This is a genomic window from Dyadobacter ginsengisoli DSM 21015 (genome assembly GCF_059568735.1).
In genome coordinates, this window is the sequence record NZ_JCANTY010000003.1 from 461,372 (window position 1) to 519,042 (window position 57,671).

Here is a 57,671-nt window from a genome sequence, read left to right on the forward strand (position 1 = left end):
GATCGCAAAAATCGCGCCGTTGCGTAAGCAAGGTGCGACCGCTGCCGATTATCAGGATGCATTGTTTGGTGGAAATGCCCAGCTTGGTCGTCGCTATTTCATGACCAGTTCCGCTGCGGAATGCGTTCGCTGCCATTCGATCGGCGGGCAGGGCGGTGAAGTTGGTCCCAATCTTTCCAACATCGGGAATGTTCTGACGCGTGAGCAAATCCTGCAAGCGCTGGTTGAGCCAAGCGCCCGGCTTTCACCGGGATTCGGGATGGTCATGCTGACTTTGAAAGACGGTACGTCCGCCGCCGGGATCCTGGCCCAGGAAAACGAACATGAACTGGTACTGAAAACCTCAGAAGCAGAACCGTTGAAAATCGCCGTTTCACGGATTGCCAAACGCGAAAACGTGCCTTCCAGCATGCCGCCGATGGGTAATATCATGTCGAAGCGGGAAATCCGGGACGTGGTTGAATTCCTCTCCGGATTGAAAAAGTAATAAAAGTTCGAAAGCATTATAAACCCCGGGATTTGATCATTCCGGGGTTTATTTTTACACAAAGGACAAAAGTGGCGTAGCAGTTGTTGTATGATTGATTTGAGTATATTTGAAAAAAGTTAAGACATGACAACGTGTCTAACTGAACGAATCGCTATTGATACAGACATTTGCAATGGGCGGCCTATCATCAGGGAATGCGGATTATCGTTCAGACCGTATTCGAATTCCTTTTGCCGGAACGACCAGCCGGCTCCACGCCTCCTCCTCGCATCATCCATTTTCCTACCGGCAACATAACTATGGAAGCATTTCATATGCTTGTTTCCAACGTATAGAATGAGGTAATTCGGCTAAGTCAAACCTACAAGCGGATAGTCATATTCAAAGACAAAATCGAAGCATTTAACTAGCCTTACCCGGAACGGTTTTAATTCATCAACACCAAAAACACTGAATGGAGTTAGACAAAAAAGAGGCGGAGATCGTCAACCGGGCCATTCAGACGTGGGAGGATGAAACGCGCATTTCGAAAGACCTGGCCCAAGAATTACGAAGCAGTTACAGCATCCGGAATGCCAACGTAGACGTCATCGCAGTTTACGCACTGATTTCAGCTGTTTCCTGCGGTTTGCTGGCATTCGGGGCATTGGTCCTTGACGAAAAATGGATCGAGTTGCTGCGGAAGCGATGGGGCTTTTCGGAGAATATCGTCGGTATTGCGTTTACTTTTATCGCCGGTCTTTTTGTGTATCTGGCCAAAAGGCGTCTGAACAAAACGCAAGGCGCGAAGATCAGCAATGAAGTTTACAACATTACCATCATCCTTACCGTAGCCATTGCCATTACCTACTGGACAAGAGGATTGCTCGACGGACCAGGTAATTATGCACTGCCGCTTCTCTTCGCAGCATTGGCTTATGGCGGCATTGCCATTTTTCTACGGTCTACGTTGCTTTGGGTGGCCGCAGTCGTGGCGCTCGCAGGATGGTGGGGCGCGCAAACGCACTACTGGTCGGGAGGGAGCTACCGTTTCATGGGCATGAACTATCCCTTGCGTATGACCGCTTTCGGCCTGATCATCTGGGCGTCATCATGGATTATGGGAAAAATTCCGCCGCTGGCGTTCCTGAAAGATATTACTTATACCATCGGCTTGTTCCTGTTCCTGCTCGCAGGCTGGACATTATCCATGTTTGGTAATTATGCCGACTACGATGGCTGGAAAGCGCTTAAACAAAGTCATTTCTGGTTCTGGGCTTTGGGTTTCACGCTGGTGCTGGCAGGCATGCTGTATTATGCATTTCAAAATAAGCAGGAGACATTACGCGATCTTTGCCTGGTGTTTTTCCTGCTTAACATTTACACACGCTATTTTGAGTATTTCTGGGACCGGACCAATGCGGGGATTTTCTTTGCAATCCTGGCGTTATCCTTCTGGTTTGTCGCGAAAAAAGCAGAACAATGGCGTGGCAAAGCGGCGGCATAGCCCTTTCTTACTATTATAGATTCAAATCATGAGCAATCTCAGACCCATTCGCCCGGAAGAACTCAACCTGATCCATTTCCTGCTCGGAAAACTGAACCTAGATCCGATCGCTTATCCGGTCAATGCCGAAGTGGATGAATATGAAGGCGGAAAAATGGGAAGCATCAGCCTCGGGGGAGACGTAAATGGCTATGCAGGGGACTTGATCCAGGCCGAATATGTGGATGTAGACGATACGCCGGTCGTGATTACATTGACACAAGACAACAACGGTCAATTACTGGATCTGGATTTCTGGAAAGTCGATTTTTCCAGGCTATTGGAATACCCGACTCCCGACAAACTGATTTTTGGCGAGGTGTCGCCTGAAAGCTGAGTCGTCAGGCCTCTTCGTAATCCAGGTCTTTACCGTAAGTTTCTTCCATACTCCGGAGCGATAGCAAGGCGAGTGAAAAGCAGATCGCTCCAACGATCGCACCCGAATGCAGCACGCCCCAACCCGGTTTAAGGAACTGAAACAATGGAAGTGTAAGGAGCACGGTCGCCCTCACATTGTTCGCAACCGAAGTAGTGACGGTCGCGCGGAGATTCGTACCAAACTGTTCAGCAGTGGTTGTCAGGAACATGGCAATGTAGCCGATAGAAAAGCCCAGCCACACATAGCAGGCGTACAATACCGAAGCTGACTGTATTCCGCCAAAAAGCAGCCACACCATACCGGCAAAGGTCATTGCCATCATGAGCAGGATGGCCTTTCGCCTCGACCTCAGCCACTGACTGAGAATCCCGCTGAAAAAGTCGCCTGTTACCACGCCTATATAGGTGTAGAGCACGCACGTGCTTGCCTGAATGTCTCCTGCAATACCCAATGCCTTTGCAAACTCATTTCCGAATGTGGAATAAATGCCGATCACCATGTAGGTAGGCAGGCCTATTCCCATACATCGCATATACCGCACGAATCGTGACCAACTGGTAAAGATCGTCCACCAGGGAACAGGCTTCGAGCCCCGTTTTTCGAGGCTTTTATTAAAAACAATGGATTCCAGCACATTAACCCGGAGAATCAGCAGGATCAGTCCCATTCCTCCTCCGATAAAGTAGGCCATTCGCCAATCGGTGAGCTTCACCGCGAAAAAGGCGGCAATGGCGCCGGCAAGCCCCACACTGGCCACCACCGATGCCCCATAACCGCGCAGTTCTTTCGGCAGTATTTCCGCGATCAGGGTGATTCCCGCACCGAGTTCACCCGCCAACCCAAATCCCGCAATAAATCGCAGAACCGAATAGATTTCTACATCATGCGCAAAACCGCAGGCGATATTGGCGAGAGAATAGGTGAGTATAGATCCGAACAACACGGAACGCCGACCGAACTTATCCCCCAGTATACCCCATATAAAACCTCCTATCAGCAACCCGGCCTGCTGCCAGTTATAAATATTGGCCCCGATCTGTGAAATGGCTTCTTCCGAAAGTCCCAGGTCTTTCAGGCTCGGTACGCGAACGATATTAAACAACAGCAGATCATAAACATCCACGAAATAGCCCAGTGAGGCAACAATAACGGGCAATGTAAAAACGGCACTAAGTTTTGGTTGAGCAGGAGTGACGGCGATCATGGGGATTACATTTTATTCTTCAAAAGGTTTACGGCGCATCGATTTAACGGCGGCATTGCGCTGTTTTGCCTTTAATCTGTCCAACTTGGAAGCTAATGTCGGCCTGGTGGGCTTGCGGTCCTTTTCTACGGCAAGTGCCTGACGGATAAGCCTGTCAAACTTTTCGACGACCTTGTCTTTATTCGCCAATTGGGAACGCTCTGTCTGATGGTATAATACCAGCACTTTACCGTTCGTTAGTTTGTTGGATAATTTTTCGGTAAGCTTTTGCTTGTCCGCTCCGGTCAGGAATTGCGAATTCGGGATATCAAAACGCAGTTCAACCTTGGTTTCTACCTTATTCACATTTTGTCCTCCCTTGCCACCGCTCCTGGCCGTCTGGAAAACCAGTTCAGGGTGCAGGATTTCAGGATTAATCATTTTTTCAAAGTTTTGTTAACACGTGTTAATGCCTGGCAACGACATTAAACCAGAATCTAAAAGTAACGTCCAAGAATCGATTTTTAACAACAGGAAACAATTTAAACATAAAGCCATGGACACCATGCGAACACTACGGATATTCGGGTTGCTCATTTTAATGCTCGGCGGTGTTTCGATTTCGAACAAAACCCAGGCTCAGCCCGGTTTCAGCATCACTTTTCAAACTTTTTACGACGAACTTGCTCCTTACGGGCGATGGACGCGTAACCCGCAATATGGCTCCGTGTGGATACCGGACGTACCCCGTGGTTTCCAGCCCTATTCCACTTCCGGATATTGGGAGGTGACCGAATATGGTAATACCTGGGTTTCCGAATATGACTGGGGCTGGGCACCGTTTCACTATGGCCGCTGGTCATACGACGATTATGTCGGCTGGTTCTGGATCCCTGACTATGAATGGGGCCCCGCGTGGGTTAACTGGCGCTCCGGTGGCGGCTACTATGGGTGGGCACCGCTGGGTCCCGGCGTGAATATCAACGTTTCGATCAACATTCCGTCGTTCTGGTGGGTCTTTGTGCCTCAGCGCTACATTACCAATCCCCGCTGGCACAATTACTGCGCACCGCGGGGCCGTGTGTCACACTATTACAATAACACAGTGATTATCAACAATTACTATCGCAGCAATAACCGGACTTATGTGTACGGTCCGCGCAGGGATGAAATCCAACGCGTAACACGCCGCGATGTTCCCGTACGCACCATCGACATGAGCCCAAGAGGTCGCGGAAGGGTAATAGTGGCTGAATCAGGTCGCGGGAATGACCGTTACGGCGCCGGCGAATATGGAGGAACCCGAAGAAACAGCCCCACCCGGGAAGGTTCAACAGTGGATATGAATACGGGGCGTGACCGGAGCAACCGGAATTACGACAACCGTATCGAGGATCGCCCCGACAATGCGAGAAGAGAGTACCCTTCCAGCAACCGCTCCCGTGAGGCGCAACGCAATGTGCCGGAAGAACGCGGAAACGATCGCTTCGGAAGAAACCGGGAGTCTGCCCCTGTGACGGCTCCCTCGGAACGCAGCGGCCGCTACGAAGCTCCCAGCCAGCCCGAGCGTAACCGTGACTTTGGCAACGGATCCGAGCGAAACAACCGCGCGGAACGCTCCGCAGAACCTTCCGGTCGTGGCCGTGGATCTTACGAAGCGCCTGCCCCACGCGTAGAGCGCCAGGAAAGAAGCGCACCGTCGGAGCCGAGGGGAAATGATCGCGGAAGCCGCTCTTCCGGCGACAACGGCGGAGGCCGTGGTGCCAGTGAAAGGAGCAGCCGCGGACCCAGATAACAGCATAGTTTAATATAAAAACAACCCGCCGGGATAGTAGTATTACCCGGCGGGTTGTTTTTGTTTTCAAGACTGTCTGTTTACGCTTTAAAAACAGAGAAAAATGTTACTTTTAGCTTGATCCAAACCCACGTTCATGAATGGAAATACAATTTGACATTGAGTTCAAGGAGAGTGCACCCAAATACATGCAAATCATCAAATCGCTTTTGCAAGCGATTAGCAAGGGAAAGCTGAAAAGAGGCGACAAAATACCTTCTATCAACCAGTTAAGTGAAGAATACCTGCTTTCCCGTGATACCGTTGAAAAGGCATATAAGCACCTCATCAAGGACGGCGTGCTGATCTCCGTACGCGGCAAGGGCTACTTTATCAATCGTGTCGATATCGAAACATCATTGAGAATCCTGCTTGTTTTCAATAAAATCAGCAATTATAAAAAACAGGTTTACAATGCATTTGTGGAGAACATCGGGCGGAATGTCAATGTAGACCTTCACATCCACCATTCCAATACCAATATTTTCAAGAACCTGATCAAAAACAGTCTGGGCGAATACGATTACTACGTGATCATGCCACACTTTTATGAGAAAGCCGAGGAGGCGATCGAGACACTGAAATTGATCCCGCCCGAGAAGCTGATCCTGCTTGACAAGGATATAGAGTTCAACAGCAAGAAGCATTCATCCGTTTTCCAGAATTTTGAAAAGGACATCGTGCATGCGCTGAATGAGGCAGTGGATTTGCTGAAGGTATACAAAAAACTGATCCTGATTTTCCCGACTATCATCCGCTATCCGAAGGAAATCATCAAGGGTTTCCGGATTTTCTGCATTCAGCACCAGTTTGAGCATGAGATCATGTACGATTTTCACGAAAACAGCACGGCTGTAAAAGACACCGCCTATGTGGTCATTGAAGAAAATGACCTCGTGAACCTGATCAAAAAATGCAAGGAGCAGCAGCTGACGATCGGAAAGGACATTGGCATCATTTCCTACAATGAAACACCGTTGAAAGAAATCCTGCTCGACGGCATCACCACTATTTCCACCGACCACGAGCAAATGGGGAGAACTGCCGCCGAACTGATCCGGGAGGGAAAAAGGGCCATTATCAAAAATCCGTTTACCCTGATCCGGCGAAAATCACTTTAATAAAAATACGTATCTTACAATACAAACTCAATGTTCCTGGTCTGATTGAAGGTTTAATAATTATCTAAACTTCTTCAAAACATGGAACAAAACATGGAAACCCTTGTAGTAAATACTTTTGTTAAAGATATCCATCGAACAATCGCATTCTATCGGCTGTTAGGTTTTAAAGTATCAATGACTGTCCCAGACAAGGGAGAACCTGTTTGGGGAATGATTACTAATGGTGGCGTCACGATAATGATGCAAACCTTTGCTAGTATGGGCGATGAGCTACCTGAAATAGATCGGTCAAAGTCAGGAGGGAGTCTATTGTTCTATATAAAAACTCAGAAGATCCGAGCGTTTTATGACGAGATCAAGATGAAGGTTGAGGTCATTAAAGGTTTGGAGAAGACTTTTTACGGTGCAACGGAGTTCACTGTAAGGGATGTAGATGGATTCTTTTTAACCTTTGCAGAAGATGAGCACTAACTCGATAAATCATTGCGAAAAGATTCTCCTGAAGTCAATATTAAGGAGAATCTTTTCGTGATACTTTAAAGGCCTGTCGCTACCGTCAGTTTGCCGCGCTCATTCATGAGTTCATTGCGCACGTTCAGGTTTCTGAACAAGCCGATGGGATCGAGCGCCCCTCCGCTCAGACGCATTGCCTCACGTACAAGCGGGCGTACGTCAGTGCGGAAAGCATTCTGCAGGATCTGCTGAGCCAGCACAACGTCGTTCTGCATTCTGGCTTCTTCCAGTTTCCTGCGGTCTACGATCAATGCCTGTGCGTGCGCCAGCAAGATCGCTTCTACTGATTGAAGCAGATCTTCCAGCGGATCTTTTACATTATGGCTCGCGTCGATCATCCATGCATAGGTATCGCTGGCACGGCCGGCACGCTTCATCCCTTCTATCAGCTCCACAAAAATCAGGAAGAGCATATATGGGCGAATACTGCCGACAGTCAGGTCGTCATCGCCATATTTGGAATCATTGAAATGGAAACCTGCCAGGCGGCCCTCCATCATCAGCGTCGCCACGATCTGTTCTATATTTGCATTAGGTAAGTGATGCCCCAAATCAACGAGTACATCGGCCTTGGCTCCCAGTTTCTGACAGAATAGCAATGAACTTCCCCAATCCTGGATCACAGTCGAATAGAAATTAGGCTCGTACGACTTGTATTCCACGTAAACCTTCCAGTCGTCGGGTAACGCGGCGTAAATGTCCTGCAAAGATTCAAGCGTATTCTGGAAAGACTTTACAAAATTGGATTGCCCGGGAAAGCAGGAGCCATCCGAAAGCCAGATCGATAATGCTTTGGATCCAAGATCCTTTCCATACTTGATCACTTCGATATTATGTTCGACCGCCTGCTTCCGCACTTTGGCGTCCACATGCGATAGCGAGCCGAATTTATAGGAATGCGCCTGATCCTTCTGGTCCTGAAAAGTGTTGGAATTGACCGCGTCGAATTTCAGATCCAGCGAAGTTGCCAGATCAATAATCGGCTGCGCCTGGCCAGGAATGTCCCAGGGAATATGCAGCGAAATGGAACCACTCGAACGGTTCAATGCGTGCAGCAGGCCCACATCCTCGATTTTCTCTTCCAAAGAACGGGGCTCGCCCACTCCTGAAAAACGTCCGAAGCGCGTACCACCCGTACCCAATGCCCAACTTGGGATAGCGACCTGGAACGCCTCTAATGCTTTGACGATGTCGTTCGCGTTGATGCCCTGTTCGCCTAGTTGCTCTTTCAGGAATATGAACTGATTATTGTGCCTTGAAAACAGGCTATCGTTGTGCTGGTCGATCTGATACTGTTCAATTTTCATATTAAAATGGTTTGGTATGAAAATAGACTTGCCCGGTTTTAACGCCTGACAAGTCTAATCGGTGCAAATCTTAATATTATCTGAGGAATGCCGCAGGAACACCGCCATCCACGTTGATCACGTTTCCGGTGCTCTTGTTCAACAAACCGCTCACGAAGATGTAAACACCGTTGGCAATGTCATCGGTATGGATCTCCGCATTCAGAACGGTTCTTTTCGCATAATAAGCCGGCAATTCTTCTACTTTGATACCATATGCTTTGGCACGTCCGGCAGCCCAGCCGCTTTCCCATATCTTGCTGCCTGCGATTACGGCATCCGGGTTCACCACGTTCACGCGGATCCTGTCGGGGCCAAGCTCGGCAGCGAGCAGCCGTGACATATGTTGCTGCGCCGCTTTGGCAGTTCCGTAGGCTACATTGTTTGGCCCGGAAACGATACCGTTCTTGCTTGCGATGTTGATAATGTCGCCACCCAAACCTTGCTGACGCATGATCGCCACCGACTCCTGCGATACCAGGAACTGGCCTTTTACCAGTACATCCTGCAAAATATCCCAGTCTTTGATCGTCGTTTCAGCCAATGGTTTTGAAATCGAAAGACCCGCGCAATTTACCACGATGTCCACACCGCCGTATTTCAGCTTGGCTGCGTGCAATGCGGCTTTGATCTGCTGGTCATCGAGTACGTTGGCTACCGTCGTATCCGAAAAATCCTTTCCGAATTTCGCATCGAACTCGGCTTTGGTTTCAGCCAATGCTTTTTCATCGATGTCTGAAATGACCACGCATGCACCTTCCTGCAACAATTTCTGAGCAATTGCCTTTCCAATACCGCCTGAGCCGCCTGTAACAAACGCCACTTTGCGCGATACCGATTTCTCCTTCGGCATACGTTGCAACTTGGCCTCTTCCAGCAACCAGTACTCGATATCGAATGCTTCCTGCTCCGGCAGCGACACGTAAGATGAAATCGCCTCGGCGCCTTTCATTACATTGATTGCATTGATATAAAACTCTGCTGCAACACGTGCAGTCTGCTTGTCTTTGGCAAACGAGAACATTCCGACGCCTGGCAACAGGATGATCACCGGGTTCGGGTCACGCACCGCCGGGCTGTTGTCATGCTTGCAGCGGTCATAATATGCCTGATAATCTACGCGGTAAGCTTCAAACTGTGGTCTGATATGATCCAGGATTTCCTGATCGGCTGCTTCCAGTTTTTCAAATGGCAGGTCCAGTACCAACGGGCGGATTTTCGTCCGCAGGAAGTGGTCAGGACAGCTGGTTCCCAGTGGGGCCAGTTTGTCGAGATCGTGGCTGGCGATGAATTCGAGTACGCGTTCATCGTCGGTGAAATGTCCTATCATCGCCTGTTTCTCCGATGCCAGACCACGCAGATAGGGAGCCAGCTTGCCTGCGATGGCAGTACGGCGCTCCTTTCCTTCACTTTCGATGCGGGCACCTCCAAAAACCGGCCGTTTTTTGCCATAATTTTCAGCCAGGTATTCCGACGCTCTCTCGATGGTATCGAGCGTATTAATGTATGACTCGTAAGCCGTATCACCCCAGGTAAACAAACCATGTCCACCCAGAACGATACCCCGGATACCTGGGTTGTCTTTCAATGCCTGTTCCAGTTGCAAGCCGAGATCGAAGCCCGGACGCTGCCAGGGTACCCAGGCCAGTTCGCCGTTGAACAGCTCTTTGGTAATTGCTTCACCTTCTTTGGAAGCAGCGATGGCGATCAATGCGTCGGGGTGCAGGTGATCGATATGCTTGAACGGCAGCAGACCATGCAGTGGCGTATCGATCGAAGGAGCCTTCGATTTCAGATCATAAATACAATGGTTGAACAATTCCACCATCTCATCTTCGAACTCTAGTCCGCGATAGATGTTTTTCAGGCTGTGCAGCCGGTCGACATACAAACCGGCCAAACCGCTTCTTGTTAAAGTACCAATATCCCCGCCAGACCCCTTGATCCACATTACCTCCACCGGATTGCCTGTCAATGGGTCCTTTTCGATCGTTTTACAGCTTGTGTTACCACCGGCATAGTTGGTCAGACGGAGATCTGCACCCAACAGATTCGAACGGTATAAAAGAAGTGCTACCTGATCATCACCCAGGGAAGCCGCTTTCTCTTCGTCCCATAAATAGCTTACGTACCTGTACTGGCTTACTTTCGAACTGCTCATATTTGTTTCTTGATTATTTGTCGTTTTTGAGGTAAAAGATCTTATTTGGAGAAAGTATTTTAGCAGATAAATACTACTCTGAACCTGAACACAAGATTAGGAAACTTACCTATCCGCACCGTCCTGTTGTATCCTGCATGTTGAAATAATTTGAGAATTAATGTGAGAATTGGAAGTTTGAAGACACCAATAACCCAGAAGTAAGTGTCCGTAAGGTAAGACTTTCGAAACATCAAATCACCTTACCTCCTTTGTGTCTTTATCTCCAAGTAACCAATTGAAACCAAATAATAATCTTTCGAATTTAGCTACTTATTATTGCTTACCTTAGAATTCCATAGAACCACCCTCCTAAACCCATGTTGTTTAACTCTCTAGGTTTTGCCATATTTCTTCCTGTCGTTTTTGTTCTCTATTGGTTTGTCGCGAGGAATTCGCTCCGGTATCAAAACACGCTCCTGCTTATCAGCAGCTATTTTTTCTATGCTTGCTGGGACTGGCGTTTCCTCTTTCTTTTGACTTTTTCCACCGCTCTTGATTTTTACAGCGGTATGAAAATCCACAACGCCCGGTCAGACACTGCCCGAAAAATGTGGTTGATCGCGAGCATCGTTATCAATGTTGGTTTTCTCGCCTATTTTAAATATTGCAACTTCTTCGTCAGTTCGTTTGCTTCATTTTTGAATACAGTCGGACTAAATCCACATATCGAAACCCTTAACATTATCCTACCGATAGGAATCTCCTTTTATACCTTCCACGGTCTTTCATACGTTTTCGACATTTTCAACCGAAAAATAGATCCCACAACCAACCTTGTGGAATATTCACTATTTGTGAGCTTCTTTCCATTGTTAGTAGCCGGACCTATTGAAAGATCCACACACCTTTTACCACAAATCAAAAAGCCGCGCAACTTTGAATACCATAGTGCCGTAGATGGCATGCGCCAGATGCTCTGGGGCTTTTTCAAGAAAATTGTGATTGCCGACGGTTGTGCAGACTATGTTAATACAGTTTTTTCCAGCCCTGGCTCTCACTCTGGCAGTACTCTCTTCATAGGTGCATTGTTATTCTCTTTTCAGATTTACTGCGATTTTTCAGGGTATTCCGACATTGCTCTCGGGACAGCACGCTTGTTCGGTTTTGAACTGCTTCGAAATTTTGCATTTCCTTATTTTTCCCGTGATATCGCCGAATTCTGGCGTAGATGGCATATTTCGCTTTCATCATGGTTTAAGGACTATGTATATTTTCCGCTCGGAGGAAATCGGGAAGGCAAATTTAAAAGCATCCGGAACACGCTCATCATCTTTACAGTCAGTGGTTTTTGGCATGGAGCTAACTGGACGTATATTATCTGGGGTATTTATCATGGCTTGCTATTCCTCATCATCATAATGCTCGGCAAAGGCCGCAAACAACTTGACACCATCGCCCAAGGCCGGCTTTTACCTTCATTCCGCGAACTCATTCAAACGATGACTACTTTCAGCCTTGTAGCAGTTGGCTGGATCTTCTTCAGAGCGACGGATCTCTCCGACACGATTGATTATTTCAATGGCATGTTCAATCGCTCTTTTTTCAGCATGCCATTGCATGGATATCGAACTCAGTTATTTGTGATCCTCTTTATGCTCGGAGTCGAGTGGTTTCAACGCGGGAAATTACATGGCCTTGCAATCGACAGTATCAGGATGCCTGCATTGCGCTGGGCGATGTATGTGGTACTTTTAGTGATTTGTGTTGCTAATTTCAAAGAAAGTCAGGAATTTATCTATTTTCAATTCTGATCCAATATGAAAAAATTTCTAGTTAAAATTCTGATTTTAACTGTACTAATATTTATAATCCTTGGCTCTGCATTGCTGATTCTGCCAAATCCGAAGGTACGACACAATATGATGGGAGCTTTACTGGATAAACATCAACGACTCAAGAAAACACCATCTCCTAAAATTATCTTCATAGGTGGCTCAAATCTCAGCTTTGGCTTAGACAGCAAAAAAATCGAACAAAAATTGTCTATGCCGGTGGTTAATGCCGGGTTACATGCCGGTATCGGGATAAAGTATTATCTGAATGATATCAAACCCTATATCCAAAAAGGAGACATAGTCGTCGTAGTGCCAGAATATAACCAATTTCACACTAATGCATTTTATGGCAACATCGAGTTAGTTGCCGTTCTTTTTGACGTATTCGCCCCAGGCAAAGGATACGTAGATTTTATACAATGGTGGCATCTGCTAAAATTCATACCTCGATACGCCGCCTCCAAACTCAAACCCACAACAAAACCTAACCAAAAAGTTGGGCTGTATGACAGAAAAGCATTTAACGAATATGGAGATGTCTATATTCATTGGACTTTGCCACGTGTCGCTGTGACTCCCGCTCAGCCTGTGGCTAATGATGAGCCAGTGCTGAGTCATACTATTTCGTTCTTAAAGAACTTCCAGTATTACGTCTTGTCTCGTTCAGCACTGATGGTGTTAGTACCTCCCGTTTATCAATCCAGCTCCTACGATAATCAAACAGCGTTGATCAACCATATCATGAAAGAGATTGAGAGAGCGAACGTTCCAGTGCTTGCCCGGCCCGAAAAATACAAATTTGCCGACTCATTATTTTTTGATACTTATTATCATTTGACCAAGCAGGGTGTGGATATTCGCACATCCATGATGATCGACGATATCCAAAAGGTCCTGAGAAAATAACTTACAATCTTATAGGTATAAGCTAGTCGCTTCAATAAGTAGAGAAAGGTTTCGACTGTGCTACCACAATCGAAACCTTTAGATCGAAAATAACTTACTCTCTTATCGCTGAATTAATAGTTTTTTAGATTCACCGCCTATTTGGATCGTATAGATGCCATTTTTTAATGTTCGTACATTCAAATGGCCCCGGCTGTTTTTATCCTCTAATACCAGTTTGCCCGAGTGATTGAATACCGAAATATCCGGATGCCCTTGATAACCGGCGATCGTGATATTGGTGTGTGCAGGATTCGGGTAAATGCGCAGTGGTTCTTGTGGTGTCTTCACTACGATTACTTTCGAATACTCGAATTTACCGTCATGATCCAGCTGCTTTAAACGATAATAAGCTGTCGGCAACGGTGCAAGATCCGTAAAATGATAGGAATGGATTTCTTTGGTATCACCATTTCCATCCACAAAACCGATCGTTTCAAATGTCCGGGCATCCGAACTCCGCTCGATTTCGAAACCTCTATTGCTGACTTCTGAGCTGGTCTGCCAGTTGAGGTTATTCTGATGTCCATTCTTTTCACCGCTGAATGCAATGAGGGTCACCGGAAGTTTAACAAAGCTGTAGTTATTACTTACCAGTTTCAACCCGACAACGATGCTGTTAGTAACTTCGACACGATATAATGCCTCCTCCGTTACAGCAAGCGATTGGTCACCCACATTGGTGGCGATCAATGCGCCATTTTTAAACCACTTATATGTGTTGTTTGATAATGTACCACCTGCTTCCACATACAAAACCCCCACTCCTCCTGCGCCCAGGTCAACATTGGCGGAGATCGGAATATTTGCCTGGCTGGCATAACCATCCAGCTTACTGATATTCCCTTCTAATCCGGCAAAGGTAAAAGCGTTGCTACTTATATTGACGTATCCCGAAACAGGAACGTTCGCAAGACTGGGGAGTGGCCCTTGGAAGTTATTATACCTGATATCCAGGTGATTCAGAGACGTCAGGTTGCTGATCGAAGGAAATACTCCTCCTAATTGTGTGCTTCCGATTTCTATGCGTGAAAGCTTGGTGAGATTATTGATCTCCGAGGGAATGCCGCCGGAAAGTGGGGTGTCGACTAACTGCAGGGTTTCCAAATTCACCAGACTTCCGATCTCAGCAGGGATCGGGCCATTCAAGGGATTTCGCCAGATCGACAGTTTTTTCAATTTAGACAAATTTCCGATTACCGTCGGGATCTGACCCGTTAAGAAATGGTTACCCCCTATTTCGAGAACTTCCAGATTAGGCAAGCCTGCAACCTGAGCTGGAAATGTGCCGCTCAGTTGTTGTATCAAATACAACTCTCTCAATTTGGTAAAACTGGTCAAAAAGCTTGGAAATGTAAATTTCTCCGAGGGGCCGAATGCTTCACCACTACCAAGATAAAGCACTTCTAGATTGGTTAGACTAGCCCATTCAGACGGGATTTCCCCAAGCGGGGTAACTGCCAACTCTTTCAGGTTGGTGAGAGCGCCGATCACCCCCATATTAACAATGCCGATCCTGTTATGGCGTAGGTTCAGGTATTCCAACTTTGTAAGGTTTCCCAACGTCACAGGAATCTCGCCTACCCATGGAAACATTTCGGCTCCGGCACCTTCGAAGTTGAGATATTTCAATTCTGTCAGATTACCGATTTCCGGCGCAATGGGACCGTGAACCTGGTTTTGTGACAAATCCAATCTTGTTACACGCCCTCCCTCACAGGTTACCCCCGGCCAGCCACAAGGGCTATCGCCTGGCGTACCCGGAACATCCCAGCCGGTAATGTCGTTGGAGTAATCCGGTGCTCCCGATGTAGTAGCGTTATAAATTGCCACCAAGGCCAGTCGATCACCTTCCAGCGATTGGCCAAATAACTCAAGAGAAATAAAAAGGCACAAGAACCCTAGCAGACATCTTTTCATAGCATTTTAAAAAGGTTAGGTAAATCTTTCTGAACGTTGAGCGGCTGCCGGAGCGGCAGCGTGATACTGTCGTTACTGTAAGAATATTGTATATACAAATGTAACCGAATGCGTAATAAAATCACGCACTGGTTACAAAATTTACCGCAGCTTAATAGAGTAGGTACCTACTGCTATTCAATCACTTCCAAGTGAGCCCCATGTTGTAAAAAAGGAAAGCGTAAATATCAGCCTGGGTTTCGAGCGCCTTTTTGGTATTGCTTGCGCCATGCCCTGAATTGGTGTCGATCCGGATCAATAACGGGTTGGTTGATGAACCACCTGCCTTTTCCTGCAGTTCAGCCGCATATTTGAACGAATGTGCCGGTACAACCCGGTCATCATGATCCGCAGTTGTGATCATGGTAGCCGGATAGGCGCCTCCTTTCCTGATATTATGAAGCGGAGAATAGCCGTATAAAAAATTGAATTCGTCGGCATTGTCGCTGCTTCCGTAGTCGGCGATCCAGTTCCAGCCGATGGTAAACTTGTGAAAACGAAGCATATCCATCACGCCCACGGCCGGTAATGCGACTTTGAAAAGCTCAGGTCGCTGGTTCATGACTGCCCCTACGAGCAATCCGCCATTCGACCCGCCCTGAATCGCCAGATGCTCAGGCGAAGTGTATTTTTCACGGATTAGAAACTCTGCCGCTGCGATGAAGTCATCAAACACATTTTGCTTTTTAAGCTTCATCCCCTGCTCGTGCCATTTTTCACCATACTCACTGCCACCGCGTAGGTTGGCCTGAACAAATACACCGCCCTGATCAAAAAACGGGATACGGGTAGGGCTAAACGCAGGCGGGAGACTTACGTTAAAACCACCATAACCATATAGGATCGTTGGATTGGTACCATCCAGTTTCAGGCCCTTTTTGAACGTGATGAATGCGGGAATCCGCGTGCCGTCCTTGCTGGGATAAAAGACCTGTTTGGTTTCGTAATCGGACGGTTTGAATGCAACCTCAGGTTCACGAAAAACCGTACTTCCCCCGTTGGCAATGTCGTAGCGGAAAATCGTAGCCGGGTAATTAAAGGAAGTAAATGTGTAAAAGACAAAAGCGTCCTCCGCTTCGCCGCTAAATCCGGTGGCAGAGCCCAGGCCGGGCATTTCGATCTCCTTTTCAAGCTGCCCGCTTTGGTTGTATACGTACGTTCGCGTGGTGACGTCCTTAAGATAAGATGCAAACAATTTCCCTCCGGCAAATCCGGCCCCTTCGAGAGGCTCTTCCCGCTCTGGTAGTATGGTTTTCCAGGAATTTGTTGCTGGCTCGAAGTGCATTATCTTTCCATTCGGCGCGTGCTCGTTGGTCTCGATCAGAAAGCTATCTCCGATATTTTCGATCACCCCGAAGCGAAAATCCGTAATCTCCTCCTGAATCGGGACAAAGCGCTTTTCCCCCTTTTTCATTACCCATACCCCATTGCCGTCTTTCCCTTTTCCGCGGTCACTTACATTCAAAACAGCCCATTCCTCATCCTCGGTTGTTCCCAGTGTATGAAATCTCTGCGGATTGGCGGGATCTTCAAAGATCAACTTGTCCTCGTCCTGCGAGCTTCCTATTTTATGAAAATAGACCTGATGATTTTCGTTTTTCGCAGCCAATGCGCTGCCATCCGGCTTGGGATATCGGCTGTAATAGAAACCATCGCCTTGCCAGGCAGCACCCGATACCTTTACCCACTCCACCCTGTCCGGCAACATCGCAAGCGTATGCATATCCATGACCTGGTATTCCTGCCAATCCGACCCTCCCTTCGAGAAGCCCAGTACTGCATGGGCGCCATCTTTGGAAAGGCTGAATACGGTGAGCCTGGTGGTTCCATCAGGCGACAGTTTATTAGGGTCCAACACCACTTCGGGTGTTCCTTCCAAGCCCTTCTGCCGATATAAAACCGCCTGGTTCTGAAGGCCGTCATTTTTATAGAAGTAGAAGTAATCCCCTTTTTTCCTCGGTGCCGAATACTTAGGATAGTTGTATGCCTTTTCCAGGTCGAGGAATATCTTTTCTTTAAAAGGTATCGCATTCAAATAGCCGAATGTCACCTCGTTCTGCGCTTTCACCCATGCTGCCGTTTCTTCCGACCGGTCATCTTCCAGCCAGCGGTAAGGGTCGGCTACCTTTACACCGTGATACTCGTCGTAATGCTCCTGTTTTAGGGTATTGGGATATTTCAAAGTCTGTGCATCTCCTGAGTTTGGCAATGCCGGGGCTGTCACTAAAGTCATTAGAATAATTTTTGAATACATACTAAATCGGCTATCGCTACTTGATAACCTCTATTTCCAGTGAGCTCGCAGCATCGGCCTGGTGATAAATCGTGTGTTTGGCCGTTGTAAAATCTGAGTCCTGGGCCTTGTAAATGTTCTCCACATATTTTTGAGGGTTTCTGTCAAACAGCGGGAATGCCGTGCTTTGTACCTGCACCATCATGCGGTGGCCTTTTTTGAACGTGTGCAACACATCCTGTAAACGGAATTTCAGATCTGTCAACTTCCCTGCAACTACTGGCTCCGGTTTTTCAAAGCTGTTGCGGAAACGGGCTCGCATCACTTCACTACGGACCATCTGCTGGTAACCTGCCAGCACCACTTTCGGGTCGGGCATGTAGGCGTGGTTCTTTTCGTCATCAGGATACACGTCGATCAGCTTGACGAAGAAATCCGCGTCGGTTCCGGTCGTGCTGAATTTCAACAGTGCAGTAATTTCACCTCCCAGCGTAATGTCTGCATCCAGTACATCGGTTTCAAAAACCAGCACGTCAGGGCGAGTCGCGGCAAAGCGCTGGTCTTCCGACATATATTCAAAAGGCGTGAATCCGGACATTTGCTTATAATTCGCTGTATAAGGCACCGGCTTCAAAGGATCACTCTCGTATTCGGTTACGGATTTGCTTTCTTTGGGCGTTTCAAAATCCAGCTTGCCTTTGGAATGGAAAAACAACTTGCGTTTCTCCGCATTGGCAACAGGCCATCTATCAAATGTTTTCCATTCTTTTTTACCCGTATCAAATAAATACGCCTCCGGCAAACCGGTTTTTCCATCCCCGGCTTCTTTCAGGAAGTGCTTGAAAAATTTCGCTTCGATATTGTTTTGGTAGAACGTCGCAATACTATCGCCAAAATAGATATCGTTGTGCAAAGTACGCCCGGTCTCCCGGCTCCAGCGACCATGCCCGAAAGGCCCTACGACCAGCGTGTTGTACATGGACGGGTTATTTTTTTCAAGCGTCTTGTAGGTATTCAAAGGGCCATATAAATCTTCCGCGTCAAACCAACCGCCGACCGTCATGAACGCATGTTTGACGCCTTTCAAATGCGGAAGGATGTCGCGCTTTTTCCAGAATTCATCTTTATTGGGATGGTCGACCGTTTCCTGCCAGTAAAAATTCTGCGAATAGTATTTATCAAAATTTTTCAACGAGCCCATTTCCAGGTTAAATGTATAACCATCTGGTTTCGGGCTGATCATTTCTCCGGTGAACCAGGAGGAAGTCGTGGGTTTGGGAGGTTTAATTCCAAAAACGGGGAATGTCAGGTAGTAGCCTTGAGTAAATGCTCCGTTGTGGTGAAAATCGTCGAAAAAGAAATCCGCGATCGGTGCCTGTGGCGATGATGCCTTTAAAGCGGGGTGCGCTGCCAACGCGCTTGCAGTCGTGTAAAAACCAGGATAGGATATCCCCCACTGCCCCACCCGGCCATTGTTATTGGGAATATTTTTCAGTAGCCATTCAATCGTATCATAGGTATCTGACGCCTCATCGACGTCGTTTTTACCTTTTTTCTGATCGATGTGCGGGGTCATGTTCGTCCACGTTCCCTCGCTCATATACCGCCCGCGTACATCCTGGTAAACGAAAATAAACTTGTCTCGCATCAATGCAGGGCTCGGTCCCAGTCGGGGCGGATAAGCATCCTGACCGTACGGGACGACACTATAACAGGTCCGTTGCATCAGGAAGGGATACTTTTTTTCCCCGGAAGCGTCCTTTGGCGAGTAAATGATTGTATGCAATTTCACACCATCCCTTACCGGGATATCGTATTCCGCTTTGGAATAATTTTCACGGACGTAAGACTCATCCGATGCATTTTGCGCATAAACATGCTGAGCCAGCACGATCAATGCGGCGCGAAATAGATTTCTGATCATAGTTTGCGATTATTTTCTCTTATAATAATTGAGCGTGACGCTGGATGCGTTGCCTTTTTCGCTTAATGTATAAAAGCCGGTGCCTTCATTGTCAAAACAGATGCTCTCTCCCTGTGGTTCAAGCGCTACCGTCAGTAGTTTATCTGATGACCTCGTCAGGGTTTGCCCGACCGTCTGCCCGCTTGCCCTTTTCCAATAATATACTGCCAGATACGTTCGGATCACGATTTCGCCACCGTCTTTGGAAATACTGCCGGCAGTAGCCAAGGTAACTCCCGGAACATTACCCACTTTCTCAGCAACAATTGTCTCAGCGACCGATTGCGGGTATGGCAATCGGTAAATTCCCGTGTTGGACCCCTCCTTCGAAATCACAAAGATGTCCTTCGTAAGCGGATCGACCACCAACGCTTCGGCATCTCTCGGGCCATCGGGGTAGCTGAACGTAATTTTTTGCAATGAGGACTGATTGAAAGCCATTCCTGTACCGGTGATCTCCGGAATACGGTAAATCGTGTTGGTTGGGGTGGCGGGCGCATTGTTATTACCTATATCTCCTATGTAAACGTATGACACGCCATTATCAGGTCCCGGCCCAACCGCAACCTCTTCCCAGTCGTGATTGGTGCTGCCCGGCACATTGTATTGTCGTATAGTCTTCCCATCTCTGCCGACCAGATATAACGCATTGGGCTGACCGGAATCCTGGTTTGTCCACAGGTAACCATTCATCGTACCACTGGCTGCCAGCCCCGATGCCTCGTCGATAATCCCGGGAGTTACAGGAAAGCTTTCGGGTATTGTTTCAAACTGATCTGAATTCCCATTCCCCGGTTCGGGATCCGGATCACATGAACAGGTAATGCAAAAAACAAGTGAAGAAAGAATCAGCGAGACTTGTCCGCCCAGCCTGCCATATATTTTCATAAAAAACACTTCATGTTAGATTTGCTAAAAATACGTACTTTTGCGGCATTTATTATCAGCGACTTTCATTATATCAGTATTAAAAAAGTTATATGTTACGTACACATACCTGTGGGGAATTAAGCTTAGAACATGTAAATCAAGACGTTGTATTATGCGGTTGGGTTCAGCGCGTCCGTGACAAAGGAGGCATGATCTGGCTTGACCTGCGTGACCGTTATGGCATTACTCAGCTCCTTTTCGAAGAAGGTAAAACGTCCGCAGCTGTGTTGGAAACTGCACGTTCTTTGGGTCGTGAGTTCGTAATTTCCGCGAAAGGTGCCGTTATCGAGCGCCTTTCGAAAAATGATAAAATAGCTACCGGTTCCATTGAAATCAGAGTGACAGAACTCTCGATCCTGAACCCGGCCAAATTACCTCCGTTCCTCATTGAAGACGAAACCGACGGTGGTGACGACATCCGGATGAAATACCGGTATCTCGACCTTCGCAGAAATGTAGTACGCAAGAACCTTCAGCTACGGCATCAGGTTGCGCGTTACACCCGCGCCTATCTCGACCAGCTGAACTTCATAGAAGTGGAAACTCCTGTTTTGATCAAATCCACGCCGGAAGGAGCACGTGACTTTGTCGTACCAAGCCGGATGAACCCGGGCGAGTTTTATGCGTTGCCACAATCACCGCAAACGTTCAAACAGTTACTGATGGTCGCCGGATTTGACCGCTACTATCAGATTGTGAAGTGTTTCCGAGACGAGGACCTGCGAGCCGACCGCCAGCCAGAGTTTACTCAGATCGACTGCGAAATGTCATTTGTAACCCAGGAAGATGTGCTCAACACTTTCGAAGGTATGATCCGCGAACTTTTCAGCAAAGTTAAAAGCATCGATCTGCCCGAAGTGCCCCGTATGACTTACGCAGATGCGATGCGCTTGTATGGTTCAGACAAACCAGACATCCGCTTCGACATGAAATTTACCGAGTTGAAAGGCGATGACCAGGATCTGACTTCCGGAAAAGGATTTGGGGTTTTCGATGATGCCGGACTTGTAGTAGGAATATGTGCACCAGGATGCGCTGGCTATACCCGGAAACAAGTGGATGAACTGACGGACTGGATCAAACGTCCACAGATCGGGGCCAAAGGCCTGGTATACGTCCGTTACAATACCGATGGATCTATCAAATCGTCCGTAGACAAATTCTATACCGAAGAGGACCTAAAAAAATGGGTAGCAGCGTTTGACGCTAAGCCTGGTGATCTTTTGTTGATCCTTTCAGGACAAGGAGACAAAACCCGTAAGCAACTCAATGAGCTGCGTCTCGAAATGGGTTCACGTCTTGGTTTGCGTAATCCTGATGAATATCGTGCCCTTTGGGTGATCGACTTCCCGTTACTTGAATTCGGCGAAGAGGACAATCGTTGGTTTGCGATGCACCATCCGTTTACCAGTCCTAAACCGGAAGACATCGAGCTGTTGGATAAAAATCTGGGGCTGGTAAGGGCTAATGCATATGATATGGTGATCAATGGCGTTGAAGTAGGCGGCGGCTCGGTCCGGATCTTCGAGAAAGAACTTCAGAGAAAGATGTTCGAGATCCTTGGATTTTCAGCGGAAGAGGCACAGGAGCAATTTGGCTTCCTGATGAATGCTTTCGAGTTTGGCGCACCTCCACACGCCGGCATCGCATTTGGTTTTGACCGTCTTTGTTCTATTTTTGGCGGTGTGGACTCGATCCGGGACTTTATCGCATTCCCTAAGAACAACTCGGGACGGGATGTGATGATCGATTCACCGTCGGTTATTTCCGACGCACAATTGAAAGAACTGGCGATCGCAACTGTGTGAAAAACATCCATAAAGTGATTCATCGACCCAGTCGCCATTGAATTATAATAAGATTTCGTAGTTTTACCCTCGGCATCAATTTTGTCCAGAACTCCAGACCGCCGGAAGTATCCAGCGGTTTGGTACAATTAAATACACTGCATGCATTATCTATTCTCCGTAAAAAAATACATCAAGCGTATTTTTCTTGTATTTATCGTTTTTGCCAATATTCAGGTATTTGGCCAAAATTCTGCGCCTCAGTTACCTACTCAAACCACCGACCCTGGCCAGCCTAAGGTAGATCCATCCCAGATCACAAATCAACAAGCGGTGGAATTTTATAATCAGGCGAAATCCAGCGGTATGTCTGATATGGATATCGAAAGAGCTGCGCTCCAAAGAGGCTACACGCTGGATCAGATCTCGGCCATGCGTAAGCGACTGCTACAACAAAGGCCAGACCAACGGCAGGTTAACGATCCTAATCGCGACAAGATAGATGAGACGAGAGATCAGGACCAGGACCAGCTCGAAGACGAATCCAATAACGAAAAGGATTCTACAAATAACCGTAGGGCGCGAAGTGAACGGCTTACCAGAACGTTCGGATCTGCTTTCTTCGCGACTTCGTCTTCTACTTTTGAACCCAATCTAAGAATTGCGACCCCCAGAAATTACATACTCGGCCCTGAGGATGAGATTGTTGTAGACATCTATGGTAATGCCGTAGATAACTTCAAAATGAAGATCAGTCCCGAAGGTACGGTAAAAATGCTCAACCTTGCCCCGGTTTATGTAAATGGCCTGACTATCGAACAAGCGAGCGAGCGCATTAATAGCAGGCTTCGGCAAGCCTATTCAAATCTGAATCGCCCTGGTTCGGGCACCTATTCCTCCATTACGCTTGGGAATGTCCGAAGTATCAGGGTGATGATCACCGGAGAAGCGGCTCGCCCAGGTACTTATACGGTTTCGTCTCTGGCTACCGCATTTAATGCGCTTTCAGTGTCAGGCGGCCCCAGCTTAAATGGTTCTTACAGGAACATCGAGGTGATCCGGAATAATAAGATTATCAGAAAAATAGATTTGTACCGGTTCCTTGTCGACGCTGACTTGAAGGATAACATTGCCCTTCAGGATCAGGACATCATTCTTATCAGACCATTTGAAAGTCGCATCGAATTAAATGGGCAGGTAAAAAGACCTGGCATTTTTGAAGCAAAATCAGGAGAAGGTTTGGGCAGCATTATCCGTTATGCCGGCGGGTTCACTCCGGAGGCTTATACAAAGACCATTACCTATCAGCGCAATACAGGGACAAACTATATCATCGGAAGCCTGGATTCTGCTCAGGTTGAATCATTTACTCCAAGGAATGGAGACATCTTCAACGTCCGGCGCATACTGGACATTGTCAGTAACCAAATCGAAATAAGGGGCGCTGTGACGTTGCCTGGTGCCTATGCATTGGAGGAAAAATGCAATACGGTCCTCAAACTCATTCAGACCGCGCAAGGGCTAAGTCCACGTGCCTTCCTAAACAGAGCTATTCTGGAGCGTTCCAGTGGTGATATCCAAACAGGTATTGTCGCTATCGATCTTAGAAAGCTGGTCAATCACGAGATCGAAGATATTCCGTTAATTGCGGGGGATATTCTTACGATCAAATCAGTGGAAGATCTCAAAGAGTTTACATTTCTTACAATCTCCGGTTCCGTCATCAACCCAGGGAACTACTACTATTACAAAGATATCACCATTGCCGATCTGATTTTCCAGGCAGGTGGATATACAGAAGGTGGGATCCCCTACCGCATCGAGGTTTCACGCCGTGTGAAAAACGACACCATTGATCTTCCGAACTCACAAAATGTACGGATTTTCACCATTGATGTGGCAGATAATCTGGTTCTAAACCCTGACGATCAGAAATTTAAGTTGCAGCCACAGGACATCGTTATCGTGAGAAAATCTCCCCGTTACGAACCGCAAAAAGCAGTGACGATTCTGGGGGAAGTCAGATATCCCGGCAGCTACACCATTATCAATAATTTTGAACGGATCTCCGATGTTTTTGAGAAAGTAGGGGGACTTAAGCCCGAAGCTTACCTTGCAGGGGCTCGTTTCTATCGCGATAGCGAACTGATTGCTGTCGATCTCGCGGCAATTGTCGATAAGCCATCGCAAACTTCCAATCTGTTACTGTTACACGGAGACACCCTAATTATTCCCAGAAAATCAGAAACAGTGCGCATTCAGGGGGGCGTTCATAACCCATCGGTCATGAACTACGACCCGAGATTTGACTATGGCGATTACATTTCCCAAGCTGGCGGATATACCGAGAATAGCCTGAAAAAAAGAGCTTACGTGTCCTACCCTAACGGAAGAACACATAGAGCGAAGAGCTTCCTTTTTTTCAAGTCCTTTCCAAAAGTTGAGCCTGGATCCATTGTTACCATACCCTTGAAGCAGGAAAACAATCAGCAGCCTCTTTCTCGAGGCGAAAAATTTGCCTTGATATCATTATTTTCCACACTTGCGATTGCTCTCATAAGACTTTTTTAAACTATGCTTGAAAGCCAAAAAATATCCGATGGCAACGCACTTGAGCTAAGTTTGGGCGACTTGGTTCTTTTCTTAAAAAAATACCTTCTCCTACTAATCATAGCGCCGATTGTCTTTGCTATTCTAGGTGTTTGTTTCAGCTTCCTGCTCACCCGGCAGTATACCGCCCAAACCGTATTGCTGCCCGAATACAACATGTCAAAAAATAACTCTTTCTTCAGTATGGCCATGGGGATGGAACGGAATGGGGCGGAAAAACTGGTCCCTGAACTTTATCCCAATATTCTTAGCAGCACGCCATTCGGACAGTATATACTCGAACAACCTATTACGGATGAATCCGGACGGGATTACAAGACGCTCAGAGCATATCTAGCCTCAGTAAATCAACCCGGCTTAATGGCAAGGCTATTTGGGATGTTCTCTTCTGGAAAAAAAGAACCAGTCAAAAGTGGAAAACCGGGTAAGCTGTCCAAAGACATTTTGGTGTTATCGCAAGATCAAATGGGTCTAATCAGTGGGGCAAAAGGCCTTATTCAAACAACCGTTGACAACAAAAATGGTATCATTACACTGGGGTGTGAAATGAAAGACCCTGTGGTTGCTGCGATTTTGGTGGAACTCGGCAAAGACTATTTAGTTAACTATGTGGAGGAATATCGAACCTCCAAAACCCAAGAGCAGGTTTCATTTCTTGAAGAACGGGTACGGGAGGCCAAGAGCCGGCAGCAAAATGCAGAGTATGCGCTTCAGAGCTACCGGGACCGCAACAGAAATACGTTTTTGAATGTAGCGAGGATCGAAGAGCAACGGCTTCAATCTGATTTTACGCTGGCACAAACCATCTATTCCGATCTGGTCACCCGATTGGAACAGGCCCGGGTGAAAGTCAAAGAAGAAAAACCGGTGTTTAAGATCTTGGAGCCTGTGAGGGTTCCACTTGGAAAAAGCAGCCCTAAAAGGATGATCATCGGCTTTATTTTTGGCATTTTGGGAGGGTTCATCACTCTACTTTACATTGTCTTTTTCAAGGAAAAGTACCACCTTAAATTACTGTAACTTGAATTTATTTCCTCACATCTAAATGCGTGTAGTGGAATAGTAAGATTATCCAAACAATCACACTACAAATTTTTGCTAAATGAAAGTTGTACTACTTGCCGGTGGCCTTGGAACGCGTCTCTCAGAAGAAACCATTATAAAGCCCAAGCCCATGGTCGAAATCGGAGGGAATCCGATATTATGGCATATTATGAAAATTTATGCGCAACATGGATTTACTGAATTTGTAATCTGCCTGGGTTATAAGGGGTATGTGATCAAAGAGTATTTCGCGAACTATTTCCTCCATCAATCAGATGTAACCTTTGATATGAGCGAGAACAGAATGGAGATACATACATCATTTGCAGAGCCTTGGAAAGTTACGCTGGTAGATACGGGCTTCGAAACCATGACCGGCGGCAGGGTCAAAAGAGTGCGGCAGTATCTTGACGATAAGCCATTTTTGCTTACTTATGGAGATGGTGTAGCTGATGTCAATATTGCAGAACTTGTACACTATCATAAATCGCACCGGAAATTATTGACAGTCACTGCCGTACAGCCGTCGGGAAGATTTGGCGCCTTAAATATTTCTGATAATAATGAGGTAATATCCTTTCTCGAAAAGCCTAAGGGCGATGGGGCGTGGATTAATGGTGGATTTTTCGTTTGCGACCCTTCTGTCATTAATTATATCACGGACGACAAAACTGTATTCGAAAAAGAACCTCTTGAAAGTATCGCCGAAGACGGACAGATGATCGCATTTAAGCATAATGGATTTTGGAAACCCATGGACACGCTAAGAGACAAACAGGAATTGGAAAATCTCTGGAGTTTGGGCGAGGCCCCCTGGAAAAACTGGTAAATTAAAAATGACTTATAAACACTTAACACATTACTATAAGGGCAAACGAGTTTTTCTAACAGGACACACTGGATTCAAAGGTTCCTGGTTACTCAATTGGCTCTACTTACTCGGAGCAGAGGTAAAAGGTTATTCTCTCGCGCCTACCAACGAAACTAATCTGTTTGATACAATAGGCGGGGCATCCATGTGTGAGTCGATCACAGCTAACATCCTGGATCAAAAACGGCTTATACAAGAAATCGTATCATTCGAACCTGATTTTGTATTTCACCTTGCGGCTCAACCCCTGGTACGACTCTCATACGAAATTCCTTCTCAGACTTTTGCGGAAAATGCGCTGGGGACAGCGCATGTATTAGACGCAGTGCGGCTACTTCACAAACCGTGCAACGTTATTTTGATTACAACCGACAAGGTCTACGAAAATAATGAGTGGCATTACCCTTATCGCGAGAATGATCGATTAGGCGGCTACGACCCGTATAGTGCCAGCAAAGCTTGCTCAGAGCTGATCATCAATTCTTATCGTAGTTCTTTCTTTAACTCCTCAGAGTATTCTCGACATAAAAAATCGTTGGTCAGCGCCCGGGCCGGAAATGTAATCGGCGGTGGCGACTGGGCTGCTGATCGAATTATTCCTGATGTAATACGCGCACTGAGTAGTGAAAAACCGATCGTAATCCGCAATCCATACGCTGTTCGACCATGGCAACATGTATTGGAGCCAATTGGTGGATATTTACATCTGGGCGCAAAAATGGTAGATGATCCGGTAGGCTTTTCAGATAGCTGGAATTTCGGTCCACTGTCGGAAGATAATCTCGGTGTGGAAGAACTGGTTAAAATTGCTATTCAGGTGTGGGGGACAGGCAGCTACGATATCTTAACCAGTGCCAATCAACCACATGAGGCAGGATTGCTTAAGTTAGATATCAGTAAAGCGACAAGCATGTTGAATTGGAAGCCTCGCTATCAAGCAACGTTGGCAATCCAGAAAACAATGGAATGGTATAAGAGCTTTCGCAATGGCAGTTCGATGAGGGAATTCACAGAGAAGCAGATAACAGATTTTTCCCAATGAGTATTAGAGTATTTCTGACCGGAGCAACAGGCTTTATTGGTTCACATATTGCAGAAATGCTATTAGTTCAGGGCTTTTCTCTGGCTGCTCTGAGGCGCGGCACTTCCGATCTATGGCGATGTTCGGAATTTGAGGATCAGATTACATGGATCACTGAGGATTTGTTGGAAAGTGACCTTACGTCATTCCAACCCCAAATTATCATGCATTTTGCGTGGGAGGGAATTAACTCCAGAGACCGAGAAAACTGGGAGGTTCAGTTCTCAAACTTCCAACTTCTTGCCAAACTCATCACCTTAAGTAAAAAGCTACCCCTCACTAAGTTTATCGCCTTGGGTTCTCAGGCAGAATATGGATCTATTGAAGGCCGAACGGATGAGAGCATGATACCAAAGCCCAACAACGCCTACGCAATCACCAAGGTCGCTGCTCAAAAAGCAATTGAGATGGCCTGTCAAGCAAACGGCATTTCATGGTATTGGTTACGGGTTTATTCCGTTTTTGGACCGAAGGAGGACAAAAAATGGTTTCTCCCGATGATCATCGATAACCTTCTCCATAATTCCCCTTGCCAGCTTACACCATGCGAGCAACAATACGATTATCTTTATGTCAAGGATTTGGCGGCAATGATTTTAAAAGTGCTCATCAACACCCAAGATCACTCCGGGATTTATAACGTATGCTCAGGCTATAATCGATCCCTAAAATCGATAGTACTTGAGATAAATAACATTATAGATTCGAAATCAGCCATAAACTTTGGAGCTGTGCCGTACAGGGAAAATCAGTCAATGCATATAGAGGGCTCAAATGAGTTATTTCAACGAACTTTCGGCACTTATTTCATTTCGGATCTGTCGAGTTGTCTCGATGAAACCATTAACTACTATAAATCTCACAACCGGGGCATATGAAAGTATCTGACTATATAGCAGCGTTTATCCACCGCCAAGGAATCAGCGTGGTCTTCGAAATGGCTGGCGGAATGATTACACATATGCTGGATTCAATAGCTAAGTACCAGGATATCAAGATCGTCAGCATGCATCATGAACAATCAGCCTCTTTCGCTGCTGATGCTTTTGGTAGGGCGACGGGGCGTCCTGGGATAGCGCTCGCTACTTCCGGTCCGGGGGCTACAAACCTACTCACCGGCATAGGAAGTTGTTACTTCGATTCATCACCCGCAATTTTTATTACAGGTCAGGTCAATCTGCATGAACAGAAAGGGGATCTAAAGATTCGGCAATTAGGATTTCAAGAAACTGACATTGCGTCTATGGCTGCGCCCATTACCAAAGCAGTGTATAAAATTACTGATCCCAATCAGATAGAATCTGTCTTGGAAGATGCATTTATGCTTGCTATTAGTGGGCGCCCAGGGCCGGTACTCGTAGATATTCCAATGAATATCCAACGAGCTGAAATCGAGACTACGAGTATTGAATATCTTCAAAAAAACAACGTCTCCTTCCCTTCTGAGGAAATATTTGAAGATATCCTCAATTCAATAAGAAATTCAAAGAAGCCGATTGTGCTGGCAGGTGGAGGCATTCGTGTATCCGGAAGCCAGGAAATTTTTGAAAATCTTATAAAACGGACTGAATTGCCGACTATTACCTCACTATTAGGTATTGACGCTATACCAAGAACTAATTCGAATAACATCGGCTTTCTGGGAGCTTATGGAAATCGATGGTCAAATCTTGCAGTTGGTGACTCCGATCTGATATTGGTCCTGGGTAGTCGACTCGACATCCGTCAGACTGGTGCCGACACTGCTTTCTTCCAATCAAAGAAAATAATTCATGTCGATTGCGAGGTTGGTGAACTCAATAATCGGCTAAAAAACTGTCAGGCTGTGCAAGCCGATTTACAGCCGTTCCTCACCGGCCTGCTCGCCTACATCACCAAAACTGGTTTCAGCGTTGATTTTTCCGACTGGAAGAATAACATTCAAGCTCTAAAAGATAAATGGCCTGATACTCAAGAACTAGCCTCTATCAAAGGAATTAACCCCAACGTTTTCATGCGCAAAATCTCCAAAAAAGCATCGCAAATACGTGCTTGGATCACAGATGTCGGAAATCATCAGATGTGGGCTGCTCAATCGCTGGAACTGCAGGAAGGCCAAAGATTCATAACATCAGGCGGGATGGGTGCCATGGGGTTTTCGCTACCAGCAGGAATAGGCGCCAGCTTTGCATTGAATGGCCCGGTCGCCGTAATAGCAGGTGATGGAGGCTTCCAGCTCAATATACAAGAGCTCCAGACTGTTCAGAGGAACAACCTCCCATTGAAAATGATTGTGATGAACAACCAGAATCTGGGGATGATACGGCAATTTCAAGATAGTTACTTTGATTCTCGATATCAATCGACTTTTTGGGGATATTCAGCTCCTGATTTTGAGAAAGTTGCTGAGGCATACGGAATTAATGCCCGAACCATTAAGGAAGAAGAAGAAGTTGATGCGATGGTGGAATGGATAATGAATGACGATTCACAACCTAAGCTGTTACAGGTGATGATAGACTCCTACGCCAATGCCTATCCTAAAATTGCTTTTGGGAAGCCGCTCACAGAGATGGAACCATTTGCGAAACCCATAGCCATGGAGGCAACCTGATGCATTTGTGCAACGATTCCTTTTTTCACGACAATTGACATTCCTTACTGACTTTCAGAACTAAAATATATAATGGAAATAACAACTCACAATTTCAATAACATTGACAGTAGTTTGATTGAAAAATTACTCCCTATTTTGACGCAAAAGACTTCCAGGGAGATAGTTGCCGGAACAGACTACATTCCTGTTACTGGTAAAGTGATTGATGAGCAAGATATTCTGCTCGGCATTGATTCGATGATGGATGGCTGGCTGACAACCGGAAGATTTGGTAAAAAATTTGAGTTTCAATTCGCAAAGTATTTTGGCTCTAAATTTTCTGTCCTTGTGAATTCAGGCTCATCAGCTAATTTATGTGCCTTTTACGCCTTGACCTCTCCCAAATTAGGAGATCGTCAAATTAAGCCCGGTGATGAGGTTATCACTGTGGCCGCCGGTTTTCCTACCACTGTTAATCCATTAATCCAATACGGAGCAATTCCGGTATTTGTAGATGTCCACATACCAACGTACAATATCAAGTCCGAGTTGATTGAACAAGCTGTTACGCCAAAAACGAAGGCCATTATGATCGCGCACAGTCTTGGAAATCCTTTCGATCTCGACACTGTCATGGAAGTAGCTAAAAAATACAATCTATGGGTAATCGAAGATGACTGTGATTCTCTTGGAGCCACATATCGGGGCCGCAAAACTGGAACTTTTGGTGATCTTGCGACAGTTTCCTTTTATCCAGCTCATCACATCACAATGGGTGAAGGCGGAGCGATTCTTATCAATAATCCCAAACTCAAAATGATCGTTGAGAGTTTTCGTGACTGGGGGAGAGACTGCTATTGTGAAACTGGTAAGGATAATACCTGCCGCAAACGTTTTGAATGGCAGCTAGGCGACTTGCCGTTTGGTTACGACCACAAATATACTTATTCGCACATTGGCTTTAATCTTAAGGTAACCGACATGCAGGCAGCAATTGGACTTAGCCAGCTTCAAAAGGCGGACCAGTTTGTTGCAAAACGCAGAGCGAATCACAAACAGCTTTACGCAGCTCTTAGACCATTCGAGGAACATTTTATCTTGCATGAAGCAACTCCCCACAGTGATCCGAGCTGGTTTGGCTTTATGATTACTATCCGGGAAAGTAGCCCGATTGATCGCAGCGACCTTACACAGTATCTGGAGGAAAATAAAATCGGCACCCGCCTCCTTTTCGCTGGAAACTTACTACGCCAGCCAGCTTATGCGGGAATTCAGCATCGTGTTGTAGGAGATCTTACTAATACGGATATCATTATGAACCGGTCTTTCTGGCTCGGGGTATGGCCAGGCCTTAACGAATCTCATTATACATACATAGCTGATGTTATCTCTCAATACATCAACTCAAAAATATGACCCTACCAAGGCCAAAAATCGGAGTTGCGATCCCTTCGTTCAAGAGAGAGAAATATCTACGGATTCTGTTAGCTACTATTCCTGACGATATCGATGTAGTAGTGAGCGATAATGGCAATAACTATTCGACCGAATTTCGTGAAGAATTTAGCGGCTGCAAATTCATAGGAACGAATCGAGTAGTAGATGTAATAGAGAACTGGAACAATGCGGCTTCCAACTTAGAGACTGAATGGATTTGCGTAGCCTCAGACGACGATATTTTTTTTCATAATTCGTTTGAAATGGTGGAGAAATATCTGCTTCTATATCCAGACGCTGAGTTGTTTATTTTCGGACACAAAAATATAAATGAGCATGGTGACGAAATTAATACCTGGAAGATTAACAAACCGGTTATCGCGGATGCACCCGGAGGTTACGACGTTTTCAAATATGGCGTTGATGCAAGGGTGATCGGAGTTTTTTTTAAAAGAGATTTGTACAATCGAATCGGCAAATTTGATGAGCGCTATAAAGTTACAGCTTCCGACAGTGATTTTATTCAACTAGCCTTGCTTAATGCAAAATCGGTCGTAGTTCCTGAGGTTGTGGCCGGATATCGGGTTTGGACTAGTAGCATGACGGGCCAACTTATCACGACGAAAGAATGGCATCATGAAGTTCGGTATTGGCAAACTAAAATTGCAAAAGAGTTACAGGATCGGGAATTCACAAAGGCCGAAATCAGAAAAAATACAAATGAAGTAATTGCCAGAAATTTACTTGCTGGGCTTACTTCCCTTCGAAAAAGGAATGCTGACCTTTTTACTTCACTCAATTTTTTACGCCAATTCCAATATCCAGTATTTGCCAGCGTAAAAACACATCTTAAAATATTAAAATGTCTCTCAAAAACAGCGTTAAAAATTTAGGTCGCGTCGGCAAGTCTTTGAGCATATCCTTTTTTAGCCAGGCAGCAACTTCCCTAGTGAGTTTTGTTATGGTACCTCTTCTCATTCAGTATCTGTCCAAACCGGTATATGGGCTTTGGGTCACATTAATTTCTTTAATAAGCTGGATTCTAATATCCGATTTTGGAATCGGTTATGGATTTCGTAATCGAGTTACAGAGTATTTAGCTGATAACGACAAAGTCAAATTAGGCAAGTATTTCAGGAATACTTTTCAATATTATCTTATACTAACAGTCATTGTATTATTTCTGTTCATATTCCAATTATTCTATAATCCATTGCTGAGTAAGTATAAATCTCTATGCCTGATACTATATTTGCCTTACATTGTCTATTTTCCATTTAGTATCAGTATTCAGATATTACAGGGACTTAGACTGGTACATTACACAGCCCTCCTTGCTTTATGCAGAGCTGCGCTTTGGGCAGCCTTTGTTGCTATTATTATTTCCATAAGGCCATCCGATTCTCAAGGCCTGCTAGTTATCGCCGTAGGATACAGTGTAGTAAACTCCATGGTGAATTTTGTATGTGTCTACCTAGCGTTCTCCAAAACAAAAATAACCATACCCCACATAAGTGATCTGCTCACGAAGCCTGTTATAGATGAGACCCTTCTAACAGGTGCAAAATTCTTTGTACTTCAGGTAAGCACTTTGCTACTCTTCTCAATGGGCAATTATTACATTTATTCAAATCTTACTCCGGCTGACACCGCCCATTATGATACTGTTAATAAGGTCTACTCGCTGTATATGACTTTCTTCAATATGATCATCTCTGTTTATTGGTCCGAAATCGTCTATCAGAAAACAGCAGGAAATTATATAAAATTAAAGGAAATATACAAAAAGCTGGTAGCTATGTCTGCTGCCATTTCGCTCGGATCAATTTTGATAGCGCTGGCAGTTCCAACAATAATATCAGTTTGGACTAACAATGCAGTTAAAGTTGACGTTCAAACCTGTATCCCTTTCTCGTTCATGGTTTCAATTCAGTCCGCTGCATATGCGGGCGCTGTCTTCTTGAATGCTTTTGAAAAGGTAGTCCCTCAGCTCATTCTCGCATTTATCAATATAGCAATCATTCTTCCCTTAATAAAGCTAGGCTTCCATCTTCAGTGGGGTATGAGTACTGTCCCACTTGTTTCAGCAGTTTTGACGTTGCCTTCTCTCATAGTTTGCCATATCAGGGCTCTTGATTTGATAAAGTTTAAACACCGCCTAGGCGTATGAGTGCTATTCGAAAATATTTCAGAAAGCTTCGCTACAAGCTAAAACTTCATAATCTCCCGAGAAACCTATACGCTATTGGACAAGGCAGCGTCCTTAGACCGTTTGGGATTAAAATACAGTTCCCTGCAGATTACGAAGATCGCCTTTACGTGACAATTGGCAACAATTGTCTGATCGATGCAAAGTTCATTTTTGAAACCAAAACTGGTGTAGTGAAAATCGGCAACAATGTGCATATTGGGAACGCCACTTTTATCACTAAATCTTCTATAATCGTCGGCAGCGACGTTACAATGGCATGGGGAATAATGCTGTATGACCATGACTCTCATTCCATCCACTGGGACGAACGGAAAAACGACAATCATCAATGCTATCAAGATTTTCACAACCACGGGGGAAACAACATAATGAATAAGGACTGGTCGCATGTCAAAACAAAGCCGATCGTCATCCATGATAAAGTGTGGATTGGTTTCGATGCCACGATCCTCAAAGGGGTTACTGTTGGTGAAGGGGCAGTTATTGGCGCCAAAAGCGTTGTAACCAAAGACGTCCCCCCATGGTCTGTAGTGGCGGGAAATCCAGCGAAAGTAGTCAAATACATTGATCAAAAAATATGAAAGTCATCATCATAGGCTCAAAGGGTTTCATAGGTAGCCATCTCACGACCTTCTACAAGGGCAGGAAAAATGACATTGTTTTTGAGTGCGATGTCGTTGTGGATTATGCCCAGGAAAACTACTTCCTGATTGATGCAACAAATGCAAATTATCAGGACATATTCAAGAACAATCAGTTTGACCTGTGCATCAATTGTTCAGGAGCGGCCAGCGTACCCGATTCCTTAACCAATCCACTCAGGGATTTCACGCTGAACACCTACAATGTGGCCAAATTGCTGGAAGCCATTCGACTCAGTCAGCCGAATTGTAAGTTCATCAATCTCTCCAGTGCGGCTGTGTATGGAAACCCCTCTCAAATCCCCATCAGTGAGCAACATACTCCAAAGCCCATCTCTCCTTATGGAGTTCATAAATTGCAGGCGGAGCAGGTCTGCAAAATGTTTTTTGATATCTATAAAATTCCGACTTGTTCTCTCAGAATCTTCTCCGCTTATGGGAATGGCCTGAAAAAACAGCTATTTTGGGATGTTTTCAAAAAAGCGTCCAAAGGCGACGTCCTGGAGATGTTCGGCACTGGTAGTGAAACCCGCGACTTCATCCACGTCGATGACGTGGTTCGGGCGATTGAGATCACCGCAAACCATGCAGGATTCACCGGCGAAATCGTTAACATCGCCAATGGGCAAGAAATTAAAATTAAGGATGCTGTTGAGACCTTTTTATCTCTTTTCAAAGAGCAAAAAACGGCGAGGTTCAACTCTGTAGTAAAAGAGGGCGATCCTCTATATTGGCAGGCAGACATATCTTCCTTACGGGCTATGGGTTACACACCATCCGTTTCACTCCAAAAAGGATTAGAGAACTATTATTTATGGATCAATCAATTGTAAGAAAGCAGCTGGGTCTGTTATTCCTCTCTACTTACGAACAATGGGCAGGGGGACTGATATATATTTTAAATCTCATCAGGGCTTTGAATCTCTTAGAGGATTCTCAGAAGCCCTCCTTGATCATTTTCCATGGATTTGAGTCACCTTTAAGTGACATCAGGAGCATCAACTACCCATACATTCAATTTAAGCAAGTAAATAGTCCCAGTATTATAGGAAAAATATTCCTGAGATGTAAAAGGGTTATCACCGGAAAAGCGGCCTTCTATTCAGCTCTTCCTGAGACCGTGTATCCGTACAACAAATATGTTTTCCTCGGGAAAAAGCCGATCTATTGGATTCCTGATTTTCAGGAATGGTATCTCCCGCATATGTTCTCCGAAGCAGAGATCAAAAAGAGAAAAACGCATCAGTCGGAAATCGCCGACAGCGGAGGTAAAGTCGTTTTGAGCAGTCAGGACGCTTTAAATGACTTCAAGAAGTTCTATCCTGAAAGTAAATGTGAGCTACGATTACTTAGATTCGCTAGTCTTCTACCCGACTTCAGTCATCTGGATATCGACGCTATACGGGAAAAGTATTCTCTTGAAGGCACCTACTTCATGTCTCCCAACCAATTTTGGGCTCATAAGAATCATATTCTGGTGCTTAAGGCCATTTCTTCGTTGAAAAAGTATAATCTTGACTTTAAGGTCGTATTTACCGGAAGCCCGAGCGACTATAGAAATAGCGGCTTCTTCAAGCAGCTAGAGGAATATGTAGAACTTCACCAGATCGGACCGTGGGTTAAATTTCTTGGATTTATCGATCGGCTTGACCAGCTCTGCCTCATGAAAAATGCCCGAGCCATCATCCAGCCTTCCCTATTTGAAGGGTGGAGCACCGTTGTGGAAGACGCTAAAGCAATGAACCAATTTATTATGCTTAGTGACCTCCCGGTGCACAAAGAACAGGCCGATGCAAACTGCATTTTTTTTGAAAGAAACTCGGAAAAAGGGCTGGCCGCCTTGATTCAGCAGTTTACACTTTCAAAGCCATCTATAACTAAAATAGATTACGGAAAGAACATCAGAGAATTCTCGGAGACTATTATCAAAGTACTTCAACACTGATTCTAATTAGCCGAAACACTATAGAAATCATTCCTGTTATCTAAAACAATATGACAGTCAATCCAAAAATATCCATTATCACCGTTGTAAGAAATGGGAAAAGCCATATTGAGGAAACTATAAACAGTGTTTTAAATCAAAGTTACCAAAACGTAGAATATATCATTATTGACGGCAATTCAACTGATGGAACTATCGAAATTATTGAAAAATATAGCAATCGCCTTGCCTATTGGATAAGTGAGCGTGACACGGGGATTTATGATGCGATGAACAAGGGAGTTAAAGCTTCTAGCGGCGATTGGCTTCTTTTCATTAACGCTGATGACTCTATTGTTCATGATCGAGTCATCGAAGAGGTGGTTCCGTTTCTGAACAGGGCAAACACCTTAATCGCTTACGGGCAAATACGTTTTATATTTTCAGAGGAAAATGACAAACTGTACGGAGAAGAATGGAATCTGGTTAAAAACAAATTCCGGCATATAGCGAACTGCATTCCCCACCAGGCCACATTCCATCACAAATCACTTTTTGAAAATGAATTATTTGACAGTTCATTTCAGATAGCTGGTGATTACGATTTTCTTTTAAGACATCTGAAAAATAACGAAGCTACTTTTATTCCCATACTGGTAGCCAAAATGCGGGCGGATGGAATTAGCTTTTCAGCCAGCAAAATAAAATTACTTAAAGACACACGGAAAGCTCAGCTCAAAAATAAAATGTATGTCTGGCTCCCGTCCATTCCATGGATTGCATCGGCGGCTAAATTACTTGTGGTTCAATTCATTATACAGTGTTTTGGGGTCTCCGGGAAGGACCTGCTAAAGAAAGTAATCCCTTTGGGGCGCTGAAACACAAAATTAATAAGTACTTCCCAATCAAAAACATTGAAATCAACAGCGGCTTGACAACCGGAGTATCGTAGCAATGCTCATATACATAATACTATATATCACTTTCTTTGTCCTCGGCATGTTCGATATTTTCGTAGCAGACCGCAGAAAGATTGTCATGCTATTTTTGCTATGTACAATGGGGACCGCAGTTATCCTCGCCGCTGGCCTTCGCTGGGACACCGGCACCGACTGGAGTACTTATCGCTACTACTTCATGTCTATCGAAACCAGGACCTGGGGCTCGTCAGGTATGGAAATTGGCTATGAAGTACTGGTGAGATTCTTTCATTACTTTTTTAACGGGGAACAAACCCCCTTCCTTCTATTTACCGCCTTTGCCATTGTTACAATAACTTACACGGCATTATTTAAAGCTAGTAAATTCCCTCTGTTTTCTCTCTTCCTGCTCATGTCATATAGTCTGGTTGGAAGCGGATTTGGAGTCCGGCAAGATCTGGCCATAGCCTTGACTGTATTCTCGATAACTTATATAGAACAGCGATCATTCCCGAAATTCCTGGCAGTAATGTTGCTGGCACTTGCGATTCACAAATCTTCTGCGATATTCTTTCCAGCCTACTATCTCTACACTTTCAGATGGAGTGCAGTAAAAATATCTACTATTCTCTTATTCACCGTATTATGTGTCGCGCTGTCGGAAACGCTTATGCAGACATTGGGGCCTCTGGTTTCTGAAAATAAAGCTGAGCATTACCTTGAGTTGGGTATGGAGCATTTCGACAATCCTGTTATGTCTATGATCAAAGGTTTGGCCGGTCGCTTCCTGGTGTTATTCGTTGCGATAGGATTTGTCAAGTATGGAGAAAATGAAGATAAGTTCTATAATGGTCTCTTTAATTTGTACGTATTCGGTATTATTATCTATTCTATTTTCACACCATTGAACCTGATATTCAGCCGTCTCGCACGACCGTACGACGTCTTTCAAATTTTACTAATTCCTTTTGCATATTCAAAGGCTACTCGAACCCACAAAATCATAATCTTACTTGTAGTCATCTCATTTTCGGTTTTAAAATTCTCAACAACCTTAAAAAACAGTGATGAAGGCGTATATGTACCGTACAAAAGCATTTTCACTCAATAAATTCGCCTCGATATCTTATGATTTACGTTGTAGACACACTTTCACTTAGCTCACAACACGAACAGTTTAACACCTCGTTTCTTAGGTTACTTCAAGTTACTTCAGGTAAAGATGGTATCACTTTTTTTGGGTCCCGATCGCTCAACAATCATTTAGAAAGAAAAGTGAGCGATATTAAATTTGAGAATGTTACAGTCTATTCAGGTCGAGGTGGTATCAGGGAGTTTATACGCGCAATCCATCAATTCAGAATATTGACCAGCATTCTAAGAAAGGCTGATATACACGAAGTTTCACAATTTTATATACTTCTAATTCATCCGTTAGCACACTTTCTTTTCAAGCTATTTTTCAGAAGCAATGTACAAACAAATGTTGTACTCCATGGCGAATTGGAGTCCATTAAATTCAACAAACATTTTCTAAACAAAGTGTGGGGGGCTTTCCTGAAACCTGCACTTATTAAAAATAAAGCTTGTATCCGATATATAATACTGGGGGAGAGCATATATAAAAACTTGTTAGATATCATCCCTTCTTTTAACGCTCAGGAGAAAATCATACTCGACCATCCTTATCCTTTTACAAACAAACATACTGTTAGAAAAATAGGCCCGACGATTGTATTCTCTTGCTTGGGTGTGGCGGGAGTGCAAAAAAATTCACAATATTTCTTCGAAGTAGCTGAAAAAATAGCTCGAGCAGCGCTAAGTCATCGATCTAAATTTAATATTTGCGGAATGGTATTTAAAAACATGGCCCCTTATCTGAATAAACATGTGAACTATAAAAAAATCAACAGATCACTAAGCAGAGAAGAGGTAGATATGCTATTAGATGAATCCCATTTTGCCGTATTCTATTATGACAATGACAATTATTCCCTCTGCCCGAGTGGAGCATTCTGGGACGCAATTAATGCTGAACTCCCATTGCTATACGTCAAAAATGACTACTTTAAACACTATTCCGATTTGGTAGGGCAGATCGGCATCGTGTTTGATTCCCCGGAAGCACTTAACAAATATATTATCGACCTTATCAGCAATGGCACAACACCAGCGAATTATGATGAATTCATAGGCAATATCAGAACACTGAAATATAGCTACATGAATGAGCAAAACCTTTCTAATCAGTTAAACAGACTTTCTTAAATCTAATCAATGCTATGAAAAAAATTCTAAAAAAGCTAATTAAAGCAATTTATAAATCACCGTTGTTTGATGTTCTGCTTACACCCTTTGTCTTACTCTCGTCGCTGATACTGCTTCTCGTACGGAGGATCGGATTTAAGCATCTAAAAATATCCAAACAAGTCCTTTTAAAGGTTGGGCTCATGCCGATAAGAGACCATTACTATGAACCTTTGTTCAACCCTAAACACCTGGCAAAACCCCTCTCCGAAGATCGGTTTTTACCGGGGATCTCCTGGAACGTACAGGAACAGCTTTCCACACTCGCATCTTTCCAGTTCGAGAGCGAGTTTGTTGACATCCCGGATAATTACCAGGGTGATCTGACGTTCCATTTTAACAATCAATCTTTTCTATCCGGGGATGCTGAGTATCTCTACAACATTATTCGGCTCAAAAAACCCAAAACGCTCATAGAGATCGGCTGCGGAAACTCCACCAAAATTGCACAATTAGCCATACAACGCAACAAAAACGAAGCTAGCTCGTATCGTTGCGAGCATATATGCATTGAACCCTACGAAATGCCGTGGCTTGAGAAGTTAGGCATAGAAATTGTCCGGAAAAAAGTGGAGGACAACAATGCTGGGATTTTTGCCAAGCTTGAAGAGGGAGATATCTTGTTTATCGACTCAAGTCACATGATCAGGCCACAGGGAGATGTCCTTTTTGAATTTTTAGAACTACTTCCAACGCTGAAAAAAGGAGTTATTGTGCACATCCATGACATTTTCTCTCCAAAAGATTACCTGAAAGAATGGGTAATAGACGAAGTAAGACTATGGAATGAGCAGTATCTGCTTGAAGCATTTCTTACCTCAAACAAAGACTGGAAGATCATTGGTGCATTGAACTACCTCCACCATAATCACTATGATCGCTTGAAAGAAAAATGTCCTCGCCTTACAAAAGACCGTGAACCTGGTTCATTTTATATTGAGAAAATAAGCTAGTTTTATCATACCCGCAGTTAGCAATAACAAACCAGTCCCCAAACTGGCCCTCTATCTTGTTTTATTTAAAATATACTCCTCTTAGCATCGGCCGAAGGATAGTAAGCAAGTATCAACGTTAAATAGAGCAAAATGAAACGAATTATTTGGATGGCTTTGACAGGATTGTTCCTGACAATAGCTGCTACTACATCGGCCACGAGCCAGGATAAAACATTGAGAGATAGCACCATTAAGTATGGTGTTGACATAGAGCCTTATCTGAAAAGCGTTACAAATAACGAAATTGTCGATGGGTTTAACTATTCGCCGTACATCAATAAGTTTCTCAAAGAGCACAAGTATGTAAAATTCCCGGCGCGCAAAATAACAATTGGTTTGGACAAGGCCTCCACCGGATATCCGTATCATCTCATTATAAATTCGGGTAATCGCCTGTATTTTCCCAAAGGCAGCTTGTTGGCTTGTCCGGTAGATTTGAAAACCAATGGATACATGGTCTTCATTGCCTGGGATGCAAGAGACATATTTATCGACGGAATCAACATTCTTGGGAGTAAGGCAAATCCCGGATACATAACATCCGCGTATGGCGCAGGCATAGCGATGTATGCACCAACGAAGGTACTTCTGACTAATGTTAAGATTGACAAAAGCTCAGGAGACGGACTGGCCGTCAGGGTTCAGTGGGGAAAACAAAGTGAGAACATTACGATAAAAAAAGCCCAAATTTACAACTCGACCAGGGTCGGAATGCTTATTACCGGAATCATAAACGGCAAATTCAGTGACATTCACATTGAAGGTACCGGCGAAAAGGCAAAAGAGAAGATCGTAAAGCCTCAAACCGCACTCTCCTTCGAACCTAATGACTGTACCAGCAGATACGTCAATTGCAAATTCTACAACCTCGAGACCAAAAATAACCTTGGACCGGTTCTCGCCACTACAAATTTTTACAACATATTTGTTAAAAATACGTGTGGGGTCAATAAAATTGACGTGACCATCAATGGATGGATGGACTACAATGATGATCCTGCCTGCTATGGGGCCTCGTTCGACACGGCGGGAGCGGACATGGAGCCTTACGACACAAAGGATATATCGGGAACATTTACAATCAATAACCCTTCCATTACCAGGAATACAAAGAAAAAGATATATGATTCTTATTTCTTTCATGGAGAACAAGAAAGAATAAAAGGTGGAGTCCGGTACGTGCTTACCAACTTAAAACTGGCGAATGAAGGTGCAACCTTTACCATGAAAAACAGAGGAAAGAATGCCGAAATAAAGACGCTCATAGATAAAATCAACAAAAACAACAAAATGGAAATTAAGTAACCGTAACCCCCGGACAACTTGGAACGAAAAAAGAAGTTAACCTACGTATTGCACAATATAGCAATTGGAGGAGTCGAGGTAGCGCTAATTTCAGCGCTTCCGAGTCTGGCTAAGAAATACGATCTACAAGTAATCGTCCTGGGTTATGTTGACCAGAACATGATCAGACATTTGAGCGAGGAACAAAAAGCCGTTTTCCAGGTTTTCAATTATCCTTTTTATGTTTATCCTTTAGTTCTGGGAAAGATTGTGCGTTCAATTTCAAGGCACGACCCGGAAATAATGATATGCTCTCTATGGCGTGCTTCGCTAGTCGGTGTATGTGCGAAATGGATGAATAGCAAAATCCGATTTTTCTCGTTCAACCATAGCACGCGCTTCCCTCATATTTTTTCAGCTTTATTTACAAAAATAGCCGCAAAAAACGCCGATGTAATTTTGACAGATGGAATCGCCACAAGTGACTTTGTAGCCAAAACGTTGAAACCGGCAGTGCCTATACGTGTCGTTTCCTTTCTGACCCAGCCCGCTCCGGCATTTATTCCGCAGAAGGAGTCTGACAACAATGAGATTCGCTTTATGTTCCTGGGCAGAATAAATAAAGTAAAAAATTTACCGCTGATCATCAAGGTGATAGAACACCTCCGGAGCCTCTCCATTCCATGTACGCTGGATATTTTTGGCAGAGATGACGATGGCAGTGCTGACGAATTGAACCTGCAGATAAGACAAGCCAGACTTGAAAACTATGTCCGCTTGAAGGGTGAGATTCCGAGCGAGCAGCGAGGCGCTCTTTTTCAAAACTACCATTTTTATATTCAATTAAGCACTTTCGAAGGTATGGCCATGAGCGTTGTTGAAGCGATGCAAAATGGCCTGGTATGCGTTGTTTCTCCCGTCGGCGAAATAGTCCACTACGCTAAGGACATGGAGTCCGCCATCTTTATCAATATTCAAAACCAGGCTGAGCACTGGAATACTGATATGAATAAGGTGATAGAAGTTATAAACAATAAGGATCTATATAATAAAATGTCTGTAAAATGCAGGTCTTATTTCCTGAACAAAAGCCTTTTTATGGACTCCCTTATCGAACAGCTGGAAGCCAGTAATTAGGCTGAGCGTTACCTATTGATTTGCTGCACTATTGCGACGGATATTCCCAGGCGCATATTCTCAATACTACATTCTACGACGACAATTCATTTGTACCTGTCAAGCGACGCACATATCCCCTGCTCGGCTTGATAATTTATTCTACATCTCGTTGTCGCAATTGAACGCTCTAGTGTATTAAATGTCCATAAATGTACCTTTTAAGGGCATAAAACACCTCCCGCCGGCATCCGTCGACCATAGACATAACATCCTCACAGTTAATATCGTAGAAAATATTTCTACCTAACAGAGACTTTGTGAATATATTTGTCACTAGTTTTGTTAAGTAAGCATCAAATATATTCTATTATTTATATAGAATTATTTTTCTCATCGTTATTCATAGTCACTATCAAACCAACCATTGTATACATGTCCATGCAAACAAAAATTTTACTACTACTCATCGCCACGCTTTGCTTTTCTGAGCTTGCCTATGCGCGAGAAAATCCCAAAATAGATCCAATAAAATTTGAAATGAGCACCCAGGCTACTCAAGTAGCTTTAAACGAGGAATTCGAAATCAGCATCAAGGCAGCATACCTATACATTCCGTCAAATACGGCGTTTGTTTTCGAGGGAGCCAATTCATTCCGTCTCAAAATCGTCCTACCCGATGGTTTTGAGCAAACCGGGGGCAATTTTCGGGACTTCATAGGAGCTGATCTGAGTTCCGGTAACCGCGCTGTGCAATACACCCTGAAAGGAAAATTTACCCGAAATGCCGGTTCAGGAGCTTTCCAGTTGCTGCGTAGCCATAGGAAGGCCGACAATCAGAGTACTTTTATCGAAGTATCGCGAATAATGTTTAATACTGATGAAGGTTCATCAGTGAATCGGGAAAACGCCGAGGCAAAAATACTACTCGCATCCACCCCAGGCTATGTACCATATTTGAGTATCGCGCAAGTGAGAGCAGGAGATGCAGATACCGCCAAGGCAATTTTCATTACTGATAATAACCGTTACGGACTGTTCAGGTATAATTCCGCCTCCACAGCAGCAGATGACGGCGCTATGACTATTGTCGCGCCAGGGCGCAGGTACGAACGGGTTTACGAAGGAGCTATTAATGTAAGGTGGTTCGGGGTCATCGGGGACGGAGTCAATGACCAATCCGCAGTGATTCAGGCAATGCTGAATAACCCTAAATACAGGAATATATTTTTCCCGAAATCAACTGCTTCATACAGAATAAGATCCATCAGGATACCAAGCAATTCGACGCTTACTTTTGAAGAAGGTACAGTCGTGGAGGGTATGGGTACGCTAAATACGAGTGAAAAAATGATGTATATGTATGATGTCGATAATATTGTTATCCGAGGGTATGGTACATTATTCAAAGATCACAGAGAAAACTATACTTCAGACCAATGGAGGCATATCTTCTCCCTTGAAGGCGTCTCCAATGCTGTGATAGAGGGGATGGCAGCCAACGACAGTGGTGGTGACGGCTTTTATCTTGGAGCAGGAAGCGTACGTAAAGTCTCTGAAAACATCAAATTCATTAATGTCAGCGCTAATAACAACCGCAGAAGTGGTATGTCGATTACGACAGCAAAGAATGTTGACATTATCAATCCTATTTTATCTAACACCAAAGGCGAGGGCCCTCAGGCAGGACTCAATTTAGAACCCAACAACACTGAAAATCGTCTGGAAGGGGTTAGGATAGAAAATCCCAGAACCAGTGGCAACACCGGTCCCGGGATTATGGTTGGCCCAGGGCAGCTATCTGATAGCGATCGCCTCATCGACGTAGTGATTTCAAATCACGTTGATGATGGAAGCATGTACGGATTTCTGGTTACCACCGTCAGAGGTGCTCTGGGAGGGGCAGTCAGCATCGAAAATCCGGTTTGGAAAAATTCAAAACTCTGCGGATTTGTGTCCAGAAACTGGGGATACAGAGCATGCGCCGTGATGGTTACAAACCCAACCGTTATTAATTCAAATACCATTGGGAGCACTTCCCCAACCGCCGGAGCAGCTTTCTACATCTATCGGGACACGGCCGATACCGGAGACACGAACATCGGCAATATTCACATTACCAACCCAAAAATAATGGATACTAGAACTCCGAAGCTGATACGCAGGGCTTTCAGCTTTATTGACTGGGCAAGTTCCAATAAGATTCTTAACTGCAGTGTGACCGATCCGATCAAAGTGGGCTCCTTCTTTCCTGCAACAAATATGATCGTTAATACGGAGCTATTCTTGTCTGACAGGTACGGCACTTTGGTTCATGAGTTCAGTACTGGAAACAGTATTGCAGACTACACCTATTTTCAAGCCTGGTATTGTAACCAGTTATCGACCGCTACCAGAAACCTGACATTGGGCAAAGTTAATGCCGGCTTCCCTGAGTTGACAGTCGAAGTTAAGTCTGCCAACCGTATCAATATTATACCCAATGCCACGGACAATATTATGCCGATATCGCCAGTCAATGGCAAATACATTTACAGCGGTACCATCGGAAGTAAAATAAAGTTAAAAAAGGCGCTTGACAATACCTGGGTCATAACAGAAATGATTGGTACATGGACAGTCGCACCTTAGTGATCTGAATCGCAGAAAAAGCCGGGTAAAGGAGCTATTTACCTGGCTTTTTCTTTATTTTGTGGCGTCTGATTCAAAAATAGCAGATCATCTGCACTCAAATCAATGAAAATTTACCAAATTCAGTAATTTTGAATTTCACTTATATACATACTATTAGATGCTGTATCACAACACTCACTACCTCCCTGCAGGCTATCAAAATAAGGACAATCCCGGGCGCAAAAAAACCTTTAGGGAATACATTATTATTAGTCAAACCTGCCATATTCCCCGATGATATCTAATAACATTCTCCTCCTCGCCCACGACGGAGAAGATTTTTACAAAGCGAGGCTACCGTTTGCTAGGTTTTTGAAGAATAAAGGTTACAACGTCTCTGTCATAGCTCCCAGGGACAAATTCACTGATTTGATCGCCGATGAAGGTTTCTTGATTCAACCATCAAACCTGAAGAGGAACAATGCCAACCCGTTTCATCTGTTGAAGTCTATGCGTGAGGTGAACAGGTTCGCCATTGCGAACAAGGTGGATATCATTCATTCTTTCAAATTTTTCCCCAACTTCATCAACTCCTTCGCCAACCTTTTCAGCAACAGGAAAGTTGTTTTGCATATAGCTGGCCTGGGAATAGCCTTTGCAAACAAGCAGCCTAAATATCAAATTTTGAAGTTCGCCCAACAACTTCTGTTCACGCTGGAATTTCTGCGGGCAAATCTGGTCATCATTCAAAATCCCGACGACTATGAGGATTTCCTGTTCAAGAAATTTTTCAGAAAGAAAATAAAGGTCGTCAAAGGAAGCGGTGTGGATATTTCTGTGTTTTCTCCCGCGCAGTCAACTTCTCTTCCAAACGGCAAGGCGATTTTCTTGTGCACCACCAGGCTGATATGGGAGAAAGGGATAAAAGAAATGGTGGAAGCATTCGAATCTCTTTCTTCCCCGATACTTGAAAATATAGAACTCCGGATCATTGGCGAGCCAGATACCAAGAATCCAAGAGGAATAACAAGAGATTATATCGAGCGCTACAAGGCCAATGCTCAAATCAGGTTTCTGGGACGGCAGGACAATGTGAAAGAACATCTGCGCAACGCTCACATTTTCATTCTTCCCACTTACTATCGCGAAGGGATTCCCAGAAGCATACTGGAAGCACTTGCCAGCGGTTTACCGGTAATTACCACCGACGTCCCGGGATGTAATCTGACGATCATTCCTAATAAAAACGGTGTACTTATTGCCCCCAGGTCAGTTGAAGCCATTAAATCCGCAGTGGAAAAAATTCTTTCAGAGCGTGAGAATTGGGCGCAAATGGGAGCAGCAAGCCGCAGACTCGCTTTATCTGAATTCTCAGAAAGTGTAATATTTACAGAAATTATAAAATTGTATCCATAAAATTATAGCTAACCGGTGCTGTGGTCCTATCGGCTGCTATCTCATCAAGGAATCTCACGCGATTAGTCCACACCGTCGTACGGAGAAACATTGCACCGGCCCGCCCCATTTTAGTAGAAAGATGTAAGCTGTTATAGATAAATCACACACCTAACGAGTATAGATTGAACATGTAGTACTTTTCAGAGAATTATAACCTCTCTTCTGTATTGGCAGCTCAACTTAAAATTCTCATCAGGAGCTGATTTTGTACTAAACCCGTAAGTAGCATAACTAAGATCAGATAATGTTGCTGTGGTATCTTTAAATATAAGTTTTGATTATTCAAAGTTTATAATTATACTTGTGGCTTATGAGCACACTAATTGTATGATTTTTCCAACAATAACGCACACATATGAAAAACACCTACGTTTCTAATCGGAGGTACGTTCACCGCCTTCAGAGTAAAACAGCTGTCTCTGAAGAGGTATTAATAGTAACCAGTTACGATTATTTTCTTCAGAAGTACGACCTAGCACTACTCCTAAAAAAGTACAAGGAAATCATCCTGATACCTCACTCCGATGATGATGATTACCTTCTGAATCACACAGTAAGACCTCTGCTAGACAAATTTGAGAAAGTACACCTGGTTACAAACCCTGTGTATGACAAGCGTAACAGAGTAATTTATGAACTGGTAGTCCGAAAGAATAAGTCCATAAGAATCACCACTGTTTACGATTTCTGCGAAAAATATCTGAAGAAAGTATACATTCCGGATGATGTATCAGAAATCAACCCGAACCTTCTCACTGTTCCTACGTTTGGAAGAAGGGTAAGATATCCCAAAAAGATCATTGACGTAACCATATCGATTATACTTTTCCTTTGTACCTTACCGCTTTGGATTTTAAGTTATTTCAGGATTAAGCTCCAATCGCCCGGTCCGGTGTTTTACTACCAGGAACGCGTCGGAATGAACAACAAGCTCTTCAATTGTATCAAGTTCCGATCCATGGGCCTGGATGCGGAGCAAAACGGAGCGTCATTTTCTAAGAAAAACGACTCCCGCATCTTCGAATACGGCTCCTTTATGAGACTCACGCGAATCGATGAGCTACCTCAGATTATCAATATCTTCAAAAGGGATTTATCTCTAATTGGTCCAAGACCTGAAAGACCTGTCTTTACTGAAACTTTCGATGAGATTATCCCATACTATAACCTACGGCACAATATCAAACCAGGTATCACCGGCTACGCGCAGGTTATGTATTCGTATGGTGCAGGCGTTTATGATGCCCGACATAAATTGATGTATGATCTCTATTATATCAAAAACTGGAATCTGCTCTTAGAACTCAAGATCATTCTCCTGACAGCAGTCGTAATCTTTGGAAAAAGGGGTAGATAAATATCTGCCCCAAGATATTAGGAACCCTGAATGAGGAAGTATCTATTTGTGCTGCTGTTATGTGCGGCATTTCATCTCAATGCATATGCTCAGGATTCCACATTTTTCTACTCTGCAACAGTATTAGGAGCCGCTTCCACGTCCCAATCGCCCTTTTGGCTGAGGGCCAACCAATACGGTGCTGTTCCTGATGGGTCATTCCTTGGCGGGAGAGTGAGTTTTCACCGGGTATACAACATCAACAATCCCCGTTTTTTTCAATGGTCCGGAGGAGCAGAAGTCATAGCCAATGTAGGGAAAAACTCCACCGCTTTTTTCACAGATCTGTTCCTCGCAGGTAAAGCTGGCCCCATAGAACTGAGTATCGGGCAACGAAAGGAAACAATGGGCTTGGCTGATAGTAGCTTAACCAGCGGTTCTTTCGCATTCTCACAGAATTTCCGTCCGTACCCAAAAATTCAAATCGCTGCATCCAGATTTATCAACATTATTCCGGGAAACGATATTCTATCGTTCAAATTCAGTTATTCCGACGGCATCCTTGGATCGGCTTCCATTCACTACGGAAATGTCGATCAAGTGGATGAAGTTTACCTGCATCATAAATCCATATATCTGAAGATCGGCAAACGAAATCATAGGCTTAACCTCTATGCCGGTTTCAATCACCAGGTAATGTGGGGCGGTGAAGATAAAATTTTCTCCGGCGGCTTAAAACGATCTGACGCCTACGAGTACGTCGTCTTCGGTAAGGCTTGGCAAGGCAGCAGAGTGGGGAATCATTTCGGAACAATCGACGTCGCGGCTGAATGGAAGGGTGCTAAATGGAATATGTTTCTCTATCGTCAAAGCATTTATGAGGACGGTTCGCTCAGTAACCTGTCCAATATTGCTGACGGGTTGAATGGAATTAGATTTAAAAGAAAAGGCCTGCCCGACAAAAATTCCGGTGTCAGTGTGAATACAGTTTTGGTTGAGTTTGTCTATACCAAAAATCAGGGAGGGGCTATTTTCGATTTTAATACAGGAGTCTATGGGCAAGATAACTATTTCAACCATTATGTTTACGACCAGGGCTGGTCTTACAAAGGCCGGACTCTAGGCACTCCCCTCATTGCGCCTCAAACTGCATTCAGAGAGGAGCTTATGTCGTCGGGCACTCTGTTTACAACGAATAATAAACTGATGGCCTATCATATAGGCGCTGATCTCTCGTGGAGAAAATTAAACTTTTCATTGAAAGGTACTTACTCTCTTAACTTCGGGACTTATAGGAATCCACTTAGTCCTGCCTTACATCAGACATCCTTTATTGTACGGGCCGAAAGCCCCTTATCAGCAAAGCTTCATGATTACATTTTCCTAAATCTGGCTGCTGATATTGGGAAATTATACCCCAATAATATGGCTATTATGCTTGGTTGGAGGAAATCCGGTTTTATCCGATAACTTTGATGCAAAGCCATTGACTAACGGATGCTCTATTTCTATTGTTTAAATGTCGCGCCCTATTTCTAAAATTCGAAGCTGCCTGGTTCTTTGCATTCTTTGCCTCACGCTTTCAACATACGCCCAGGACTCTACAGTATTTTACAGGACAACTCTCTCGGCTTCCGGTGCAAGCGCCCAAACGCCGTTTTGGCAATATGCCAATCAGTATGGAAGCGTTCCATTGAGTGGTAATTACGCATTAGCGACCGCCGGGCTTTATAAAGTATACAACCCCAATAACCCGCGCGTTTTCCAATGGAGCGGCGGAATCGAGGCAATCGGCGGTTACGGGAAGTCGGGTGATGCTTTTTTTACAGATCTGTATGTCGCCGCTAAAGTTGGCCGCATTGAAATCATGGCAGGTCAAAAGAAAATGGTCACCGGGCTTGTCGATACAAGCATGACGTCTGGCTCAATCGCAATGTCGGGAAATGCAAGACCCTATCCCCGGATCCAGATCGCCATTCCCGAATATTTTCCGCTTTATTTTACCAACAACTGGGTCTCCCTGAAATTTTCCTATTCCGACGGCTATCTTGGCGGCAGCGCTGTCAATTATGGAAGTGTCAAAAGGGTATCGAAGACTTATTTACATCAGAAAATGCTATATCTCCGGCTCGGAAATGCTCTGAACAGATACAAAATATATCTCGGCATGAATCACCAGGCTGTTTGGGGGGGAGAAAATAAACTGATGCCGTTGTATGAGCTTAGTATGGCAAAATCTTACTGGTATACGATAAGCGGCAAGACTTTGGACTATAGAAAGGTCGGAAACCATTTTGGCACGATTGATGTCGGCGCAGAGTGGCGTGGAAAAAACTGGTTGCTTTTTCTCTATCGCCAGAACATCTATGAAACCGGTTCGCTGTTTCGTGTTACCAACTTTCAGGACGGGCTCAATGGGATCAGCGTCAAGAGACTGAAACCGCTACCCAGGGGGTCGAGCTATTTTGCTTTTCAATCCTTTTTGCTGGAAGTAATAGGCACCCACAATCAAATCAATCGGACACCATTATCGGAGCTTGCCATGTTTGAAAGAGGTAATTATTTCAACAGCTATCTCTATGCCAGAGGCTGGTCTTATTATAGCACCGGCCTGGGAACTCCCCTCGCCCCTCCTTCCGCTATGACCAGAGACGGCCTCCCGAAGAATAATTCAGAATTCACGAACAACAATCGCTTCTGGGCTCTCCACACAGGCATCACCGCAACCTGGCTGCATATGAAACTGGCACTCAAATGCACTTACTCCCGTAATTCCGGCACATTTCTCAGCCCCTTCGAAAAAGTAGAACAACAGGTGTCTGTACAGCTCGGCGCAGAAAAAAACTTAAATATATTAAGGGGCTGCAGTGTTTTTTCCGCAATATCGTCCGATATTGGTAAGCTATACCCGAATTCCTACGGGCTGATGGTAGGGCTTAAGAAAAGCGGCTTTCTGGACTAATCAACCAACTCTACTCCCGCACTGCGCTGTGTTCAATATGATAATAGAAAAGTTATACTTATTTTTGTTGGCTATTATACACATTATGAACGAAGCGTAAGGGCACACCTATGAGATTTCTTTTATTCATATTACTAACGGTGCCCTTTATTGGTTTTTCTCAATCCGAGACCAAAGAGCCTGTCATTTACACCGATTCAACTACCAACTACGTCGAGGTCGTAGGAATGGGTAGTACCAACGGACACACACCCTTCTGGATCCAGTCGAATCAATTTGGTATCGTCCCAACAACCGGGCCTATCCTCAGTGCCCGCGCAGGTCTGGAACATTACTGGACACTTTCCGAGAACAAAACCCGGAACAACCTGCGTGTCGGGGTTGGCGTGGAAGCCGTAGGCAATATGGTTCAGACTAAGAATTTTCTCCTTCCACAGGCACACGTCACGCTGCGCTACAAGAACTGGGAATTGTATGTCGGGCGGAAAAAACAAGCGCTTGGCCTTGCGGATTCTACAATCGGCTCGGGTTCCTATGCCTGGTCCGGGAATGCATTACCGATTCCTAAAATTTACTTCGGGACCACCCGATTCGTCCCTATACCATTTACAAAAGGATGGCTTTCCTTTCAGGCATTCTACTCGGACGGGCTTTTCGAGAAAGGCAGACCTATTACAAGTGACCTGAAATTTCATCAGAAAGCATTCTATATGCGCATCGGTAAAGCCCATTCTCTGCTGAAACTCTATGGCGGTTTCAACCATCAGGTTCAATGGGGTGGAAAAACCAAGGTCAACAACCTTGCCGGCGAAGGCGGTCAGATGCCCAGCGGGTTTTCCAATTACATTCACGCGGTAATAGGGTCTATCGGCGGTAGTGGTGACGATATTACCCACTTCGACAGTACGAGCAGGATCGGGAACCACCTGGGATCAATTGACCTGGCCATGGAAGTCGAAACCTATGGAAGCAGTATTTTTCTTTACAGGCAGTTCCTATACGAAGACGGTTCACTATTCTATCTGACCACCATTAACGATGGCTTATACGGCGCCCGGATCAAGCGGAAAAACTCATACGGTGCCAATTTTGAAGTCAACGAGGCTGTATTGGAATTCCTGTATACAAAAAACCAGGGTGGAGATGATTTTGTGATAGGAGACCCTAAAAGAAGGGGCCACGACAACTATTTTAATAATCAGCAGGTGCGGGACGGCTGGGGCTATTTTGATCGCACGATCGGAACACCATTTATTCCGCCGACCTCTCAGACCAAATGGAAATGGCCCAACTATGCCGACAACTTCACAAGTAATAACCGCGTGATGCTGTTCCATATTGGCCTTAAGGGCACATTGTTCAGGAAAATCGAATGGCTGGGCAAATTCTCCTACTCAGAGAATAACGGCGCCTATCTTGAGCCTTTCATCGGGTCACCCAAGCAGTTTTCCGGTTTGCTGATGATGCAGTCAAAGCTCGATGTATTGGGCGGCCTGACGCTGAAGGGCGCCTATGCAGCGGACATTGGTGACCTATACCGCAAAACTTACGGATTTATGCTCGGCATACGGAAAGACTTTTCGTTCTACTGAACCGACATTCACAAGTTACTTCTGATCCTTTCAGCCAGCGTCGCGAGTTCTTCCTGTGACGTTTTTATTTTCTTGCTGAAATCTGCATCGGCCATGCTGTTTAGTGGAAGCAAATGTACGTGTGCATGCGGCACTTCCAAACCAATGACGCTAACTCCTATTCTCAGACAAGGTACCGTCTTTTCCAATGCAGGGACGATACTTTTAGCGAACGCAAAAAGCCCTGTGTACAGGTCGTCGTCGAGATCGAACAAATAATCAACCTCTTTTTTAGGGATAACCAGTGTGTGCCCTTTCGCAATGGGAAATGCGTCCAGGAACGCAAGGAAATCCTCCGTTTCTGCGATTTTATGGCAAGGAATCTCGCCTGCTACGATTCTTGAAAATATAGATGCCATGTGGATATAATGATGTGTTACCAGGACGTGCTCCCAAAAATAGGAGCAGCTAACTTTCGATCCAAATATGCGCTCGAAAACTCAAAAAGTACTTAATATTGTGGACTAAAACTTTAACAAGCGAAACATGAATTGCACAAAATGGAAGGCCTTCGGAAAAGCGTCCGCTATCGCCCTGGCAGCCCTGGCGTTCTCGGGGAATGACGCAGCGGCCCAAAAAGGAAAATGGGTAACGCTATTCGATGGCAAAAGTCTCAATGGCTGGCACAGCTGGCAATCCGACAAAGTTCTGCCTCAATGGAAAATCGAAGACAATGCAATCGTACTGACAGAAAAAGGCGGTAAGGATCTGGTTACCGACAAAGAATACGGTGATTTTGAACTGGAACTCGAATGGAAAATCGCCGAAAGCGGTAACAGCGGGATAATTTATCACGTCATTGAAGACAAAAAATACTGCTGCCCGTATTCTACGGGACCCGAAATCCAGGTCTTAGATGACCAAAAGCACCCGGATGCCAAAGCTGGCAAAGAAGGCAACCACAAGGCCGGCTCACTATATGACATGCTCCCTCCTACTGATTTCACTGTGGTGAAACCCGCCGGCCAGTGGAACAAAGCCAAAGTGATCATCAAAGGCGGCAAGGGCGAAAGCTGGTTGAATGGCAAAAAAGTGGTTGAATTCCCTACACAGGGTCCCGAATGGAACAAACTGGTTGCTAATAGCAAATTCAAGACCTGGGAAGGCTTTGGCGCTTCGTCCAAAGGGAAAATTGCTTTGCAGGATCATGGCGACAAGGTTTCTTACCGCAACATCCGCATCAAAGAATTATAATATTCCGCCGGTCAGATTTCCTGACCAATATTCGCGGCTGTAAACGCGCCTGAAAGGCCAGTTTTTCAACTGCAACAGAAGGGGCAGATAAGCGTGAGGTTCTTTGGACGACTTACTATTATGGTAAAGATCATCGTCTGTAAGCACCAAGCCCTTGTAAGCCCCTTCTTCTTTTACTGTGATATCTCCGAACGGAAGTTCCTTCTCAAAACCGGAATTCTGTCGTACCAGTCTTTCTTTCAGCAGCCATTCCGAACGAAACGGCCCGACAGCCAGCGGGACGGGTTCAAACCTTCCTTCCGATACTTGCAAGGCATAATCCATATAAGCCCGCAGCAATTTCGGACCTTCATTCGCGGTATGCTCCGTTTGAAGCTGGGAAGGCCAAAGACTCGTTACAAAGTAAATTTTCTCCCGCGCCCTCGTGATGGCGACATTGAGCCGGTTCTCCCCTCCCTGCATATTTAGCGTGCCAAACTGCATGGAAATCCTGCCTTTCTCGTCTGGGGCATACCCCATCGAGAAAATGATTACGTCGCGTTCGTCACCCTGCACATTCTCTATGTTTTTAACAAAAAGGCCCTCCGGATAAACTGCTTCCCTTTCAAGTGCGTCCTGAATGGCCGTCTGCTGGTAAAAGTTGAATGTAACAACCCCAATACTCATACCGCTGCCGGCCAATTCTTTGATCAATGTTAAAACCTCTTGTACTTCGGCAGTATTCGTATTATTGTTCCAAATGCCTTCGGTCTTGATATAGCGAATCCCCGGCTCCCGAACATTTATTTTATTGAAATCCGGAAGTAACTTCAGACTCTGTTTATAAAAGTTTCTGTTTGAAAAGTCAATAAGGTCCAACGAGAGACTTCTGTAATGGCCTGTCAGCTGATAATGGTCCAGCGACTGCCCTGCAAGGTCCAGCAATGACTCTATTTCAATAGCCGCCGAATAATCCTCACCTTCCGTCCGATCTTCAAACCTAACCCTATACAAATCGCTTGGTGAAAGCTGCTTGCTATCTCCCGTTACCACCCATTGCTTGCCTCTGAATGCGGCAGGCAAACTGTATTCGGCATAACATTGAGATGCTTCATCAAAAATCACCAGATCGAACAATCCTTGCTGCATCGGAAAAATCGCCGATACTGCCTCGGGTGATGCCATCCAGCATGGAATTAAGGCAAAAACCTCTTCCGAATAGCTTTCCAGCAATTTCCGGATAGGCCATATTTTACGCTTTTTAGTCACCTGATGCCCTAGCTCCCGATAGGTGACACGGTTGCCCAACCGGTTTTTCTCCACATCCTCGTAAGTTGCTTCCCTTAATTTGATATTTGCTATGTCCGAGCTGAGCTTTTGCTTCAAAGTAATGCTCCCCTGCACCTGGTCTTCCCATTGCTTCATTTTAAGCGAAGTTACGGATCGCAACGCAGGGTGTTTGCCTTCAATATGTTCGATCCAGGAAAGTTTAACACTATTTTCAAAAAGGTGTAATGTTTCAGATGAATGCTCCATTCTCAACTCCGCCGCCTTACCGAGTACTGTTTGCGTCGCTGCCTGTTGTGCTGTCGTCATATCCTCCCATAGCCGGTCCATATCAGCCATCGAATCGAAATCGTCCCGCAGCGCCTTCAGAAGAATGCCATTGAAACCATTCGGGGCGTCGATTAGCCCCTCGATCTGAACCGGCAGAAGGTATGTAAGCATAGCTTGTTCTATCCTGCCCCAGGTGTTCAACCACTGCTTCAACTCGTCAATATTGCCCACGAACTCACTTAACTGGCCATGAATCCGAACAACATGATGAAACACATTAGTCCACGCACCCGCGTTCATTCGCGCGGCCGCATCGGCAGCTTGCTCCGCACGCTTAAAAAATGAAAGGTATTCGGCAGCGCGGTCCGTTCCGAAATCATCGATAAAAACTGCTTCAAAACCCAGACTTGCGTGGTTCAACCAGGATTCCAGTTGTTGACGGTTTCTGAGGCGTTGTTCGAGACGCATGAGGTGTTCGAGCGAGACAGTAAGTCCATTGGCTGATGCCACACGTTCAATTTCTTTTTTTTCCTTACTGAACACATCCCAGAAAAAGCCAGAAACGGCTGATTGCTTTGTTTCCAGCGCCTTTTTGAGTGTTTGCCCAAATGCATTCAACTCATTTGCGGGCACCGACATTTCGATCCCTTCTTCTGAGATAAAGCCTTCCATCGTATCCACTGCCTGGCGGATCAATGCGAGGCGCTCGTGTATACTGGAGGACGAGTCAACATATTTTCCCAGCAACTTCCATGAGGCCTGATCCGAAATCAATTCGGCGATATCTGAAAGCCGCTCGGTAATCTCTTTACGGTTTCTGAGGTACTCCTTTTTAAATGAAACTCCGCTAAGATTTTCAAATATCTTTGTTTGCTTTTCAAATATGCCGGGCCATTCCATCAACATATTTTCCATTTTCCGCAAGTCCCCAACGCCAAATTGTCCAAAGCTCCGGCGGCTCTGCCAGGGATGATTAGAATGGATCAGAAACGAGTAATCGGAATAGGTTTTGAAAAGCCGCTTAAAATCATCCCAGGTGTCCATCCGGAACTGCCGGTAATGTGGTCGCATATCGGCCTGCGGTCCTTCGGGGTCACTTGTCAGATAAAGTTCCTTGATACTCACCCCGCATTCGCGCTCATCGAACAACGCGGCCCGGAAAACATCCAGCTCTCCGATGGTTTTATCAATAGCCCGGCTTTCCTGTGTAAATTGCCTTTCCAGAAAAACCGAATCAAGACTATAATTCTGTTGGCGGTACGATTCTACTTTTTCAATCTGTGAGGCAATCTGGGTATAAAGTGCAGGTCTGTCGTTTTTGAAATCGTGAATCAGACCAGTGAAGTCTTTCATCCCGGTTGTCGCCAGGCGCTGGTACACCACATCCAAGGCTGCTCGTTTCTGACATACCAACAGCACCTTCTTTCCCTTGGAGGTAAAATCAGCGATAAGATTACAGATAAGCTGAGATTTCCCGCTTCCGGGTGGCCCTTGCACGACCACCGAGTTTCCTGACTTGACAGCTAATATAATCTCCTCTTGCGACTCATCCACGGGAAATGGCGTCAGAACATCTTCCTCACGCGCCGGCCTGCCTTCCGGCATCAAAACCTGCTCAACCCGTTCGATATTACCTTCCTCATTTGCCGTACCAATCAGAGGAATATTAAAATGCGCTTCTTCCGAAAGGTCGATCAGCTTTTTATAGTCAGGGACCAGGTAAGACCCCGCCTGG

General features: G+C 45.0%; 44 protein-coding genes (2 of these 44 running past the window's edge). 34 read left to right on the top strand and 10 right to left on the bottom strand.

Features of this window, described 5'->3' with window-relative positions:
• The 3 genes from BP71_RS12665 to BP71_RS12675 form a co-directional block, all read left to right on the top strand.
• Positions 1-487 carry the 3' portion of a PVC-type heme-binding CxxCH protein gene (locus BP71_RS12665; RefSeq protein WP_496379693.1) on the top strand. The gene continues 2,942 nt to the left of window position 1, outside the view, so only the last 487 of its 3,429 coding nucleotides appear in the window; its start codon lies off the left edge, out of view; it ends in the stop codon at positions 485-487.
• 457 nt (positions 488-944) lie between these two features.
• Entirely contained in the window at positions 945-1,976 is a 1,032-nt protein-coding gene (locus BP71_RS12670; RefSeq protein ID WP_496379695.1) for a hypothetical protein, read from the top strand.
• Positions 1,977-2,004: 28 nt separating this feature from the next.
• Complete coding sequence (locus BP71_RS12675; protein ID WP_496379696.1) at positions 2,005-2,352, top strand: DUF6984 family protein; 348 nt, start codon at positions 2,005-2,007, stop codon at positions 2,350-2,352.
• Positions 2,353-2,356: 4 nt separating this feature from the next.
• Here the strand turns inward: BP71_RS12675 and BP71_RS12680 are convergent, their stop codons facing one another.
• Together BP71_RS12680 and arfB are read right to left on the bottom strand one after the other, a co-directional pair.
• Positions 2,357-3,598: an MFS transporter gene (locus BP71_RS12680; protein ID WP_496379698.1), complete on the bottom strand. Its 1,242-nt coding sequence runs from the start codon at positions 3,596-3,598 to the stop codon at positions 2,357-2,359.
• Between the two features lie 12 nt (positions 3,599-3,610).
• Positions 3,611-4,018: an alternative ribosome rescue aminoacyl-tRNA hydrolase ArfB gene (gene arfB / locus BP71_RS12685; RefSeq protein ID WP_496379700.1), complete on the bottom strand. Its 408-nt coding sequence runs from the start codon at positions 4,016-4,018 to the stop codon at positions 3,611-3,613.
• 115 nt (positions 4,019-4,133) lie between these two features.
• On the opposite strand from arfB, the gene BP71_RS12690 reads away from it, so the two are divergent.
• From BP71_RS12690 to BP71_RS12700, 3 genes are all read left to right on the top strand, one after another.
• Entirely contained in the window at positions 4,134-5,372 is a 1,239-nt protein-coding gene (locus BP71_RS12690) for a DUF6600 domain-containing protein (RefSeq protein WP_496379702.1), read from the top strand.
• Between the two features lie 140 nt (positions 5,373-5,512).
• Positions 5,513-6,532: a GntR family transcriptional regulator gene (locus BP71_RS12695; protein ID WP_496379704.1), complete on the top strand. Its 1,020-nt coding sequence runs from the start codon at positions 5,513-5,515 to the stop codon at positions 6,530-6,532.
• 81 nt (positions 6,533-6,613) lie between these two features.
• Complete coding sequence (locus BP71_RS12700; protein WP_496379705.1) at positions 6,614-7,006, top strand: VOC family protein; 393 nt, start codon at positions 6,614-6,616, stop codon at positions 7,004-7,006.
• A 65-nt stretch (positions 7,007-7,071) separates the two neighbouring features.
• Here the strand turns inward: BP71_RS12700 and BP71_RS12705 are convergent, their stop codons facing one another.
• Together BP71_RS12705 and BP71_RS12710 are read right to left on the bottom strand one after the other, a co-directional pair.
• The gene (locus tag BP71_RS12705; RefSeq protein ID WP_496379706.1) at positions 7,072-8,355 is read right to left on the bottom strand and encodes a sugar isomerase; all 1,284 of its coding nucleotides are present in this window, start codon (positions 8,353-8,355) and stop codon (positions 7,072-7,074) included.
• A gap of 76 nt (positions 8,356-8,431) precedes the next feature.
• Positions 8,432-10,555, bottom strand: a complete 2,124-nt coding sequence (locus BP71_RS12710) for a bifunctional aldolase/short-chain dehydrogenase (protein ID WP_496379707.1) — start codon at positions 10,553-10,555, stop codon at positions 8,432-8,434.
• A 359-nt stretch (positions 10,556-10,914) separates the two neighbouring features.
• Here BP71_RS12710 and BP71_RS12715 point away from each other — a divergent pair, with 359 nt between their 5' ends.
• A complete protein-coding gene (locus tag BP71_RS12715) occupies positions 10,915-12,348 on the top strand; it encodes an MBOAT family O-acyltransferase (RefSeq protein WP_496379709.1) in 1,434 nt (477 codons plus the stop codon).
• 6 nt (positions 12,349-12,354) lie between these two features.
• Complete coding sequence (locus BP71_RS12720; protein ID WP_496379711.1) at positions 12,355-13,278, top strand: hypothetical protein; 924 nt, start codon at positions 12,355-12,357, stop codon at positions 13,276-13,278.
• A gap of 102 nt (positions 13,279-13,380) precedes the next feature.
• Here BP71_RS12720 and BP71_RS12725 read toward each other — a convergent pair whose 3' ends face one another.
• The 4 genes from BP71_RS12725 to BP71_RS12740 all read right to left on the bottom strand — a co-directional run bounded on the left by BP71_RS12725 (position 13,381) and on the right by BP71_RS12740 (position 20,360).
• Positions 13,381-15,237 carry a leucine-rich repeat domain-containing protein gene (locus BP71_RS12725; protein WP_496379712.1) on the bottom strand — a complete coding sequence of 619 codons (1,857 nt, stop codon included), beginning with the start codon at positions 15,235-15,237 and terminating at the stop codon, positions 13,381-13,383.
• Between the two features lie 181 nt (positions 15,238-15,418).
• Positions 15,419-17,509 carry a prolyl oligopeptidase family serine peptidase gene (locus tag BP71_RS12730; RefSeq protein WP_496379713.1) on the bottom strand — a complete coding sequence of 697 codons (2,091 nt, stop codon included), beginning with the start codon at positions 17,507-17,509 and terminating at the stop codon, positions 15,419-15,421.
• 37 nt (positions 17,510-17,546) lie between these two features.
• Positions 17,547-19,433 (bottom strand): CocE/NonD family hydrolase, encoded by a 1,887-nt coding sequence (locus BP71_RS12735; RefSeq protein ID WP_496379715.1) that lies wholly within the window; start codon positions 19,431-19,433, stop codon positions 17,547-17,549.
• Between the two features lie 9 nt (positions 19,434-19,442).
• Positions 19,443-20,360, bottom strand: coding sequence for a PE-PGRS family protein (locus tag BP71_RS12740; RefSeq protein ID WP_496379716.1), 918 nt, complete (start codon positions 20,358-20,360; stop codon positions 19,443-19,445).
• A 92-nt stretch (positions 20,361-20,452) separates the two neighbouring features.
• Between BP71_RS12740 and aspS the strand changes: the two genes are divergently transcribed.
• The 25 genes from aspS to BP71_RS12865 all read left to right on the top strand — a co-directional run bounded on the left by aspS (position 20,453) and on the right by BP71_RS12865 (position 53,167).
• A complete protein-coding gene (aspS, locus tag BP71_RS12745; protein WP_496379718.1) occupies positions 20,453-22,210 on the top strand; it encodes an aspartate--tRNA ligase in 1,758 nt (585 codons plus the stop codon).
• A gap of 141 nt (positions 22,211-22,351) precedes the next feature.
• Positions 22,352-24,760, top strand: coding sequence for an SLBB domain-containing protein (locus BP71_RS12750; protein ID WP_496379720.1), 2,409 nt, complete (start codon positions 22,352-22,354; stop codon positions 24,758-24,760).
• Between the two features lie 3 nt (positions 24,761-24,763).
• A complete protein-coding gene (locus tag BP71_RS12755) occupies positions 24,764-25,819 on the top strand; it encodes a Wzz/FepE/Etk N-terminal domain-containing protein (RefSeq protein WP_496379721.1) in 1,056 nt (351 codons plus the stop codon).
• 82 nt (positions 25,820-25,901) lie between these two features.
• Positions 25,902-26,672: a glucose-1-phosphate cytidylyltransferase gene (gene rfbF, locus BP71_RS12760; RefSeq protein WP_496379722.1), complete on the top strand. Its 771-nt coding sequence runs from the start codon at positions 25,902-25,904 to the stop codon at positions 26,670-26,672.
• Positions 26,673-26,679: 7 nt separating this feature from the next.
• On the top strand, positions 26,680-27,756 hold the full coding sequence (rfbG, locus tag BP71_RS12765; protein ID WP_496379724.1) for a CDP-glucose 4,6-dehydratase: 1,077 nt from the start codon (positions 26,680-26,682) through the stop codon (positions 27,754-27,756).
• Positions 27,753-28,673 (top strand): NAD-dependent epimerase/dehydratase family protein, encoded by a 921-nt coding sequence (locus tag BP71_RS12770; protein WP_496379725.1) that lies wholly within the window; start codon positions 27,753-27,755, stop codon positions 28,671-28,673. Before rfbG ends, BP71_RS12770 begins: the two co-directional genes overlap by 4 nt.
• Positions 28,670-30,388 (top strand): thiamine pyrophosphate-binding protein, encoded by a 1,719-nt coding sequence (locus BP71_RS12775; protein ID WP_496379726.1) that lies wholly within the window; start codon positions 28,670-28,672, stop codon positions 30,386-30,388. The genes BP71_RS12770 and BP71_RS12775 overlap by 4 nt, the downstream gene beginning before the upstream one ends.
• A 72-nt stretch (positions 30,389-30,460) precedes the next feature.
• Complete coding sequence (rfbH, locus tag BP71_RS12780; RefSeq protein WP_496379727.1) at positions 30,461-31,786, top strand: lipopolysaccharide biosynthesis protein RfbH; 1,326 nt, start codon at positions 30,461-30,463, stop codon at positions 31,784-31,786.
• A complete protein-coding gene (locus BP71_RS12785) occupies positions 31,783-32,700 on the top strand; it encodes a glycosyltransferase (RefSeq protein ID WP_496379728.1) in 918 nt (305 codons plus the stop codon). The genes rfbH and BP71_RS12785 overlap by 4 nt, the downstream gene beginning before the upstream one ends.
• A 557-nt stretch (positions 32,701-33,257) precedes the next feature.
• On the top strand, positions 33,258-33,977 hold the full coding sequence (locus BP71_RS12790; RefSeq protein ID WP_496379730.1) for a polysaccharide biosynthesis protein: 720 nt from the start codon (positions 33,258-33,260) through the stop codon (positions 33,975-33,977).
• Positions 33,978-34,084: 107 nt separating this feature from the next.
• Positions 34,085-34,600 (top strand): acyltransferase, encoded by a 516-nt coding sequence (locus tag BP71_RS12795; protein ID WP_496380589.1) that lies wholly within the window; start codon positions 34,085-34,087, stop codon positions 34,598-34,600.
• Positions 34,597-35,493 carry an NAD-dependent epimerase/dehydratase family protein gene (locus tag BP71_RS12800; protein ID WP_496379732.1) on the top strand — a complete coding sequence of 299 codons (897 nt, stop codon included), beginning with the start codon at positions 34,597-34,599 and terminating at the stop codon, positions 35,491-35,493. Before BP71_RS12795 ends, BP71_RS12800 begins: the two co-directional genes overlap by 4 nt.
• Positions 35,475-36,605, top strand: coding sequence for a glycosyltransferase (locus BP71_RS12805; RefSeq protein WP_496379734.1), 1,131 nt, complete (start codon positions 35,475-35,477; stop codon positions 36,603-36,605). The genes BP71_RS12800 and BP71_RS12805 overlap by 19 nt, the downstream gene beginning before the upstream one ends.
• Before the next feature lie 50 nt (positions 36,606-36,655).
• On the top strand, positions 36,656-37,462 hold the full coding sequence (locus BP71_RS12810) for a glycosyltransferase family 2 protein (RefSeq protein WP_496379736.1): 807 nt from the start codon (positions 36,656-36,658) through the stop codon (positions 37,460-37,462).
• 76 nt (positions 37,463-37,538) lie between these two features.
• Entirely contained in the window at positions 37,539-38,615 is a 1,077-nt protein-coding gene (locus BP71_RS12815) for an EpsG family protein (protein WP_496379738.1), read from the top strand.
• Positions 38,616-38,632: 17 nt separating this feature from the next.
• Positions 38,633-39,772, top strand: coding sequence for a hypothetical protein (locus tag BP71_RS12820; protein WP_496379740.1), 1,140 nt, complete (start codon positions 38,633-38,635; stop codon positions 39,770-39,772).
• 14 nt (positions 39,773-39,786) lie between these two features.
• Positions 39,787-40,764 carry a class I SAM-dependent methyltransferase gene (locus BP71_RS12825; protein ID WP_496379742.1) on the top strand — a complete coding sequence of 326 codons (978 nt, stop codon included), beginning with the start codon at positions 39,787-39,789 and terminating at the stop codon, positions 40,762-40,764.
• Between the two features lie 132 nt (positions 40,765-40,896).
• Entirely contained in the window at positions 40,897-42,111 is a 1,215-nt protein-coding gene (locus BP71_RS12830; protein ID WP_496379744.1) for a hypothetical protein, read from the top strand.
• A gap of 18 nt (positions 42,112-42,129) precedes the next feature.
• Positions 42,130-43,227: a glycosyltransferase family 4 protein gene (locus tag BP71_RS12835; protein WP_496379746.1), complete on the top strand. Its 1,098-nt coding sequence runs from the start codon at positions 42,130-42,132 to the stop codon at positions 43,225-43,227.
• 420 nt (positions 43,228-43,647) lie between these two features.
• Positions 43,648-45,837 (top strand): glycoside hydrolase family protein, encoded by a 2,190-nt coding sequence (locus BP71_RS12840; RefSeq protein ID WP_496379748.1) that lies wholly within the window; start codon positions 43,648-43,650, stop codon positions 45,835-45,837.
• A 276-nt stretch (positions 45,838-46,113) separates the two neighbouring features.
• On the top strand, positions 46,114-47,235 hold the full coding sequence (locus tag BP71_RS12845; RefSeq protein WP_496379750.1) for a glycosyltransferase family 4 protein: 1,122 nt from the start codon (positions 46,114-46,116) through the stop codon (positions 47,233-47,235).
• Positions 47,236-47,632: 397 nt separating this feature from the next.
• Positions 47,633-48,634 carry a sugar transferase gene (locus tag BP71_RS12850; RefSeq protein ID WP_496379752.1) on the top strand — a complete coding sequence of 334 codons (1,002 nt, stop codon included), beginning with the start codon at positions 47,633-47,635 and terminating at the stop codon, positions 48,632-48,634.
• 30 nt (positions 48,635-48,664) lie between these two features.
• A complete protein-coding gene (locus BP71_RS12855; RefSeq protein ID WP_496379754.1) occupies positions 48,665-50,083 on the top strand; it encodes a capsule assembly Wzi family protein in 1,419 nt (472 codons plus the stop codon).
• A 49-nt stretch (positions 50,084-50,132) separates the two neighbouring features.
• Complete coding sequence (locus BP71_RS12860; RefSeq protein ID WP_496379756.1) at positions 50,133-51,575, top strand: capsule assembly Wzi family protein; 1,443 nt, start codon at positions 50,133-50,135, stop codon at positions 51,573-51,575.
• Positions 51,576-51,685: 110 nt separating this feature from the next.
• Positions 51,686-53,167, top strand: coding sequence for a capsule assembly Wzi family protein (locus BP71_RS12865; RefSeq protein WP_496379758.1), 1,482 nt, complete (start codon positions 51,686-51,688; stop codon positions 53,165-53,167).
• An 8-nt stretch (positions 53,168-53,175) separates the two neighbouring features.
• On the opposite strand, the gene BP71_RS12870 is transcribed toward BP71_RS12865, so the two are convergent.
• A complete protein-coding gene (locus BP71_RS12870) occupies positions 53,176-53,565 on the bottom strand; it encodes an HIT family protein (protein ID WP_496379760.1) in 390 nt (129 codons plus the stop codon).
• A 127-nt stretch (positions 53,566-53,692) separates the two neighbouring features.
• Here BP71_RS12870 and BP71_RS12875 point away from each other — a divergent pair, with 127 nt between their 5' ends.
• Positions 53,693-54,400 carry a 3-keto-disaccharide hydrolase gene (locus tag BP71_RS12875; protein ID WP_496379762.1) on the top strand — a complete coding sequence of 236 codons (708 nt, stop codon included), beginning with the start codon at positions 53,693-53,695 and terminating at the stop codon, positions 54,398-54,400.
• On the opposite strand, the gene BP71_RS12880 is transcribed toward BP71_RS12875, so the two are convergent.
• Positions 54,395-57,671, bottom strand: the 3' portion of a protein-coding gene (locus BP71_RS12880; protein WP_496379764.1) for an AAA domain-containing protein. 716 nt of this gene lie beyond the right edge of the window; the window shows 3,277 of its 3,993 coding nt (coding positions 717-3,993); its start codon lies beyond the right edge, outside the window; it ends in the stop codon at positions 54,395-54,397. The genes BP71_RS12875 and BP71_RS12880 overlap by 6 nt on opposite strands.

Coding starts and splice junctions, on each gene's coding strand:
- BP71_RS12845 (WP_496379750.1), top strand. CDS start 46,114: ATGATATCTAATAACATTCTCCTCCTCGCCCACGACGGAGAAGATTTT.
- BP71_RS12700 (WP_496379705.1), top strand. CDS start 6,614: ATGGAACAAAACATGGAAACCCTTGTAGTAAATACTTTTGTTAAAGAT.
- BP71_RS12710 (WP_496379707.1), bottom strand. CDS start 10,555: ATGAGCAGTTCGAAAGTAAGCCAGTACAGGTACGTAAGCTATTTATGG.
- BP71_RS12800 (WP_496379732.1), top strand. CDS start 34,597: ATGAAAGTCATCATCATAGGCTCAAAGGGTTTCATAGGTAGCCATCTC.
- BP71_RS12775 (WP_496379726.1), top strand. CDS start 28,670: ATGAAAGTATCTGACTATATAGCAGCGTTTATCCACCGCCAAGGAATC.
- BP71_RS12680 (WP_496379698.1), bottom strand. CDS start 3,598: ATGATCGCCGTCACTCCTGCTCAACCAAAACTTAGTGCCGTTTTTACA.
- BP71_RS12815 (WP_496379738.1), top strand. CDS start 37,539: ATGCTCATATACATAATACTATATATCACTTTCTTTGTCCTCGGCATG.
- BP71_RS12735 (WP_496379715.1), bottom strand. CDS start 19,433: ATGATCAGAAATCTATTTCGCGCCGCATTGATCGTGCTGGCTCAGCAT.
- BP71_RS12810 (WP_496379736.1), top strand. CDS start 36,656: ATGACAGTCAATCCAAAAATATCCATTATCACCGTTGTAAGAAATGGG.
- BP71_RS12820 (WP_496379740.1), top strand. CDS start 38,633: ATGATTTACGTTGTAGACACACTTTCACTTAGCTCACAACACGAACAG.
- BP71_RS12715 (WP_496379709.1), top strand. CDS start 10,915: ATGTTGTTTAACTCTCTAGGTTTTGCCATATTTCTTCCTGTCGTTTTT.
- BP71_RS12755 (WP_496379721.1), top strand. CDS start 24,764: ATGCTTGAAAGCCAAAAAATATCCGATGGCAACGCACTTGAGCTAAGT.
- BP71_RS12790 (WP_496379730.1), top strand. CDS start 33,258: ATGGTGAATTTTGTATGTGTCTACCTAGCGTTCTCCAAAACAAAAATA.
- BP71_RS12725 (WP_496379712.1), bottom strand. CDS start 15,237: ATGAAAAGATGTCTGCTAGGGTTCTTGTGCCTTTTTATTTCTCTTGAG.
- BP71_RS12675 (WP_496379696.1), top strand. CDS start 2,005: ATGAGCAATCTCAGACCCATTCGCCCGGAAGAACTCAACCTGATCCAT.
- arfB (WP_496379700.1), bottom strand. CDS start 4,018: ATGATTAATCCTGAAATCCTGCACCCTGAACTGGTTTTCCAGACGGCC.
- BP71_RS12740 (WP_496379716.1), bottom strand. CDS start 20,360: ATGAAAATATATGGCAGGCTGGGCGGACAAGTCTCGCTGATTCTTTCT.
- BP71_RS12785 (WP_496379728.1), top strand. CDS start 31,783: ATGACCCTACCAAGGCCAAAAATCGGAGTTGCGATCCCTTCGTTCAAG.
- BP71_RS12865 (WP_496379758.1), top strand. CDS start 51,686: ATGAGATTTCTTTTATTCATATTACTAACGGTGCCCTTTATTGGTTTT.
- BP71_RS12825 (WP_496379742.1), top strand. CDS start 39,787: ATGAAAAAAATTCTAAAAAAGCTAATTAAAGCAATTTATAAATCACCG.
- rfbG (WP_496379724.1), top strand. CDS start 26,680: ATGACTTATAAACACTTAACACATTACTATAAGGGCAAACGAGTTTTT.
- BP71_RS12830 (WP_496379744.1), top strand. CDS start 40,897: ATGAAACGAATTATTTGGATGGCTTTGACAGGATTGTTCCTGACAATA.
- BP71_RS12695 (WP_496379704.1), top strand. CDS start 5,513: ATGGAAATACAATTTGACATTGAGTTCAAGGAGAGTGCACCCAAATAC.
- aspS (WP_496379718.1), top strand. CDS start 20,453: ATGTTACGTACACATACCTGTGGGGAATTAAGCTTAGAACATGTAAAT.
- BP71_RS12875 (WP_496379762.1), top strand. CDS start 53,693: ATGAATTGCACAAAATGGAAGGCCTTCGGAAAAGCGTCCGCTATCGCC.
- BP71_RS12750 (WP_496379720.1), top strand. CDS start 22,352: ATGCATTATCTATTCTCCGTAAAAAAATACATCAAGCGTATTTTTCTT.
- BP71_RS12855 (WP_496379754.1), top strand. CDS start 48,665: ATGAGGAAGTATCTATTTGTGCTGCTGTTATGTGCGGCATTTCATCTC.
- BP71_RS12850 (WP_496379752.1), top strand. CDS start 47,633: ATGAAAAACACCTACGTTTCTAATCGGAGGTACGTTCACCGCCTTCAG.
- BP71_RS12870 (WP_496379760.1), bottom strand. CDS start 53,565: ATGGCATCTATATTTTCAAGAATCGTAGCAGGCGAGATTCCTTGCCAT.
- BP71_RS12805 (WP_496379734.1), top strand. CDS start 35,475: ATGGATCAATCAATTGTAAGAAAGCAGCTGGGTCTGTTATTCCTCTCT.
- BP71_RS12860 (WP_496379756.1), top strand. CDS start 50,133: ATGTCGCGCCCTATTTCTAAAATTCGAAGCTGCCTGGTTCTTTGCATT.
- BP71_RS12720 (WP_496379711.1), top strand. CDS start 12,355: ATGAAAAAATTTCTAGTTAAAATTCTGATTTTAACTGTACTAATATTT.
- BP71_RS12730 (WP_496379713.1), bottom strand. CDS start 17,509: ATGACTTTAGTGACAGCCCCGGCATTGCCAAACTCAGGAGATGCACAG.
- BP71_RS12670 (WP_496379695.1), top strand. CDS start 945: ATGGAGTTAGACAAAAAAGAGGCGGAGATCGTCAACCGGGCCATTCAG.
- BP71_RS12840 (WP_496379748.1), top strand. CDS start 43,648: ATGCAAACAAAAATTTTACTACTACTCATCGCCACGCTTTGCTTTTCT.
- BP71_RS12705 (WP_496379706.1), bottom strand. CDS start 8,355: ATGAAAATTGAACAGTATCAGATCGACCAGCACAACGATAGCCTGTTT.
- rfbF (WP_496379722.1), top strand. CDS start 25,902: ATGAAAGTTGTACTACTTGCCGGTGGCCTTGGAACGCGTCTCTCAGAA.
- rfbH (WP_496379727.1), top strand. CDS start 30,461: ATGGAAATAACAACTCACAATTTCAATAACATTGACAGTAGTTTGATT.
- BP71_RS12690 (WP_496379702.1), top strand. CDS start 4,134: ATGGACACCATGCGAACACTACGGATATTCGGGTTGCTCATTTTAATG.
- BP71_RS12770 (WP_496379725.1), top strand. CDS start 27,753: ATGAGTATTAGAGTATTTCTGACCGGAGCAACAGGCTTTATTGGTTCA.